Annotated in this window: 52 protein-coding genes and 1 pseudogene (1 of these 53 running past the window's edge); 27 read left to right on the top strand and 26 right to left on the bottom strand. The window is 72.0% G+C overall.

The genetic code is table 11. The annotated features are described in order from the left end of the window. From AB0I71_RS21870 to AB0I71_RS21845, 6 genes are all read left to right on the top strand, one after another. Positions 1–26 carry the 3' portion of a pentapeptide repeat-containing protein gene (locus AB0I71_RS21870; protein ID WP_357587366.1) on the top strand. Its footprint begins 571 nt before the window's first position, so the window shows 26 of its 597 coding nt (coding positions 572–597); its start codon lies off the left edge, out of view; it ends in the stop codon at positions 24–26. 219 nt (positions 27–245) lie between these two features. Then, complete coding sequence (locus tag AB0I71_RS21865) at positions 246–1,178, top strand: hypothetical protein (protein WP_357587364.1); 933 nt, start codon at positions 246–248, stop codon at positions 1,176–1,178. A gap of 94 nt (positions 1,179–1,272) precedes the next feature. Continuing rightward, the gene (locus tag AB0I71_RS21860; protein ID WP_357587362.1) at positions 1,273–1,710 is read left to right on the top strand and encodes a nitroreductase family deazaflavin-dependent oxidoreductase; all 438 of its coding nucleotides are present in this window, start codon (positions 1,273–1,275) and stop codon (positions 1,708–1,710) included. 22 nt (positions 1,711–1,732) lie between these two features. Beyond that, positions 1,733–2,080, top strand: coding sequence for a DUF1330 domain-containing protein (locus tag AB0I71_RS21855; protein WP_357587360.1), 348 nt, complete (start codon positions 1,733–1,735; stop codon positions 2,078–2,080). 91 nt (positions 2,081–2,171) lie between these two features. Continuing rightward, entirely contained in the window at positions 2,172–2,486 is a 315-nt protein-coding gene (locus AB0I71_RS21850) for a hypothetical protein (RefSeq protein WP_357587358.1), read from the top strand. Positions 2,487–2,677: 191 nt separating this feature from the next. Continuing rightward, on the top strand, positions 2,678–2,959 hold the full coding sequence (locus AB0I71_RS21845) for an adhesin (protein ID WP_357587356.1): 282 nt from the start codon (positions 2,678–2,680) through the stop codon (positions 2,957–2,959). Here the strand turns inward: AB0I71_RS21845 and AB0I71_RS21840 are convergent. Continuing rightward, positions 2,943–3,962 carry a hypothetical protein gene (locus tag AB0I71_RS21840; protein ID WP_357587354.1) on the bottom strand — a complete coding sequence of 340 codons (1,020 nt, stop codon included), beginning with the start codon at positions 3,960–3,962 and terminating at the stop codon, positions 2,943–2,945. The two genes, AB0I71_RS21845 and AB0I71_RS21840, sit on opposite strands and share 17 nt — an antisense overlap. 94 nt (positions 3,963–4,056) lie before the next feature. Between AB0I71_RS21840 and AB0I71_RS21835 the strand changes: the two genes are divergently transcribed. Next, positions 4,057–4,944 (top strand): sulfotransferase domain-containing protein, encoded by an 888-nt coding sequence (locus AB0I71_RS21835; protein ID WP_357587352.1) that lies wholly within the window; start codon positions 4,057–4,059, stop codon positions 4,942–4,944. A 72-nt stretch (positions 4,945–5,016) separates the two neighbouring features. Here the strand turns inward: AB0I71_RS21835 and AB0I71_RS21830 are convergent, their stop codons facing one another. The 3 genes from AB0I71_RS21830 to AB0I71_RS21820 form a co-directional block, all read right to left on the bottom strand. Next, positions 5,017–5,559 (bottom strand): PepSY domain-containing protein, encoded by a 543-nt coding sequence (locus tag AB0I71_RS21830; protein ID WP_357587350.1) that lies wholly within the window; start codon positions 5,557–5,559, stop codon positions 5,017–5,019. Positions 5,560–5,681: 122 nt separating this feature from the next. After that, positions 5,682–6,950 (bottom strand): HAMP domain-containing sensor histidine kinase, encoded by a 1,269-nt coding sequence (locus AB0I71_RS21825; RefSeq protein ID WP_357587348.1) that lies wholly within the window; start codon positions 6,948–6,950, stop codon positions 5,682–5,684. Beyond that, entirely contained in the window at positions 6,947–7,642 is a 696-nt protein-coding gene (locus AB0I71_RS21820; RefSeq protein WP_357587346.1) for a response regulator transcription factor, read from the bottom strand. The genes AB0I71_RS21825 and AB0I71_RS21820 overlap by 4 nt, the downstream gene beginning before the upstream one ends. Before the next feature lie 103 nt (positions 7,643–7,745). On the opposite strand from AB0I71_RS21820, the gene AB0I71_RS21815 reads away from it, so the two are divergent. The 4 genes from AB0I71_RS21815 to AB0I71_RS21800 all read left to right on the top strand — a co-directional run bounded on the left by AB0I71_RS21815 (position 7,746) and on the right by AB0I71_RS21800 (position 11,384). After that, on the top strand, positions 7,746–8,252 hold the full coding sequence (locus tag AB0I71_RS21815; RefSeq protein ID WP_357587344.1) for a septum formation initiator: 507 nt from the start codon (positions 7,746–7,748) through the stop codon (positions 8,250–8,252). Between the two features lie 250 nt (positions 8,253–8,502). Further along, a complete protein-coding gene (locus AB0I71_RS21810) occupies positions 8,503–8,868 on the top strand; it encodes a hypothetical protein (RefSeq protein WP_357587342.1) in 366 nt (121 codons plus the stop codon). A gap of 242 nt (positions 8,869–9,110) precedes the next feature. Next, positions 9,111–9,503: a cupin domain-containing protein gene (locus AB0I71_RS21805; protein WP_357587340.1), complete on the top strand. Its 393-nt coding sequence runs from the start codon at positions 9,111–9,113 to the stop codon at positions 9,501–9,503. 84 nt (positions 9,504–9,587) lie between these two features. Beyond that, complete coding sequence (locus tag AB0I71_RS21800) at positions 9,588–11,384, top strand: glycoside hydrolase family 15 protein (RefSeq protein ID WP_357587338.1); 1,797 nt, start codon at positions 9,588–9,590, stop codon at positions 11,382–11,384. A gap of 41 nt (positions 11,385–11,425) precedes the next feature. On the opposite strand, the gene AB0I71_RS21795 is transcribed toward AB0I71_RS21800, so the two are convergent. Beyond that, on the bottom strand, positions 11,426–12,619 hold the full coding sequence (locus AB0I71_RS21795; protein WP_357587336.1) for a threonine synthase: 1,194 nt from the start codon (positions 12,617–12,619) through the stop codon (positions 11,426–11,428). 16 nt (positions 12,620–12,635) lie between these two features. Beyond that, entirely contained in the window at positions 12,636–13,682 is a 1,047-nt protein-coding gene (locus AB0I71_RS21790) for a DNA polymerase ligase N-terminal domain-containing protein (protein WP_357587334.1), read from the bottom strand. 102 nt (positions 13,683–13,784) lie between these two features. Between AB0I71_RS21790 and AB0I71_RS21785 the strand changes: the two genes are divergently transcribed. Beyond that, positions 13,785–14,573 (top strand): aldo/keto reductase, encoded by a 789-nt coding sequence (locus AB0I71_RS21785; RefSeq protein ID WP_357587332.1) that lies wholly within the window; start codon positions 13,785–13,787, stop codon positions 14,571–14,573. Positions 14,574–14,744: 171 nt separating this feature from the next. On the opposite strand, the gene AB0I71_RS21780 is transcribed toward AB0I71_RS21785, so the two are convergent. After that, on the bottom strand, positions 14,745–15,245 hold the full coding sequence (locus tag AB0I71_RS21780) for a GNAT family N-acetyltransferase (RefSeq protein WP_357587330.1): 501 nt from the start codon (positions 15,243–15,245) through the stop codon (positions 14,745–14,747). 176 nt (positions 15,246–15,421) lie between these two features. Then, positions 15,422–16,558, bottom strand: a complete 1,137-nt coding sequence (locus tag AB0I71_RS21775; protein WP_357587328.1) for a cellulose binding domain-containing protein — start codon at positions 16,556–16,558, stop codon at positions 15,422–15,424. Between the two features lie 353 nt (positions 16,559–16,911). Between AB0I71_RS21775 and AB0I71_RS21770 the strand changes: the two genes are divergently transcribed. Together AB0I71_RS21770 and ctaD are read left to right on the top strand one after the other, a co-directional pair. Further along, positions 16,912–18,018 carry an FAD-dependent monooxygenase gene (locus AB0I71_RS21770; RefSeq protein WP_357587326.1) on the top strand — a complete coding sequence of 369 codons (1,107 nt, stop codon included), beginning with the start codon at positions 16,912–16,914 and terminating at the stop codon, positions 18,016–18,018. A gap of 118 nt (positions 18,019–18,136) precedes the next feature. Then, on the top strand, positions 18,137–19,894 hold the full coding sequence (ctaD, locus tag AB0I71_RS21765) for a cytochrome c oxidase subunit I (protein WP_357587324.1): 1,758 nt from the start codon (positions 18,137–18,139) through the stop codon (positions 19,892–19,894). A gap of 122 nt (positions 19,895–20,016) precedes the next feature. Here the strand turns inward: ctaD and AB0I71_RS21760 are convergent, their stop codons facing one another. The 5 genes from AB0I71_RS21760 to AB0I71_RS21740 all read right to left on the bottom strand — a co-directional run bounded on the left by AB0I71_RS21760 (position 20,017) and on the right by AB0I71_RS21740 (position 27,481). Beyond that, a complete protein-coding gene (locus AB0I71_RS21760) occupies positions 20,017–21,552 on the bottom strand; it encodes a hypothetical protein (RefSeq protein WP_357587322.1) in 1,536 nt (511 codons plus the stop codon). A 68-nt stretch (positions 21,553–21,620) separates the two neighbouring features. After that, positions 21,621–22,835 carry an MFS transporter gene (locus AB0I71_RS21755; protein ID WP_357587498.1) on the bottom strand — a complete coding sequence of 405 codons (1,215 nt, stop codon included), beginning with the start codon at positions 22,833–22,835 and terminating at the stop codon, positions 21,621–21,623. A gap of 71 nt (positions 22,836–22,906) precedes the next feature. Then, positions 22,907–23,488, bottom strand: a complete 582-nt coding sequence (locus tag AB0I71_RS21750) for an isochorismatase family protein (protein WP_357587320.1) — start codon at positions 23,486–23,488, stop codon at positions 22,907–22,909. A 14-nt stretch (positions 23,489–23,502) separates the two neighbouring features. After that, positions 23,503–24,789 carry a nicotinate phosphoribosyltransferase gene (locus AB0I71_RS21745; protein WP_357587318.1) on the bottom strand — a complete coding sequence of 429 codons (1,287 nt, stop codon included), beginning with the start codon at positions 24,787–24,789 and terminating at the stop codon, positions 23,503–23,505. Positions 24,790–24,805: 16 nt separating this feature from the next. Beyond that, the gene (locus tag AB0I71_RS21740; RefSeq protein WP_357587316.1) at positions 24,806–27,481 is read right to left on the bottom strand and encodes a LuxR C-terminal-related transcriptional regulator; all 2,676 of its coding nucleotides are present in this window, start codon (positions 27,479–27,481) and stop codon (positions 24,806–24,808) included. Positions 27,482–27,768: 287 nt separating this feature from the next. Here AB0I71_RS21740 and AB0I71_RS21735 point away from each other — a divergent pair, with 287 nt between their 5' ends. The 11 genes from AB0I71_RS21735 (at position 27,769) to rdgB (ending at position 36,958) form a co-directional block, all read left to right on the top strand. Further along, the gene (locus tag AB0I71_RS21735; protein ID WP_357587314.1) at positions 27,769–29,199 is read left to right on the top strand and encodes a hypothetical protein; all 1,431 of its coding nucleotides are present in this window, start codon (positions 27,769–27,771) and stop codon (positions 29,197–29,199) included. Positions 29,200–29,356: 157 nt separating this feature from the next. Continuing rightward, complete coding sequence (clpS, locus tag AB0I71_RS21730; protein WP_091671244.1) at positions 29,357–29,647, top strand: ATP-dependent Clp protease adapter ClpS; 291 nt, start codon at positions 29,357–29,359, stop codon at positions 29,645–29,647. A 2-nt stretch (positions 29,648–29,649) separates the two neighbouring features. After that, positions 29,650–30,144, top strand: a complete 495-nt coding sequence (locus tag AB0I71_RS21725) for a DUF2017 domain-containing protein (protein ID WP_199172393.1) — start codon at positions 29,650–29,652, stop codon at positions 30,142–30,144. A 54-nt stretch (positions 30,145–30,198) separates the two neighbouring features. Continuing rightward, positions 30,199–30,687, top strand: coding sequence for a M67 family metallopeptidase (locus AB0I71_RS21720; protein WP_093401918.1), 489 nt, complete (start codon positions 30,199–30,201; stop codon positions 30,685–30,687). 66 nt (positions 30,688–30,753) lie between these two features. Next, on the top strand, positions 30,754–31,113 hold the full coding sequence (locus AB0I71_RS21715; RefSeq protein WP_357587312.1) for a MoaD family protein: 360 nt from the start codon (positions 30,754–30,756) through the stop codon (positions 31,111–31,113). 10 nt (positions 31,114–31,123) lie between these two features. Beyond that, positions 31,124–32,089, top strand: a complete 966-nt coding sequence (locus tag AB0I71_RS21710) for a pyridoxal-phosphate dependent enzyme (RefSeq protein ID WP_099847333.1) — start codon at positions 31,124–31,126, stop codon at positions 32,087–32,089. Positions 32,090–32,357: 268 nt separating this feature from the next. Further along, on the top strand, positions 32,358–33,104 hold the full coding sequence (locus tag AB0I71_RS21705) for an MBL fold metallo-hydrolase (protein ID WP_203997800.1): 747 nt from the start codon (positions 32,358–32,360) through the stop codon (positions 33,102–33,104). Positions 33,105–33,195: 91 nt separating this feature from the next. Further along, positions 33,196–34,341, top strand: a complete 1,146-nt coding sequence (locus tag AB0I71_RS21700; protein ID WP_357587310.1) for a glycosyltransferase family 1 protein — start codon at positions 33,196–33,198, stop codon at positions 34,339–34,341. Between the two features lie 92 nt (positions 34,342–34,433). Then, positions 34,434–35,543 carry a glycosyltransferase gene (locus AB0I71_RS21695; protein WP_357587495.1) on the top strand — a complete coding sequence of 370 codons (1,110 nt, stop codon included), beginning with the start codon at positions 34,434–34,436 and terminating at the stop codon, positions 35,541–35,543. 72 nt (positions 35,544–35,615) lie between these two features. Further along, positions 35,616–36,344, top strand: coding sequence for a ribonuclease PH (rph, locus tag AB0I71_RS21690; RefSeq protein WP_357587307.1), 729 nt, complete (start codon positions 35,616–35,618; stop codon positions 36,342–36,344). Continuing rightward, entirely contained in the window at positions 36,341–36,958 is a 618-nt protein-coding gene (gene rdgB, locus AB0I71_RS21685) for an RdgB/HAM1 family non-canonical purine NTP pyrophosphatase (RefSeq protein WP_357587305.1), read from the top strand. Before rph ends, rdgB begins: the two co-directional genes overlap by 4 nt. 35 nt (positions 36,959–36,993) lie before the next feature. Here rdgB and hutH read toward each other — a convergent pair whose 3' ends face one another. Genes hutH through AB0I71_RS21655 form a run of 6 tightly spaced genes read right to left on the bottom strand, consistent with a single transcriptional unit; the run spans position 36,994 to position 44,841 of the window. Then, positions 36,994–38,529, bottom strand: a complete 1,536-nt coding sequence (gene hutH, locus AB0I71_RS21680; protein WP_357587302.1) for a histidine ammonia-lyase — start codon at positions 38,527–38,529, stop codon at positions 36,994–36,996. Then, entirely contained in the window at positions 38,526–39,731 is a 1,206-nt protein-coding gene (gene hutI / locus AB0I71_RS21675; protein WP_357587300.1) for an imidazolonepropionase, read from the bottom strand. The genes hutH and hutI overlap by 4 nt, the downstream gene beginning before the upstream one ends. Further along, positions 39,728–41,089: a formimidoylglutamate deiminase gene (locus AB0I71_RS21670; RefSeq protein WP_357587298.1), complete on the bottom strand. Its 1,362-nt coding sequence runs from the start codon at positions 41,087–41,089 to the stop codon at positions 39,728–39,730. Before AB0I71_RS21670 ends, hutI begins: the two co-directional genes overlap by 4 nt. Further along, the gene (locus AB0I71_RS21665; RefSeq protein WP_357587296.1) at positions 41,086–42,303 is read right to left on the bottom strand and encodes an allantoate amidohydrolase; all 1,218 of its coding nucleotides are present in this window, start codon (positions 42,301–42,303) and stop codon (positions 41,086–41,088) included. Before AB0I71_RS21665 ends, AB0I71_RS21670 begins: the two co-directional genes overlap by 4 nt. Positions 42,304–42,312: 9 nt before the next feature. After that, positions 42,313–43,980: a urocanate hydratase gene (gene hutU, locus AB0I71_RS21660; RefSeq protein ID WP_357587294.1), complete on the bottom strand. Its 1,668-nt coding sequence runs from the start codon at positions 43,978–43,980 to the stop codon at positions 42,313–42,315. A 12-nt stretch (positions 43,981–43,992) separates the two neighbouring features. Further along, positions 43,993–44,841: a MurR/RpiR family transcriptional regulator gene (locus AB0I71_RS21655; RefSeq protein ID WP_357587292.1), complete on the bottom strand. Its 849-nt coding sequence runs from the start codon at positions 44,839–44,841 to the stop codon at positions 43,993–43,995. Between the two features lie 173 nt (positions 44,842–45,014). Between AB0I71_RS21655 and AB0I71_RS21650 the strand changes: the two genes are divergently transcribed. Continuing rightward, positions 45,015–46,922 carry a trypsin-like peptidase domain-containing protein gene (locus AB0I71_RS21650; protein WP_357587290.1) on the top strand — a complete coding sequence of 636 codons (1,908 nt, stop codon included), beginning with the start codon at positions 45,015–45,017 and terminating at the stop codon, positions 46,920–46,922. Positions 46,923–46,975: 53 nt separating this feature from the next. On the opposite strand, the gene AB0I71_RS21645 is transcribed toward AB0I71_RS21650, so the two are convergent. From AB0I71_RS21645 to AB0I71_RS21615, 7 genes are all read right to left on the bottom strand, one after another. Continuing rightward, a complete protein-coding gene (locus AB0I71_RS21645) occupies positions 46,976–49,087 on the bottom strand; it encodes an acyltransferase family protein (RefSeq protein ID WP_357587288.1) in 2,112 nt (703 codons plus the stop codon). A 72-nt stretch (positions 49,088–49,159) separates the two neighbouring features. After that, positions 49,160–50,503, bottom strand: a complete 1,344-nt coding sequence (locus AB0I71_RS21640; RefSeq protein ID WP_357587286.1) for an O-antigen ligase family protein — start codon at positions 50,501–50,503, stop codon at positions 49,160–49,162. Between the two features lies 1 nt (position 50,504). Next, positions 50,505–51,854 carry a polysaccharide biosynthesis C-terminal domain-containing protein gene (locus AB0I71_RS21635; RefSeq protein ID WP_357587284.1) on the bottom strand — a complete coding sequence of 450 codons (1,350 nt, stop codon included), beginning with the start codon at positions 51,852–51,854 and terminating at the stop codon, positions 50,505–50,507. Continuing rightward, positions 51,851–52,915, bottom strand: coding sequence for a glycosyltransferase (locus AB0I71_RS21630; RefSeq protein WP_357587282.1), 1,065 nt, complete (start codon positions 52,913–52,915; stop codon positions 51,851–51,853). Before AB0I71_RS21630 ends, AB0I71_RS21635 begins: the two co-directional genes overlap by 4 nt. After that, positions 52,915–53,877 carry a glycosyltransferase gene (locus tag AB0I71_RS21625; protein WP_357587280.1) on the bottom strand — a complete coding sequence of 321 codons (963 nt, stop codon included), beginning with the start codon at positions 53,875–53,877 and terminating at the stop codon, positions 52,915–52,917. The genes AB0I71_RS21630 and AB0I71_RS21625 overlap by 1 nt, the downstream gene beginning before the upstream one ends. A 139-nt stretch (positions 53,878–54,016) precedes the next feature. After that, complete coding sequence (locus AB0I71_RS21620; RefSeq protein WP_357587278.1) at positions 54,017–55,561, bottom strand: sugar transferase; 1,545 nt, start codon at positions 55,559–55,561, stop codon at positions 54,017–54,019. Between the two features lie 115 nt (positions 55,562–55,676). Continuing rightward, positions 55,677–56,744 (bottom strand): LCP family protein, encoded by a 1,068-nt coding sequence (locus tag AB0I71_RS21615; RefSeq protein WP_357587276.1) that lies wholly within the window; start codon positions 56,742–56,744, stop codon positions 55,677–55,679. Positions 56,745–56,850: 106 nt separating this feature from the next. On the opposite strand from AB0I71_RS21615, the pseudogene AB0I71_RS21610 reads away from it, so the two are divergent. Beyond that, positions 56,851–57,233, top strand: a pseudogene (locus tag AB0I71_RS21610) (class I SAM-dependent methyltransferase); the annotation flags it as partial.

Raw genomic sequence — 57,233 nt, 5'->3', positions numbered from 1 at the left:
CCCTCGGCTTCGACATCCGGGACTGAACCGCCCGGACCATGGCCGGGTGGTGACGGACGGTCCTGCGCGACCGACCGGGCCGGGTGCCGCCACCGCAGACGGGGCCGCCTGTTCTGAGTCTCGCTGGCGACGGTCTGATGAGACGCGGCCTAGCGCGGAGGGTCCCGGCAATGCCAATGTGAGGCGTCCACGCATCCGGGTGGAGTGAGCCGGTGCGAGTCCGGTCCGGCAGAAGTGGAGAGTCGGTGGCGGAGGAGAACCCCCCACGGGCAACTCGCGGCGGGGCCGCACGGCACCGCGTACCGGCGACGGGACAGCCTCCCGGCCAGGACCGTGCGACCCGGGCTGCCCGCCGGCTCGCCCGAGCCCGCAGGCGTCGCCGCTGGGCCGTGGAGGGGGTCGCCGCCCTGGCCGGGCTGCTGGCCCTGGTCGGGTACGTGCACTGGTGGTCGGAGCCGAAACGGGAGCAGCAGGCCGAGCCGGACGGCCTGCCCGCGGTGGTCGGGCGCCCGAGCCTGCCCAGCAACGGGCCCACCGCACCGGCGGTGCCCGGGCTGCGGCCCCGGGAGCGTCCACCGAGCCCCAGCCCGGTCCCTACGCCCAGCCCCACCTCCGCCACCCCGTCCGGAGAATCGGTGCTGCTCACCGTCGATCGGACGGACATCCCGGCGACGGTGGACCTGACCGAGGTGGGCGACCGCGACTGGGTGCACTGGGGGCTGGGCGGTGCCGGGACGACGGTGCGCAAGCGTGACGGCTCCGCCGAGATCCGGGACCTGGGCGGTCGGGGTGAGCGGGGCGGCTGGGACGGCAACCAGGAGTTGTTCCGGTGGCGCGACGGGGCGCCGGTGCGGTCCACCGAGACCACGCCCGACGGGGTCTACACCTGCGGGGCGGGCAGCGGCTTCAGCCTCGCGGTGGTGGCCGACGGTCAACCGCGCACCGCCACCGTCTACCTGGGCGTGTGGATGGCCCGGGGCCGGTTGGAGGCGCGGCTGAGCGGCGGCGGACCGAGCCGCACCCTGCGGCTGGAGGAACGGCACACCAGTCAGTCCACCGGCGCGACCATCCGGTTCCAGGCGCCGAAGGGCACCCGGCTGCTGCTCAGCTGGACGGTGGAGGAGAGCTTCACCCCGCACTGCGGCAACGTCGGCCTACAGGCGGTCGCGTTACGCTGACCGGTGTCCCGAGAGCACCGCGGCCGTTGCCCGGCCGGCGGTCCGGTTCGGCAGTAGCCTGGGCGACGACCGTCCCACGAGACCGGAGGACTTGATGACCACGGACGAAGGGGTGCTGGACAGCCCCACGAACTGGGTGGCCGAGCACATCAACCGGTACGTCGAGACCGACGGTGCCGAGGGGCACGAGTGGCGATCGGGCGTCTTCACGCTGCTGCTGACCACCCGTGGTCGGCGCAGTGGCGCGCTACGACGCACCGCGTTGATCTACGGCCGGTCCGGTGACGCGTACGCGGTGGTCGCCTCCCAGGGCGGTGCCCCGCAACACCCGGCCTGGTATCTCAACCTGTTGGACGAACCGCAGGTCCAGGTGCAGGTCGGTGCCGATCGGTTCACCGCCCGGGCGCGGGTCGCCTCGCCCGAGGAGAAGGCGCGGCTCTGGCCGGTCATGACCGGCATCTGGCCGGCGTACGACGACTACCAGGCGAAGACCGACCGGGACATCCCGGTGGTGCTGCTCGAACGCGACTGACGACACACGGGGAGGACGAGCGATGCCCGCTTTCGCGCTGGCGCACCTGCGGAACCCGCAGGTCAACGAGGATATTCTGACCTACCTGGAGCGGATCCAGGCCACGCTGGAGCCCTTCGGTGGCCGGTTCGTGGTGCACGGCCCGGAGGTGGACGTACGCGAGGGCGAGTGGCCGGGCAGCGTGGTCATCCTCGAGTTCCCCGACCGGCAGCAGGCGCACGCCTGGTACGACTCGCCGGCGTACCAGGAGATCCTGCCGCTGCGCACGCGGCACATCGACGCCACGGCGATCATCTTCGACGGGGTGGGCCCGGGCTACGATCCCGGCCAGACCGCTGCGGCACTGCGGGCGCAGGCGGCCGCCGGCTGAGTCCTCGGGACAGTTTGTCCGTCACCCCGGGTCGATCGAGTCGTAACGTCCTGCTGTCCGTGTTCGACCGTCCTGTGTGGAGGTCAGGCCGATGAACAGCAGCAGTACCGTCCGTTCCTCCCCGCCCACCGGCAAGCGGACCGGGGTGGGGCTGCGGGATATTCCCCTGCCGCCGTACGTGACCGCCGAGGATGCCCAGTTCGCCGTACGGGCCGTCGTGGTGCACGCGCCCCGGAACTGGTCGGGGGGGACCGTCTGCCGCAACGACGCCAGCCCGCATCCGTGCCGGCTGCACCGGTGGGGCACCCGGGTGCTCGCGTTGCGTGGCCTGCACGACGCCGACATCGCCGCACTCATCGAACGAGGTGATCCCGCCGCCCCGCTGCCGCCCCGGTCGCCGGCCTGAGCAAGGTGGGCGACGCAACCGGTACGGATACCCGCGCAGCGGGTCTTCACGCCTCGTATCGCGCTGACATCGCTCTATTTGACGGACGCCTCGACGGCGGGCACCGTGGAGGGCTGGAGGGGCCTTGAGCTGCCCCGATGTGGCGGGGATGGCACCGCCCGGGAGCCCAGAAGACCACGAGGAGTCCCACCATGCTCACGATGACCGACAACGCCGTCCTGGTGATCCGTGATCTCGCCGCGCAACAGGACGTCTCCGAGGGCGGTGGCGTACGCATCGCCGCAGACACCACGGCCGGCTCGCTCACCGTCGAGCTGGTTCCCGCACCGGTCGAGGGCGACCACGTGGTCGACAACCAGGGTGCCCGGATCTTCCTCGACTCCGACGCGGCCGACCTGCTCGGTGACGCCTCGGTCGACGCGACGGTCGACGACGAGGGCGTCGTGCAGTTCGGATTCACCGAGAAGGAGTAGCGCGGGCGGGCCGGGTCAACGCGTCAAGTACGTGGGCCAGATGGTGCGAGGTGCTCCACGCCATCCAGTTGGTTGCCGAGCCCGCCCCGGCGCCGCGCCGGGCCCGACGCGAGATCTCCTGGTCGCCCCAGGAGAAGCTGGCGCCCGTCGCCGGCCAGTGCGGCGCCGACATCAGCGTGCGGCACAGGTCGGCGACCCGCTGGTCGCCCTGGCCCCGGCGTCGCGACCAGCGGTGGATCCACCAGGCGCCGTTGCCGGTGTAGGTGACCGTCAGGTGCCTGTCGACTGTCGGCTGGGTCGGGATCGCGGCGGGGGTGACGCCGTAGTCGCCGAAGGCGACGCCCAGATCGGTAAGCCGTTGCCAGAGCAGCCAGTCCCAGCGCTCCACCCGCACCGGCTCGTCGATGGGCAGTCGGGACAGGGTCGGCGGCATGCCACCGGCCACCACACTCACCGAACGCCAGGCGTGCCGCCGGGACCAGTCCAGCATCCGCCGCACCCGGGGCTCGGCCAGCCGGACGTCCGCCGGGCAGCACACGTCACCGCAGTCGACGACCAGGTCGCACTGCTCAGGTCCCAGCCGTGCGTGCCGCCCGATCCGCTCCACCGCCGTGGTGGTGGCGTCGGGGCCGGCCCGGTCCTGGCGGAGCCGTAGGCGCACCACGGCCCGCTGGGTGTGCGCGCGGGCGGTGGCGCCGAGCGCCGCCAGCCGCCCCGCATCGTCCGTCAGGCCGATCACCGGTACCAGCGGTACGCCCCAGCGGAGCAAAGCGGCTGCCGTCGTGTCGGGCAGGGTGCCGATGTCGACAGCGGGGAGCAGCCCGGGCGGCAGTCGGGTCAGGGAGTCGATGACGGTTCTGTCGACTTCGGACAGTTGCAGGATCGGGCTGAGCATCGGGGCGAGGGCGTCGTCGAGGTGGCCGAGCGCCTCCAGTTCCCCGCGCCGTGCGGCGAGGACGGGACGGTAGACCGGCTCCTCCGCCCGACCTCCGGGGGCGGGCATCATAATTCAGAGTAGCCAGACGATTACCCACCTCCCAGGGCGGGACAGCGGGAATTCACCGGACAGGTGTCAGCTCCCCGACTATCCTCGCGCGGTGTCTGACACACCGACCCGGTACCGGTCCGCCGACGAGGACAGCGCCCGCTGGCAGGGCTTTCCGCTCCGCCCGGGGGACATCGTGATCAGCACCCGGTCCAAGAGCGGGACGACCTGGATGCAGATGATCTGTGCCCTGCTCGTGCTGCGTACGCCGGAGCTGCCGGCACCACTGATCGAGCTGTCGCCCTGGCTCGACTGGTTGGTCGAGCCGCAGGAGCAGGTGTACGCGCGGCTGGCCGCTCAGCGGCACCGTCGCTTCATCAAGACCCACACCCCGCTGGACGGGGTGCCGAGCGATCCCCGGGTGCACTACGTGGTGGTGGCTCGCCATCCGCTCGACATGGCGGTCTCGCTGCACCACCAGGGTGCCAACCTGGACCGCGCCCGGCTCGCCGAGTTGACCGGCCAGCCCGCGCCGCCGGGGCCGGCCAGCCCTCGGCCGCCGGTCGAGCGGGCGCTCGTACGCTGGATCGACGCGGATCCGGATCCGCACGCCGAACTGGACTCGCTGCCGGGTGTCATGTGGCATCTACGCGACGCCTGGGCCCGCCGGCACCTGCCGAACGTGCACCTCGTCCACTACGACGACCTCCGGGCCGACCTGTCCGGGCAGATGCGGCGCCTGGCCGAGCGGCTGGGCCTCGAACCTCCCGGACCCGATCTGGTGGAGGCGGCCACCTTCGCCCGGATGCGGGCCCGCGCCGACCGGCTCGCTCCCGACTCCGCCGGAGTCCTGAAGGACCGCAACGCCTTCTTCCGCAGCGGTCGGTCCGGTCAGGGCAACGCGCTGCTCGACGAGACGACGCGGGCCCGCTACCACTCCCGGGTCGCCGCCCTGGCGCCGCCGGACCTGCTGGCCTGGCTGCACCGCGCCGAGGCGTGAACGCCGGCACCCCCGGGGCGGGATGCCGCTCCGGGGGTGCCGCCGGGCCGTCACCGGCCCGAGGAGTTCGGGTCAGTCGTCGTCCCGGTCGTCATCGTCGTCATCGTCATCGTCATCGTCATCGTCATCGTCGTCGTCCACCGGCTCCTGCTCGGCCTTGACGATCTCGCCGGACTGCCGGTCGATGTCGATTTCGTGCTCGGTGCCGCCGTTGACGATCTCGATCTCCCAGACGTCCCGGCCGTCCTCCCGGTCCCGGTCGGTCTCGGTGATCCGCCCGCCACCGGCATGCGCCAGCGCGATCTCGCCGGCCCGCTCCCGGCTCACCGCGTCGCCCTCCGTGGACGGCTGGCTCTGCCCCGTCGGAACGGCTGTCGGGTCGGCGGTGGTGGTCACGGTGGGCTCGGCCGTGGTGGTGCCGCTCGGGTCGGCGGTCGTGGCCCCGGTGGTGTCGTCGGGAACACCTGCGGTCGTCGGGGCGGCGGTCGCTGCGGTCAGGGTGGTCTGCCGCGCCCGGTTGTCGTCCGCCGCCGCGACGCCGAGGAACACCCCGGCCACCGCGAGCACCGCCGCCGCACCGCCGACCGACGCCAGGATCAGGGGGTTGCGCTTCATCGTCTGCACCTCTCCTCGGTTGTTGCATCGAGGATCGGTCGTGCCGTGATAGCGGCGCGCTGTCCGAACCCTAAGCCCCGGTTAAGACCAGTTCGATCCTGAGAAGTGACGATGTCGGAGCGTCACGCCCGGCCGAGCCGAAGCGTCACTTCGGCCCCGCCGCCGGGCCGCTCACCCAACTCCAGCCGGCCGCCGCTGGCCTGGGCCGCCCGGCGGGCGATGTCCAGCCCGAGGCCGGTCGACCCGGCCTGGCTCGCTCCCCGGCGCACCGAGTCGGCGGTGATGCCCGGGCCCTCGTCGGCGACGGTCAGGACCACCTGATCGCCGAGGGCGCGGAGCCGGACGGCGAACGGGGTGCCGTCCGGGGTGTGCGCGAAGACGTTGCCGAGCAGGGCGTCCACCGCGGCGGCCAACTCGTCGGCCGCAATGCCGACCGGAACCGGGCCGGGTGCCAGGTCGAGGTCGACCGCGCGCCCGGTCTCCTCCGCCAGCACCGACCAGAAGGCGACCCGGTCCGCCACGGTGGCCACGGCGTCGGCGACCACCGCGCCGTCGGTGGGGGTACGCCAGCGGGCCTGCCGGATCAGGCCGGTGACCGCCCGTTCGAGTCCGTCCACCGCGTCTATCACCCGGGCGGCGTCCTGCGGGTCGCGCAGCGACTCGGCCTCCAGGCGCAGGGCGGTCAGCGGCGTACGTAGCCGGTGCGACAGGTCGGCGACCTGCTCCCGCTCCTGCACCAGCAACTCCTGGATCCGGCCGGCCAGATGGTTGAGGGCGCCGCCCACCTCGCGCAGCTCCTCCGGCCCCGAGGGGCTCACCCGCGCGTCCAGCTCGGCGTTGGCCAGCCGGTGCGAGACCTCGGACAGCTCGCCGATCGGGCGGACGAGGGTGCGGGCCAGCCGGTCGGCGACCGCCAGGGCGATGAGCACCAGCAGCATTCCGAGCAGGGCCAGCACCAGCCAGGCGCGACCCACCCCGGCATTCATCTCCGCCTGCGGCACGACGGTGCGGATCACGGCGGTACCGTCCGCGCGGCCCTGCACCGCGATGACCACCTCCCGGCCCTCGGCCGTCTCGGCGGTGAGGCTCTGCCCGCGCCCGGCCAACTCCACAGCCGGGGTGCGGGTCGGGTCCGAACCAAGCACCGTGCCGTCGGGCAGGAACACGCTCACCGGCCGGGCCGATTCGGCGGCGAGCTGTTCGACGGTCAGCCGTACGGTCTCGGCGTCGGCGGTGCCGACCACGGAGGCGAGGCTCTGCGCGTCGGCGGTGGCCCGCACCGTCGCCCGGTCCTCGGCGGCGGTGCGCAGCAGCAACGCCAGTGGCACCAGGAAAGCGATCACGATGAGGACGCTGACCGAGGCGACCAGCAGTGCCAGGCGCGCCCTCACCCGCCGACCTCCGGGGTGACCAGCCGCACCCCGACCCCGCGTACCGTGTGCAGGTAGCGCGGCTGCTGGGCGCTCTCGCCGAGTTTGCGGCGCAGCCAGGACAGGTGCACGTCGACGGTCTTGTCCGCTCCGCCGTAAGGGATCTGCCACACCTCGGTCAGCAACTCCCGCTTGGTCACCACCTCGCCGACGCGGGTGGCCAGATGCCGCAACAGGTCGAACTCGCGCGGGGTCAGTTCGACGGGCTCGCCGTCGAGGCTGACCTGCCGGGACCGGGGGTCGATCCGCAGCCCACCGACCACCACCGTCGGATCCTCCTCGGCCGGTCCGCCTGGTCCCCGGCGCAGCACCGCGCGTATCCGCGCGTCGAGCTGACCGGCGGTGAACGGTTTGACCACGTAGTCGTCCGCCCCCGCGTCGAGTACCCGGACGATCTCCCGCTCGTCGTCGCGGGCGGTGGCCACGATGACCGGGACGGCACTGACCGCCCGCAGCATCCGCAGCAGCTCGCGGCCATCGAGGTCGGGCAGGCCGAGGTCGAGTACGACGAGGTCGGGGCGGTCGTCGAGGGCGTCCCGCAGCCCGGTCATCGCGGTGGAGGCGGCGGCCACGGCGTGTCCCCGCTCGCGCAGCGCGCGCACCAGCGGGGTACGGATGGTCAGGTCGTCCTCGATCAGCAGCAGGCGGGCCACAGCAGGCAGGGTATCTCCGGCGATCGTCGCCGGCCGGGTCCGTTAACCGTCCCTTAGCGTTGCCCGAAGGTCTCCCCAACCGACGATCGGGGATAGTCGGGTGATGGGCCGTCGAACCTTCCTCGCCGTGGCCGGCTGGCTGGCCACCGCGGTCGTCGCCACCCTGATCGGGCTCGCCGCGATCCGGTTGGTAGGTGAGAGCCTGACCGGGACGCCGGGCGGGGTCCGCAGCCAGGAGGAGATCGCCCGCGCGCTCGCCGAGCCGGTGCCGACCGGCACCACGGCGCCCGGCGGCGCACCGACCGGTGCCCCTACGCCCGGCACCGACCCGGGCGGATCGCCGTCGAGCCCGGTGTCGCCGGCCGGTCCGAGCGTCGAGCCGGGCAACCGGCGCAGCTTCTCCACGGTGGGGGGCAGTGCGGTGGCCGAGTGCCGGCCGGGTGGCGTGTACCTCGTCTCCTGGTCGCCCCGGCAGGACTACCGGGTCGACGACGTCGATCGTGGCCCGGACGACGACGCGGACGTGACGTTCGTCGGCCCGAGTGGCGAGTACGAGCTTGCGGTGCGGTGCGTGGACGGGGTGCCCGTCCTCGACCCCGACGACGACTGAGACCCGGCATTTTCGCGCGTCGTCGCAGGTCAACGCAGTGATCAACAGGTTCCTGTGTCCTTGATCGGACAGCCGTCCGGCTAGCTGCCGACAGGGAACGCGACATACGTTCGAAGCGCAAAGGGGGCTGATCGGCGCTGATCCCCCTTTAGCCACCGCAAACAACTCAACACGCCAGGGCCGCTCGGCCGGGCTGGGAAGGAGTGCGATGTCCAGCGCGAGAGCCAGGAGCAGAGGTGGGCCCCAACCGGTGCCGGGGGACGAGGCCACGGCCCGCGCCGAGGCCGAACACACCACCTGCGCCGGCGCCGGCATGCCATTGACCGCGAGAGTCCTGTTCGCCGTGGTCGATGCCGACGGCCTCCTGGTCCGAGGGCTGGGTGCGGCGGCGGCGAACCGGTTGCAGACCGGGATGTACCAGGTGGTCTTCGACCAGGACGTGACGGGTGCCAGCCTGGTCGGCACCGTCGGGCTCGTGGGCAGTTCCGGGCTGGCCCCCGCCGGCCAGATCGCGGTGGCCGGCCGTACCGGAATTCCGAACGCCGTCTTCGTGACCACCTTCGACGGTGCCGGGTCGGCCGCCGACCGACCCTTCCACCTGGCCGTGCTCTGCTGAGCACCCCGCCGCGCACGAGCGCGCGGCGCCGTTGACCCGAGGGTCGAAACCGCGCCGCGCTCGGCCGTCTCCCACCGCCGCAGCCGTACGGCGGTACGTCAGCGGGGACCTGGCATGACCGGTCTGACCGGTCGCTGGTGTCGATCCCCGAACGGCATCGGTCCAAACCCTCAGGCGGTGGTCAATTCCACCATCTGCAAAGCACGGCGTGGCCCGGCCCGCAATGGGGTATGTGTCGGAGCATGGAGCACTTCACTATCGCGACCGTCGCCGAGAAGAGCCCGGACTTCCGGCGGGTGCTGTGGACCGGGAAGCACACCCAGTTGGTGATCATGACGATCCCACCCGGCGGTGAGATCGGTGAGGAGGTCCATGAGGACATCGACCAGATCCTGACCTTCGTCAGCGGCACCGGTGAGGCGCAGGTGGCCGGTGAGAAGCGCGAGGTGGTGCAGGGCGACCTGGTGGTCGTACCGGCCGGCACCCGGCACAACTTCGTCAACACCGGCCCGAACCCGCTGGTGCTCTACACCGTCTACGGGCCGCCGGAGCACGCCGACCAGGCCGTCCACCACACCAAGGAGGAGGCCGACGCCGCCGAGGAAGCCGGCGAGGACGAGCCGCCGACCTCCTGACCCGTTCGCCGGCCCGGCCCGGCCGGGCCGGCGGACACCCGCGCGGGGCGTGATGAGCCCCGGAATCCCGGGTACGCCGACCGGATGCAGCAGCCGGCGATCTCCGACTACGGGTACCTCTCCGACTGCCGCTCAGGCGCGCTGGTCAGCCGGTCCGGCTCGATCGACTGGTGGTGCCCGAACCGGTTCGACTCGCCCTCGGTCTTCGGTCGGCTGCTCGACCCGGACGGCGGTCACTGGCGGCTGGCGCCGGCGGCCGTGGGGCAGCCCGGGCACCGGGTGCAGCGCGCGTACCAGCCGGACACGCTGATCCTGCGCACCGTGCACCACACCCCGGAGGGAAGCGTCGTGGTCACCGACGCTCTCGCCGCCGAGGTGGGTGCCCGCGCCCACGACTTCGGCATGCGCTCGCCAGCCGTGCTGCTGCGCGTGGTCGAGGGACTGTCCGGCCGGGTACCGATGGTGCTGGACTACCGTCCCCGACCGGAGTACGGCCTGCTCACCCCGTACCTGCGGGAACTGCCCGACGGTGCGGTGGCGGCCGCGGCGGGCCCGGTGGAGCTGGTGCTGCGCTGCGACGGGCTGCCCCTACGCGCCGAGCACGACCGGGTGCGGCACACCTTCACCGTCGACGAGGGGCAGGTGCTCGGCTTCGACCTGGCCTACGCGCCGGCGTACGGCGATCCACCGGCCCGGCTGGATCCGGTCCGGACCCTGGCGGACACGGTGCTGGCCTGGCAGGCGTTCCGCGAGAGTCACCGGTACGACGGTCGCTATCCCGAGATGGTGCGGCACAGTGCCACGGTCCTCACCGGCCTCACGTACGCGCGCAGCGGCGCGGTCGCCGCGGCACCGACCACCTCGCTGCCGGAACGGATCGGCGGCGACCGCAACTACGACTACCGCTTCTGCTGGCTGCGGGACTTCGCCATGACGATGCGGGCCCTGTGGGTGGCGGCCTGCCCGACCGAGGCGTCCCGCCTGTTCGACTGGGCGGCCCGCTCGATCGGCCGGGTCGGCCCCGATCCGGTGCCCGTGCTGTTCGGGCTGGAGGGGGAACGGGACGTCTCCGAGCACCCCTGTCCCCACCTGCTCGGTTACCACGGCAGCGGGCCGGTGCGCATCGGCAACGACGCCTGGCGGCAGCGGCAGCTCGACGTGCCGGGCGAGGTCATCTCGGCGGTCTGGCGGTTACGCGACTACCTCGGCGACCAGCTCGCGGACGAGCTGCGCGACATGGTGCTCGGTCTCACCGAGCAGGTGGCGGCCACCTGGCGACTGCCCGACCGGGGGATCTGGGAACCGCGCGACCGTGAACGGCACTACCTGTCGTCCAAGGTGCTCTGCTGGGTGGCGATGGACCGGGCGGTGCGGCTGGCTCCGCAGCTCGGGGGGCAGGCGGACGTCCGGCGCTGGGCCGGCATCCGGGACGAGATCCGGGCCACGGTGCTCCGGGACGGTTTCGACGAGCGCCTGGGCGTGTTCACCGGTGCCTTCGGGTCGCCGGAGCTGGACGCCGCGGCCCTGTACCTGCCGGTGGTGGGCTTCCTGCCGGCCACCGACCCACGGATGCGGGCGACCATCGAGGCGGTCGAGCGGGAACTCGGCGGCGCGGACGGCTTGATCCACCGCTGGGACACGGACCCGGCCGGCTTCGTGCTCTGTTCGTTCTGGCTGGTGGAGTGCCTGGTGCTGGCCGGCGAACGGGAGCGGGCCGGCCGGCTGTTCGAGCGGATCAGCGGGCACGCCAACGACGTCGGGCTGTTCAGCGAGCAGATCGATCCGGCCAGCGGGGCGCACCTGGGCAACATGCCCCAGGCGTTGTCCCACATCGGCCAGGTCAACGCCGCGTGGCGGCTGACCGAGCCCACCGCCGAATGACCTGCAACATTCCGGAGATCGCCAGCCACTGCCGTCGCGCGTCAGCGGGGCAGCACCGGTACGCCGGAGACGTCGATCGTCTCCGGGTACTTCACGCCCGCGCCGGTGTTGAGCACGACGACCCGTTCACCGGCACGGATCCACCCACCGGCCCGCAACCGACGGGCGGCGGTCAGGCAGGCCGCGCCCTCGGGGCAGAGCAGCAGGCCCTCCCGGGCGGCGAAGTCACGCAGGTCGGTCAGGATCTCGGAGTCGTCGACCGCGATCGCGGTGCCGGCGGTGGCCCGCAGCGCGGCGAGGATCAGCTCGTCACCCAACGGGGCCGGAACGGTGATGCCGAACGCCACCGTGTGGGCGTCCTCCCACGGCCGGGCCCGGTCGTCCCCGGCGGCGAACGCCCGCACGATCGGCGCGCAGCCGGTGGACTGCACCGCCACCAGTCGGGGCAGCTTGTCCTCGACCCAGCCCAGCTCCCGCAGCTCGCCGAGAGCCTTGTGGATGCCGATCAGCCCCACGCCACCGCCGGTCGGATAGATGATGACGTCGGGCACCTGCCAACCCAGCTGCTCGACGATCTCGAAACCCATCGTCTTCTTGCCTTCGAGGCGGTACGGCTCGCGTAGCGTACCGGCGTCGAAGACGGTGCCGTCGGAGGCCGCGACGAGCGCGGCCACCTGGCGCCCGGCGTCGCCGATCAGCCCGTCGATCAGGCGCAGGTCGGCACCGGCGGCCACACACTCCCGACGGCAGATGGCCGGCGCGGACAGCGGCATCACGATGGTGGCGCCCAGGCCCGCCCGGGTCGCGTAGGTGGCCCATGCCGCGCCCGCGTTGCCGTTCGTCGGCATGGCGATCCGGCGTACGCCCAGTTCCCGGGCGCGGCTCACGCCCACGGCCGCCCCGCGCGCCTTGAACGAGCCGGTCGGGGTCAGCCCTTCGTCCTTGACCAGCAACTCGTCGATGCCGATGTCCGCACCGTACGCGGGCACCCGCAGCATCGGCGTCCACCCCTCGCCGAGCGTTGTGACACTTCTCGGGTCGGCCACCGGGAGCAGTTCCCGGTAGCGCCACAGATCGGCCGGGCGCAGCCCGAACCGCTCCGGTTCGATCACCCGCGCCACGGTCGCGAGGTCGTAGCGCGCCAGCAGCGGCGAGCCACATTCGCAGAGGTTCTGCGGAACCCCAGCGTCGTGCTCCCGGCCGCAGCGCGGGCACTCGAGGTGGGTCAGATACACGCCGGTCCTCGCCGTCTCAGCTCGCGTCCACGCTGCGCCAGGCGCGGCTGCGACGGCCCGGCTCGTAGGCGGAGTCCAACCGCTTCGCCACCACCCCGGGCAGGCCCTGTTCGCGCGCCGCACGCATGGTCTCGGCACCGGCGCCGGGAAACCACGGCGGAGTCTGCCAGTGCGGCCCGGCCAGTGCCAGCGAGTCGAGCAACTCGCGGCGCTGCGGGTACGGCAACTCCACGCTGCTCACCCCCTCCAACCAGAGCAGATCGACGAGCAGGTACTGGGCATCGGCGGTGCTGCGTCCACCCCGGGCCGGCCGGACCTGCCCGGCGGGGTCGATACGCACCAGGACGCCGTCCAGCACGACCTCCGTCGGCGCCAGGGCCTCGGCCATCGGCCGCAGCCACGGGTACGTCCCGGTGATCTCCGCACCGGTCTCCGAGAGCAGCCGTAACCGTCCGCCGGAGACGTACGCCACCGCGCGTACCCCGTCCCAACGCAGCTCGTACCCCCAGGCGGCCTGATCGGTGGGGAGCCGGCCGGCCGGCGTGGGACGCATCGGCGCGACCAGATCGGGCAAGCCGGTCCAGCCCGGCGGCGGCGGGTCGGTGCGCCGCACCATCCAGTCCCGGCCGTCGCGCCCGCCGGTGGCGAAGAGCACGTACCGTCCGCTGGTCCGCGTTCCGCGCAGCTCCACCACCACCTCGCGGTCCTGCCATTTCTCGCAGCGGTAGGTGCCCTGGTCGTGGATGACCATCCGGCCGCCGCCGTACTCGCCGGCCGGGATGTCACCGGAAAAGTCGAGATACTCCATCGGATGGTCCTCGGTGTGCACGGCGAGGTGGTTGCGCCCCGGATCGCGGGGCAACCCGCGCGGCACCGCCCAGGAGACGAGCACCCCGTCGCGCTCCAGCCGCAGGTCCCAGTGCAGGCTGCGGGCATGGTGCTGCTGGATGACGAAGCGGGCGCGGTCGCCGGCCCGGGACCGCCGGGGCCGCTCGGCCGGCACCGGCTCGGGGGTACGCGCGGCGTCCCGCTTGCGCCGGTACTCCTCCAGCCGGTCAGCCACATCCGCATTCTCCGACAATTCGCGCTGACGCGCCCGGCTGGCGGCGGGCCGACGCGCCCGATCCCGGGCATGCCGCGCGACATCGGGGGTAGAACGGTCGGTATGAACCACAGTGACCACCCCACCGCAGTTCTTCCCGGTGACGTCCGGATCCCCCTGCTCGGCTTCGGTACCTGGCAGGCGACCGGCGAGGACGGCTACAAGGCCGTGCTCGCCGCGCTCGACGCCGGCTACCGGCACATCGACACCGCCACCATGTACGGCAACGAGGAGGAGGTCGGTCGGGCGATCCGCGAGAGCGGGCTGCGCCGGGAGGACGTCTTCATCACCACGAAGCTCCCACCCGAGCGGGTCGGCCGGGAGCGGGAGACGATCGAGGAGAGCCTGCGCGCCCTCGGCGTCGACTACGTCGACCTGTGGCTGGTGCACTGGCCGCCGAACGACCCCGGTGCCCTGATCCCGGTCTGGCGGGAGATGCTCGCCGCCCGCGACGCGAACCTGGCCCGGGCGGTCGGGGTCAGCAACTTCAGCACCGCACAGATCGACGAGCTGATCCAGGCGACCGAGGAGAACCCGGCGGTCAACCAGATCAAGTGGGGGCCCCGGCTCTACGACCGGCAGCGGCACGCCGAGCACCGGGACCGCGGGGTGGTGCTGGAGGGCTACAGCCCGTTCAAGACCACCGACCTGTCCGACCCGGTGCTGACCCGGATCGCCGGCGCGCACAACGTCTCACCCGCCCAGGTGGTGCTGCGCTGGCACCTGGACCACGAGATCGTGGCGATCCCGAAGTCGGTGACCCCGGAGCGGATCCGCGCCAACGCGGACATCTTCGGGTTCTCGCTGAACGCCGAGGAGATGCGCGACATCGACGCCCTCGGCAACTCCTGACCCGAGGCCGGACGGCGCCCGCCGCGGACGCCGCCGCCAGGCAGCGCCCGCCGTGGTGCCGTGCCCGCCGCGAGGCGGAGCCGTCGCGACATGCGGCAACTCGGGCTCTCCCGCAGCGCTGAGAGCCCGAGTTGCCGCAATCCGCGAGCGGTACCGGTCACCCGCTCGACGTCAGGTGCCGGCCGGCGGCGTGGGGCCGGTGTGCGACCAGCGGTGGAGTGCGTAGCGGCGGCCCTTGTCCTCGACGAAGACCGGTTCGTCGCCGGTCGGCCGGTAACCGCCGGACCGGGCCACGGCCACGCTGCCGGTGTTGTCCGGCTCGATCTCCAGATACACCGTCGGCAGGCCGACCACCCGGTGGGCGTACCCGGTCAACAGCCGAAGAGCGCGGCTGGCCAGGCGTTGACCGCGATAGGCCGGGCCGATCGCGTAGCCGATGGTGCCGGTGGCCAGGTTGAGCATCACCTCGCCACGGGCCAGGTCGTCGCCGCTGGTGACGGCGAGGTAGACCCGGGCGCCGGCCTGCTGGGCACGCCGGGCGGAGTTCAGGTACGCCTCGGCGGCAGCCAGGTCGAACGGGGTCGCCACCGGCAGGCGGTACGCCATCTCGGCATCGTCGAAGAGCGCGACCAGTTGGTCGAGATCCTGCTCGGACCACTGGCGCAGAACCACCCCGTCACCTTCCAGGCGTACGTCCACGTCAGCTCGGCCCCCCGTCGTAGTGGCTGCCAAGTCTGCGATCTCCCGACACCACTGGGCAACCCCGGGTGAGGCCACCGGTCGGTGGACGTCAGTCGGCCCTGACCGGTGCCGGGGTGCGGCGTCCGCCGCACCCCGGCACCCGCTCGTCAGGAGCGCGAACAGGCGGTGCCGTTGAGGGTGAAGCTGGACGGGTTGGCGTACGAGCCGCTGAGCGTGCCCTGGTAGCCGAAGCTGGCCGTGCCGCCGGGCGAGATCGTGCCGTTGTGGCCGACGTTGCGAGCGGTCACCGACGAACCGCTCTGGCTAACCGTGGCGTTCCAGGAGTTCGTCACCTGCTGTCCGGACGGCAGCGAGTACGCCAGGGTCCAGCCGTTGATCGTGCTGGAACCGGTGTTGGTGATCTGCACGTCGGCGGTGAAGCCGTTGTTCCACGAGTTGGCGGTGTACTTCACCGCGCAGGCGCCACTGCCGGAGGGCGGCGGGGTGGTGGGCGGCGGGCTGCTCGGCGGCGGGTTGTTGTTGCCGCCGCCGTTGACCGCGGCCGAGAAGTTCGTCACGGCCAGACCGACGCCGCCCTGCCAGGGCTCGAACCCGGCCTGGATGCTGGTCAGGTACCAGGAGTTGGTGATCGCGCCCCGGTTACGGGTGTCGTTGATGAACGCGAGCAGGTTCAGGTTGGCGCTGCTGATGGCCGACGGGGCGAGGTACGAGATGACGTTGTTGGAGCCGTTGCTGCCGCGCCACACCTCCCAGTTGCGCCCGTCGATGTTGGCGTTGCCGACCGGGGAACCGATGGGCTGGATCGAGCCCTGCCGGTTGAACCAGATCATGATCTCCATCTGGTTGACGCCGTCCCGCTTGGGCGACGGGTCGAGCCAGATGTCGTACGAGGCGTTGTAGATGCCGTTGCTCACGTACCGGTAGTTGATGCTGCTGGTGGCACTGCTGATCTGGCTGACCTGGATCGGCAGGTTGGTGCCGGGGGAGCAGTTGGTGTAGTGGCAGCCGAGGAAGACCGACGGGTACGCCGTCGGAGCGCCGTTGGTCGGGCTGCTGCCGTTCTGGGTGGTGATCTCGAAGCCGTTGTTCGTGACGTTGATGCACTGCTGGGCGGTGGTGCCCCAGCGGTTGTTCTGCACCACGTACCGGTTCTGAATCACTGTCGAGCCGTACTGCTCACAGATCTGGGTGTCGGCGGAGGCGGTGCCGCCGAGGGCCACGGCGACGATCGAGCCGGCGGCAACCAGCCCGACGGCCATGATGGCCCGCAAGGTACGTCTCATGATGCTCCTAGCGCTGCGGCGTCGCCCGGACGCCTCTACGGATGCGGACGGAGCGGTCGGAAACGCGTCGTCGATAGTTACGGGAGCGCTCCCATGCCCATCGTCACATTTACATCCTTGAAACAATGCGCGCAACTGGTGCGGGTGATTGGCGTGTAATGCGACGAGTGTCACGGACGCCACCATCGGGCATCTGACCGGCTCCGGCCGGCTGATGACCGGCGCCGACGGGCGGATCCGGCGATGCCGAGGGATGTCGGAGGTGGGCCGGTTGCCTCTGGTGTGCGCCGATTGCGCCGAGTAGTCTCTTGCCTTCAACGCGTGCCGAACCCCCTCCGGAGGCGTACACCCCCATGCGTGGCTCCCCCCTGCGCATCCTCGTCGTCGGCGCGGGCATCGCCGGGCTGGCCGTGGCCCGGGCGCTGCGCCTGGCGGGCTTTCGGCCGGACCTGACCGACAAGGCCCCGCCGCACGACCTCACCGACGCCGGCCTCTACCTCCCCGGCAACGCGGCCCGCGCGCTGCGCCGGCTGGACCTCGACGACCCCGTCCGTCCGTACGGAAAGGTCATCCACCGGCAACGGTTCCTCGATTCGACAGGTGCGCCGCTGTGCGAGGTCGACCTCGACGCACTCTGGGCCGGGGTCGGCGAGTGCCGTGCGCTGGCCCGCTCCGACCTGCACCGGGTGCTGCTCAGCGGTGCCGGCGGCGCGGTCCGGCACGGCGCGGAGGTACGCACCATCGACCTGCTGCCGTCCGCCGTCGGCGTCACCTTCGTCGACGGCACGCAGACCGAGTACGACCTGGTGATCGGTGCCGACGGGCCGCGTTCCTCGATCCGGGCGCTGGCCGCGCTCGGCGGTCCACCCCGCCCCGCCGGGCAGGTGGTCTACCGCGGCGTCGTCCGGGACGGCCCGCCGGTCGACGAGTGGACCGCCCTGCTCGGGCGGCGCTGCGGCTTCCTCGTGGTGCCGATCGGCGCCGGCCGGTTGCACTGCTACGCCGACGAGGCCGGCACCGAGCTGCCGGCCGACCCGCTGGCCCGGCTGCGCGACCTGTTCGGCGAGTACGGCGGACCGGTGCCGGAGGTGCTCGACGCGCTCGACGGGGTCCACGCCACGACCACCGACGAGGTCGAACTCGGGCGCTGGTACCGGGGCCGGGTGCTTCTGGTCGGCGACGCCGCCCACGCCACCGCGCCGACGCTGTCCCAGGGGGCCGCGATGGCCCTGGAGGACGCGGTGGTGCTCGCCGAGTCGCTGCACGCGGCAGGCAGCGTCGAGGCGGCGCTCACCGCGTACGAGAGCCGCCGTCGGCCGCGTACCCGATGGGTGCAGGACCGGACCCGGGACCGCAACCGGACCCGCGACGTGCCGCCGGCGCTGCGCGACCCGCTGCTGCGCGGACGCGGCGACCGGATCTTCGGGGAGCATTACCGGCTGCTTCTCGGCCCGCTGTGATCCACACCCGGGCGACCCCACGCGGTGCTGTCACCTGCCGGGGACTATCCTCCTTGCGGATGACGGCCCGCCGAGACAGCGCGTGCCGAGCGGGACAACCCAGAACCGGAGGCCACTCGTGACCACCGTCGCACCCAAGCCGGTCGTGACCCGGCCCTGGCCGGTCCGGGAGCCGGTCAAGGGGTCGGCCATCGCGCGGCTGCTGCGGACCACGGACGCGAAGCAGATCGGGATCATGTACATGGTCACCGCGTTCGTGTTCTTCATGATCGGTGGCCTGATGGCCCTGATCATGCGGGCCGAGCTGGCCCGTCCCGGGCTGCAGTTCCTGTCGCCCGAGCAGTACAACCAGCTGTTCACGATGCACGGCACGATCATGCTGCTGTTCTTCGCGACGCCCATCGTGTTCGCGTTCGGCAACTACGTCGTGCCCATCCAGATCGGTGCTCCCGACGTCTCCTTCCCGCGTCTGAACAGCTTCGCCTACTGGCTGTACCTGTTCGGCGGCACCATGGCCACCGCCGGATTCCTCACCCCGGGTGGTGCGGCGGACTTCGGCTGGACCGCGTACACCCCGCTGAGCACCAGCGAGCACGCTCCGGGTGTCGGCGCCAACATGTGGGTGGTCGGTCTGGCCATCTCCGGTCTGGGCACCATCCTCGGCGCGGTCAACCTGATCACCACGATCCTGACCCTGCGCGCGCCCGGCATGACCATGTTCCGGATGCCGATCTTCACCTGGAACATGCTCGTCACCAGCCTCCTGGTGATCCTGGTCTTCCCGCTGCTGGCCGCCGCGCTGTTCGCGCTGGCCGCCGACCGGCTGCTCGGTGCGCACGTCTACAGCCCGGAGACCGGCGGGCCGATGCTCTGGCAGCACCTGTTCTGGTTCTTCGGTCACCCCGAGGTCTACATCATCGCGCTGCCGTTCTTCGGCATCATCAGCGAGATCATCCCGGTCTTCTCCCGCAAGCCGATCTTCGGCTACAAGGGCCTGGTCGCCGCCACCATCGCCATCGCCGGCCTGTCGATGAGCGTCTGGGCGCACCACATGTTCGCCACCGGCCAGGTGCTGCTGCCCTTCTTCAGCTTCCTGAGCTACCTCATCGCCGTACCGACCGGCATGAAGTTCTTCAACTGGATCGGCACCATGTGGCGGGGGCAGATCAGCTTCGAGACGCCGATGCTCTGGTCCGTCGGCTTCCTGGTCACCTTCCTCTTCGGTGGCCTGACCGGAGTGCTGCTGGCCGCCCCGCCGCTGGACTTCCACCTGCACGACTCGTACTTCGTGGTGGCGCACTTCCACTACGTGCTCTTCGGCACGATCGTGTTCGCGGTCTTCGCCGGGATCTACTTCTGGTTCCCGAAGATGTTCGGCCGGATGCTCGACGAGCGGCTCGGCAAGATTCACTTCTGGCTCACCATGATCGGCTTCCACACCACGTTCCTCATCCAGCACTGGCTGGGCAGCGAGGGCATGCCCCGGCGGTACGCCGACTACCTGCCCGGCGACGGCTTCACCACGTTGAACATGATCTCCACGATCGGTGCCTTCATCACCGGCATCTCGACGCTGCCGTTCATCTACAACTGCTGGAAGTCCTACAAGGCCGGCCCGGTGGTGGAGGTCGACGACCCCTGGGGTCACGGCAACTCGCTGGAGTGGGCGACCAGCTCGCCGCCGCCGCTGCGCAACTTCGACCGGATGCCGCGGATCCGCTCCGAGCGGCCGGCCTTCGACCACAAGTTCCCCGAGCTGGCTGCCGGACAGACCCTGGCGGGTCCGCCCGAGGGCGGTTCCAAGCCACTGACCAGCGAGTCCGACGGTGGCGCCAGCTACACCGAGGACGTGTCCAGCGACATCGACCGCCGCTGACCCCAACGCCGATGGGCGCCGTTACCCCCGCAGGGTACGGCGCCCATCGGCGTTGAGATCTCCTGCTCTCGTGCCCCCTCGTCGCCGTTCTCCTCACCCGCCGGTAGGCCCCGCTGGCCGGCTCAGCTGGTCAGGCCCAGGCTGACCAGCTGAGCCCCCTGGTAGAGCAGCAATGGGTCGCCGGTGCCGTCCAGCCGGACCAGCACGATCTCGCTGCCCGGCCCGGGAGCGCCGCGGCCCCGAGCGGGCCGCAACGACACCAGCAGGTGCCGGCCGTCCGGGGTGGGCAGCAGGTGCGACACCACCTGGTCACCGTCGGCCCCGGTCGACAACTCGGTCTGCTGCCCGTCCGCCCCGCGGACCAGCAGCCGGTCGGCGCGGGTACCGCCGGCACCGTCGTCGAGCCGGAACAGGAGCCGGCCGTCGGGCAGCACCGGACCCGGCCGGGCACCGGCCCCGGCGGTCACCGCCCGACCCTGCCCGTCCAGGCTCAGGACCTCCCCGCCCGGTTCGAGGGTGATCGCCGCGTCGACCAATCGGGCGGCGCTGGCCCCGAACTGCCCGGGTACCGCCGTCAGCCGGGCCGCCGCCAGGTCGACGGTGAACAATCGGACCGGCCAGACCTGGCTTGCCGAGCCACCTTCCACACCGGTCACCTCGACCACCAGGGCGTGCTCGTCGGTGAGGAGGGCCGTCAGTTTCCCGGTGGGGCGGCCCGCGCCGGTCAACGGGCGGACGTTGCCGCTGGCGAGGTCCACCACCACGATCCGGTGCCCCTCGCTCGGCTGGGCAACCAGGGCCCGGGTGCGGTCCGGGGTGAAGGCCACGTGACCGACCGGGGCGAGGAGATCCCGCACCGTCCCGTCGACGCCGACCAGGCTCAACCGGCGCTTCCCGTCGACCATCCGCACGTACGCGTAGCCGGCCGCACCGACCGCACCGTCCGGGACGCCGCGCGCCAGGTGGAGGTCCACCGGCCTGGTGGTGCCGGAGGAGGTGTCGACAACTGTCACCCGGCGGGTGTCGCTCTGGCTGACGAACAGATGCCGGCCATCCGGGGTGACGCCGAAGGGCGTGCCGGTGACCGTGACACCGGGGCTCGGCGTGCCGGTGGTCAGGTCGACGCCGCCCCACTGCCCGGTCCGGGCGGCCGACCAGAGGACGCCGCCGGCCGGCCCGGTCCGGCAGCGGGCTTCGACCGACGGCTGCCGGACCTGCCCGTCCGCACGTACCACTAGGCAACGGTTGCCGGTGATGGCCAGACCGGTGGCGACGGGCGTCACCGAGCCGACCGAGCTGTGCTCGGGCAACCCGGTGTCGCGCACCTGGCCGTCGTGGACGAAGGCGTCCCGCGGATCCTCGGCGAGCCCTCGCGCCACGGTCGGAGACAGGGGGTCTCCCATTCCCACCTCGACGTGCCGACGCGCCGGTGCTACGCCGGCCAGCTCAGCGCCGAAGCGCTCGACCCGGTACAGCCCCCGCAGGTCCGAGCGTCGATCGTCGGGCACCTCGGCCAGGAAGACCGCCGGCCCCAGACCGGTGACCTCGGCCGGCAGCTCCGCCACCCGGACGGGCCCGCCTTCGGCCGGGGGCCCGGAGCAGGCGATCAGTCCTGTACCGGCGGCCAGGAGCACCGCCACCACCCGTCTGCTATGCATGGGGATCATCATTGCGGCTGTCGGCAAGCCCGCCACCCGGGGCGCAGCGGGCGGTGGTCCGGGGCTGGTCAGTGGGCCGCGGCGACCTGCTGGACCTCCGGGGCCGGCGTCGGCGGTTCGGCTCGGCGCCGGCGGAACTCCATCGGGAGCACTACCAGCGCCACCAGGGCACCGATCGCGCCGGTGACCGCGAAGCCCCACAGCGGTGCCGTGGCGTCGATGACCGCACCGGCCAGCGGAGCGCCGACCGCGATGCCGACGGTGACCGCCGAGCCGTGCATGCCCATCGCCTCGCCGCGCACGCTGGCCGGGGCCAGCTGGCTGACCGCGTCCGAGGTGGCCGCGATGGTGGGCGCGCAGAGAAGGCCGGCCGGGATGAGGGCGAGGCAGAGCAGCCACCAGTGTGATCCGCCCAGCCCGACCGGGATGGTGCACAGGCTCAACGCGCCCATCAGCGCCACCGGGGAGAACGAGCGGTGCACCGAGCCGTACGTGAAACCGCCGATCAGCGACGCCACCGCCCAGACGGAGAGCACCGCGCCGGTGAAGCCGACGTCGCCGTTCTCCCGGAGCACCGCGATGACCGCCACGTCGGTGCCGCCGAGCACCAGGGTCGCGGCGGCGCTGACGGCGAACACGGCCACCAGCCGCGAGGTGAGCCACTGCCGTCGGGCGACGCGCGGCTGCGGCCCGGTCGCCGTCTCGGCCGCGCTGCGTACCGGCGGGTTGAGCAGCCACAGCGCCACCCCGGCGACGACGATGCCGGCACCGACCAGGTAGAGCGTGAGGCGGGCGGAGATGGTGGTGACACCCACCGTGGCCAGGGCGGGACCGATCATGAACGACAGCTCGACCGACATCGAGTCCAGCGCGTACGCCGGCCGGCGTTTCTCCGGCGGCACCAGCGCGGCGACGGACTGCCGGATCACCGAGAAGATCGGCAGCGCCAGCAGGCCGGCCAGGAACGCGGCCGGCAGCAGCAGGTAGTACGACAGCATCGGTGCGGTGGACCAGAAGACGGCCTCGGCCACGGTGGTCAGCACCAGCACCGGACGCAGGCCGCGACGGTCCACCAGGCGGCCGAGCAGCGGGCCGCCGATCGCCGCGCCGACGGTGATCGCCGCGCCGACCAGGCCGGCCGCACCGTAGCCGCGCCCGAGATCCTCGACGACGTAGAACGTCAGCGTGACGCCGGTGGCGGTCAGCGGGACACGGGCCAACACCGCCACGAGCAGCAGCGACCGCAGACCGGGCAGGGCGAGTGCCTCCCGGTAAGGCTTCATGTTCACGTCGGTCCGTACCTCCGCCGGACATCCTCGACCGGCGGCCCGACGGCTGCCAACGAATTAACGGCTCATGCGGCTTTGATCACAGGGGCGCCGACCGTGGTGATCCCGGCCCCCTCGAAGGCGCGCAACGCGACATCCGTGGTGTCCGGCGCGACGGCCGCCGTCAGGTCCAACAGCACACTCGTGGCGAAGCCCTCCCGGGCGGCGTCCAGGGCGGTGGCCCGCACGCAGTGGTCGGTGGCGATACCGACCACGTCCACCCGCTCCACGCCCCGTCGCCGCAGCCAGTCGGCCAGACCTTCGCCGTCGTCGGCCTGCCCCTCGAACCCGGAGTACGCGGCGGCGTACTCGCCCTTGTGAAAGATCGCCTCGATCCGGTCGGTGGCCAGTTCCGGGTGGAACTCGGAACCGGGCGTGCCGACCACGCAGTGCCGGGGCCAGGTGCTCACGTAGTCCGGCGAGTCGGCGAAATGCGTGCCCGGGTCGATGTGGTAGTCCTTCGTCGCGACGACGTGATCCCAGCGGTCCGGCTCGGCGGCCAGCAGCCGGGAGATCCCGGCCGCGACACCCGCCCCGCCGGCCACGGCCAGCGAGCCGCCCTCGCAGAAGTCCTTCTGCACGTCCACGATGATCAGCGCGTTGCTCACCGACTCCACTCCTCTCACTCGGCGGGTACCACGGTGACCGGGATGGCCGGGTCGCCCGCGGAAAGCTTGAGACCCTCCCACGGGATCGAGATGAGGCACTGCCGCAGGTGCTCCCGCGACTCGTCGAGCGTCGGCAGGTTGACCGGCTCGCCGTCGACGACGTACGACTTCTGCAGCAGTCGGTCGTTGGGACGGTGGTCCGGTACACCCTGTGGGACGACGATCTCCTCGATGGCGGTGCCGGTCGGCTTGTGCCGGCGGACGGCGACCTTGCGCCCGCCGATCGTGGCCTTCTGCTCCGACCGCTTGACCACCGGGCGGCCCTCGACCTCGACCAGCTTGTAGACCAGCCCGGCGGTGGGTGCGCCGGAGCCGGTCACCACGGCGGTACCGGCGCCGTACATGTCCACCGGCTCGGCGGCCAACGCCGCGATGGCGTACTCGTCGAGGTCGCCCGAGACGATGATCTTCGTTTCGGTGGCGCCGAGCGAGTCCAGCAGCTGCCGGGACTGCTGGGCGATGACCGCCAGGTCACCGGAGTCGATCCGGACCGCCCGCAGCTCCGGCCCGGCCACCTCGATCGCGTTTCGGATGCCCTGGCTGATGTCGTACGTGTCGACAAGCAGCGTGGTGTCCTTGCCCAGCGTGGCGACCTGCGAGGCGAACGCGGCCCGCTCGTCGTCGTGCAGCAGGGTGAAGGCGTGCGCGGCGGTGCCGGCGGTGGGAATGCCGTACCGCTGGCCGGCGGCCAGGTTGGAGGTGAACCGGAAGCCGGCCAGGTAGGCCGCCCGGGCCGCGGCGACCGCCGCCTCCTCGTGTGCTCGCCGCGACCCCATCTCGATCAACGCCCGGCCGCGGGCGGCGGTGACCATCCGCGCCGCGGCGGCGGCCACCGCGCAGTCGTGGTTGAGCACCGACAGCACGAGCGTCTCCAGCACCACGCACTCGGCGAAGCTGCCGGAGACGGTCAGGATCGGCGAGCCGGGGAAGAAGAGCTCACCCTCGGCGTACCCGTCGATCTCGCCGGTGAACCGGTAGCGGGACAGCCAGTCGGCACCGGGCTCGTCCACCACACCGGTGCGGCGCAGGAACTCGATGTCGGCCGGATCGAAGCGGAACTCGCGGATCAGGTCGATCAGGCGTGCGGTGCCGGCTACCACGCCGTACCGGCGGCCGGTGGGCAGCCGCCGGCTGAACACCTCGAACACGCAGCGCCGGTCAGCCGTGCCGTCCCGCAGGGCGGCGCTGACCATGGTCAGCTCGTAGTGGTCGGTCAGCAGCGCGGGACGAAGGGTGTGCACCCCCTCAGACTAGGGTTCACGTCGTCGCTGTGCCGTCGTGCCCCGGGATCGTGCCGAGGGCCACCCTCAGCTCCGCCCGGCTGGTCACCCCGAGCTTGCTGTAGACGCGCTGGAGGTGGTTCTCCACCGTGCGGGCGGAGAGAAACAGCTGCTCAGCGATGGCGCGGCTGGTGCCGCCGTCCGCCGCGAGCCGAGCCACCTGCCACTCCCGGTCGGTAAGCGTCGGGGTGGCCGCCTGCAGCGCCGGAGTGTGCACCATGTCACAGCAGGCGAGCAGTGCGCCGAGCCGTTGCCGGGCGTGGGCGACCTCCGGCGAGCGGCGCTGCCGCAGCAGGTGCACGGCCTCGGCCGCGGCCTCGGCGGCCAGCAGGTCGAGTCCGCGCTCCGCGAAGCCGTCGGCGGCGCTGAGCAGTCCCTCCGGCAGACCGTCGGCAGCCGCCCGCGCATGCCGGGCCAGCAGCGGCGGCAACTCCCCGTCGACCTGCTCGGACAGCTCCGTCAACCGCTGCGCGACGGTACGGCGGCTGCCGTCGGAACACCTCGGTCCGGTAGCCGCCCCGGCCTGACCCAGTCGCACCAGGTCGTGCAGCACCAGAGCCTCGTGTCCGGCGAAGCCGTCAGCGCGTAGCCGATCCACCAGGCCGTGCAGTCGGCTCACCGCTGTGGACAGGTCGCCGCCGGCGGCCAGCGTCGCCACCCGGGCCTGTTCCAGCCACGGGTACAGCACCCCCATGCTCGGCGAGTGGAGGCGATCGGCCTCGGCCATCGCCTCGGCCGCCTGCCGGGCGTCGCCGCGCAGCGCGGCGGCCTGGGCCCGCTCCGACTGGGCCAGCCCCGCGTAGACCCGGCTGGTCGCCAGGACCGCACAGGCACTGAGCGCGGCCTGCAACGCGGTGTCGCTGCGTCCGCGCAGCCGAGCCGCGTACGCCCGCAGGATCGCCAGGTAACCGGTGCCGAGCCGGAAGTCTCCCGCGTCGGCGAGGTCGGCGAACTCGTCGGCGACCAACGCGTCGATGCCGGCGAGATCGCCGGAGAGGGCCAGCCGGGTGCCCCGGGCCAGCTCCACCGCCAGTTGCAGGTACGGCATGTCCGCCCGCCAGCTGGCCACCTTCGCCTGCACCAGGTCCACCGCCGCCGCGCTACGTGACAGCTGCCCCTGCACGGCCTGGAGGTGCGCGATCGCACAGCGGGCCAGCTCGCGAGCGGCGACGCTGGCCGCCGGCCGGTCCAGCACGCCCTGCGCGAGCCGGAGCGCGGCCGGTGCGTCCAGCCGATGCAGCCGCATGATCGCTTCGAAGGCGCGGACCCGGGCCTGAGCGGCGGCGTCGGTCAGCTTCGCGCCCTCGGCGGCGATGTCCTCCACAGTGGACGCCTGGCTCAGCCCCCAGTAGCTGACCATGCCGCGCACCGTCAGCCACCGGCTGAGCCGTTCCTCCTGGCCGGCGTCGGTGGCCACGGCGTCGAGCACGCCGAGCGCCTCGGCGGGCCGGTCGGCGAACATCAGGATGGTCGCCAGCAGTTCGGCCGCATCGAAACCACCGCCGGCGTCGAGCGCCGCACGGGCCAACCGGGTCGCCAGGGGTACGTCGTAACGCGCGAACGCCTCACCGGCCGCGGCGATGAGCATCGCCGGGTCCTGCGCGGTGCCGGAGGCCAGTCGCCATCTCGCCACCCGCAGCAGATCCTCCCGCCGCCGCTTGCCGACCTTCTCCAACAGGTCCGCCAGGTGCGCCTGCAACCGGCGGGTCCGGCTCACCGGGCACTGCCGGCGTACCACCTCGCCGTAGAGCGGGTGTGCCAGCCGGACGTCGAGCCGCCGGTCGGACTCCACCATGGTGATGAGACCGCGTTCCTCGGCGTACTCCACGTCGTGCTGTTCCACGGCCTGGTGCAACAGCCGCAGGCCGAGCGGCTCGCCGAACGCGACAAGCTCGACCACCGCCCGTACCCCGGGGGTGAGTTGGCCGATCCGGATGTCGATCAGCTCGGTCAGGCTGGGCGCCAGCTCCAGCCGTCCGGTCCAGGTCCAGACGCCGTACCTCTCGACGAGTTCACCGCTGTTGGTGGCCGCATGCACCAGTTCGCGCAGCAGCAGAGGGTTGCCGGCACTGAGTCGACCAAGGCGGTCGGTGGAGCCGCTGTCCACCTGGCCACCGACGATGGCGGTGAGCATGGCGGCCGTCTCGTCCGGCGTCATGGGCCCCAGCTCGGCGCGCTCGACCAGGCCGTCGGTCCACAGTGCCCGGATCGGCAGCGGGATCTGTTCCCCGTCGCGCAGGGTGCCGACCACTGAGGCGTTCTCGGCCCGGGCCACCAGATGCACAAGCGCGGCCGACGGCGGATCGAGCAGGTGCGCGTCGTCGACCGCGAGGACGATCCGCCGGCCGGCGGCCTGCTGCTGCAACACGTCGACGGCCCACCGCAGGATGCCGGCCGGGGACAGGCCCTGCGGCTGCTCCGGAAGCACCTGGACCAGTCCGCCGAAGGCCATCGCGGACGTGGTGGCGCTGGCCGCGATCCGCCACACCGCGTACTTCTCGCCGGGTAGCGCGTCGACGCCCTCGTGCAACAGCCGGCTCTTGCCGATCCCGGCGATGCCGGTGAAGAGGATCCCCCGACCACGGACACCGGCCACCGCCACCCGGAGACGGTCGAGTTGCTCAGCCCGGCCCACGAAGCTCCACCGACTCATTCGCGCAGCATATCGACGGAACTGTGGCTCGCACGGTAGCGCGCGACGGGGAACTTGAGTAGTCGTAGAGTTACCCGTGAGTATCGCAATTGTCCCGTTCCCGACGCCCGCACCCTTAGTCTTCCGGAATCCGGGTGTCGTCACCGGATGTTCACTGCGGCCGGGTGCACCGGTCGCCCTGCCTCGGAGGCCGCCCCCTGATGAAGCCGGGCCCGCTCCACCACCTCGGCACGCCCGACGACGCGGCGGGGCCTCCTGGCCGCCGGCCCTTTCCGGAGCGGCTCGCCGTGTCGACCACCGAAGGGCGTGAGCCGGTGGCGGTGATCGCGGCCGGGCCGGCTGGCGCCGGACGGACCGGCGTGCTCGCCACGCTGCTGGAACTCGACTCCGGGCTGCTCGCCGTGCCGGGCGGGAGCTGGCTGGTGGTACGGCACAGCGCCGAACCGACCCGGGCCGCCTACGTTCCCGGCTACCGCACGCCCCATTCGTACCGACCCGATCTTCCGGCTGCCGGGCCGGCGCTGGCCAGGCCACCGCGCCGGGTCGAGCTGAGCCTGCCGCAGCCGTTGGCGAAACGCTTCGTCCTTGTCGACACGCCGGACATCGCCACCCTCGGTGCGGCCGGTTGCGGCGTCCTGCTCGACGCGGTGGGCCGGGCCGGCGCGCTGCTGTTCGTGATCGCGGCGGACCAGTCGTTCGGTGCCGCCGAGTTGAACCTGCTGTCCGACATCGCCGGGACGCCGGTCCGGGTCTTTTTCGCGGTCACGCCGGGCGCCGACGGCTGGGCGGCGGGTGAGGGCACGGCGGCGGTGCGGGGTTCGGGGGAGTCCGGCGGCCCGGCGGTTGATCCGGTCACGGTCATCGTCGAGGCGCACCGGGCCACGCTGCTCGCCGCCGTGCCCGGGCTGGCCGACGCCCGCTGGTTTCCCATGGTCACCGGCGGCGACGCCGACGTGCGACGGGCTCTGGTGGACTGGGCCTCCGACGAGGAACTGCGACGGGGCAGCCTTGAGCCGCCCGAGTTGCCCGGCGAGCGCGGCCGGGTGCCGGTGCTTGCCGAACCGGGCGAATGGTCGGAACAGCTCGACCGACAGGCCCGCACCGCCGCCCGGCGGGTCCGCCAGCACCTCGCTCTGGAGCTGGCGAACATGCACATGCGGGTGGTGCAGGAAATCGTCTTCGGCGTCGGCTGCGCCGGCCTGCCCCAACTGCTCGACCGGGAGATGGCGGCGCTGTCGCTGCTGGCCACCGCGCAGTGCGACCACCACGCCGGCGAACTCGTCGACGACGCCGCCGGCCGGCTCTTCGGCGCGCCGTTGCCCGGGGGCGTCCGCCGGCGCATCGACAAGGCGGTCCGCTGGGGTCTGGTCGACGATCCCACCGGACAGGAGGTGGAGCGGGCGTTCCTGGTGACCAGTACGGCGGGTGTGGCGTCGCTTACCGGTGCGGCGGCGATCGACATGCTGTCCGCCTACCCCGGGCCGCCCCGCACGGCAGTGCTCCCGCCGGTGGCCGTGGCGTTGTCAGGCGGCTGCTGGCAGCACTGGCGCTCGCCGGGCAACAACGACCCGAGTGCGGCGCGGGCCTGGGCACAGCGGGCGTTGCGGGAGATCGAGTTGGAGCTGTCGCGGGAGGTAGCCCGCCGGTTCGAAGCGGTCCGCCTCTCGCTCGGCACGGTGCTGTCCGATGCTGCCGAACACGGCATCCTGCTCGCCTGACCGGGCCGCCGTCCACCCTGCCGGCGGCGCCGGTGGGGGGCCCTCGCACGCCCGGGACACGACCGGCCGTGGCGAGTCTGCGGCCGTGGGTGGTGATCCGGGCTGGTCCGGCGTTCCGGTTCCTCGATTCCCCGGATCCGGTGGCACGATGGGGGGCATGGCGGCTCCGCAGGTTGCACCGGTCGAGACCCCGGACACCGATGAGGTGCCGGCATCGGACCGACCGTGGGTGACGATCGTGTGGGACGACCCGGTCAACCTGATGACCTACGTGACCTGGGTGTTCCAGAAGCTCTTCGGATACAGCCGGGAGAAGGCCGAGCAGCTCATGCTGGACGTGCACCACAAGGGCAAGGCGGTGGTCTCCAGTGGGGCCCGGGAGCGGATGGAGCACGATGCCTCCCAGCTGCACGCGTACGGTCTCTGGGCGACGGTGGAGCGGTCGTGAGCATGTTCCGCCGCCGGGGTGACCGGTATGTCGCCACCTTCGCCGTCGACGAGGTGCGCGTGCTCCGTAAGGTCGCCTCCGAGGTGGTCGGCCTGCTCACCGATGGTTTCGACCACTCCGACCCGGTTGTCTGCCGGCTCTTTCCCGAGGCCTACCCGGACGACGCGGCGGGCACCGCGGAGTTCCGCAGGTACACCGAGGGTGATCTGAAGACCGCGAAGATCGATCAGGCCGGTGCGATCCTGGCCGCGCTGCCCGGCGACAGCGGCGGGGAGGTGCGCCTGGACGCCGAGGCGGCCGAGGCGTGGTTGCGCGCGCTCAACGACGCCCGGCTGGCGATGGGCGTGCGGCTGGAGATCAAGGACGGGACGGACCTGGGCGCGGAACTCGACGACGCGGTCGCCGACGACCCGAGTTCCAGCCGGGTGTTCCAGCTTTCGGTCTACGCGTATCTCGGTTATCTCCAGGAGTCCCTGCTCAACGCCCTGATCGACTGACTGTGACCGGCGCCGCCTCGCGGTTGGCCGCCGTCGGGCGCTACCCTTGGCGACGTGCTGAGCATCGACCGGTCGATCGTTGACGCGATCGTCGCCCACGCCCGTCGGGATCACCCCGACGAGGCCTGCGGCGTGGTCGCCGGCCCCGTCGGCAGCGACACGCCGACCCGGCACATCCCCATGGAGAACGCCGCCCGTTCGATGACCTTCTACGAGTTCGACTCGATGGAGCACCTGCGGGTGTGGCGCGAGATGGACGACCGGGACGAGGAACCGGTGGTCATCTACCACTCGCACACCGCCACCGAGGCGTACCCGTCACGGACGGACATCTCCTTCGCCGGTGAGCCCGGCGCGCACTATCTGCTCGTCTCCACCCGGGAACCCGACACGGAGGAGATCCGCTCCTTCCGCATCGTGGACGGCGTGGTGACCGAGGAGCCGGTGCGGATCCTCGACGCCGGGGTGGATCCGCACGCCGTGCAGTCATACATGTTCGGGCAGAGCCCGGCGACGGTCGACTACGAGTGTTCGGGCCGCTGACCACCCTCAGCCCCCGCACGCCCTTTCCCGTCACCGAGCACCCACCCGATCGAGGAGTACGACACCATGGCCATCGAGGTTCGCATCCCCACCATCCTGCGCAGCTACACCGGCGGCGCGAAGGTCGTCGAGGGCAGCGGCGACACGCTTGACGACCTGCTCACCGACCTGGACTCCCGGCACGGCGGGCTGCGCGGCCGGCTGGTCACCGAGGCCGGCGCGCTGCACCGCTTCGTCAACGTCTACGTCAACGACGAGGACGTCCGGTTCCTCGGCGCGCTGGACGCCAAGCTCAACGACGGCGACAGCGTGACCATCCTGCCCGCGGTGGCCGGCGGTGCGTTCGGCTTCGCCGCGGTGGCGGCGATGGCGCAGCACGTCGCGGCCGCGCCGGCCGGGGGCCGGACGCGCGTCACCGCGAGCTGAGGCGGCCGCGATGGCGCGGTACGACAGCCTGCTGGACGCCTGCGGCGGGACACCGCTGGTGGGGCTGCCCCGACTGTCGCCGACGGTGCCCGAGGGGGCACCGCCGGTGCGGCTGTGGGCGAAGCTTGAGGACCGCAACCCCACCGGCAGTGTCAAGGACCGGGCCGCCCTTTTCATGGTGCGGGCCGCGGAGGCTGCCGGCCGGCTCCGGCCCGGCGACACCATCCTGGAACCGACAAGCGGCAACACCGGCATCTCCCTGGCCATGGTGGCCAAGTTGCGTGGGTACCGCCTGGTCTGCGTGATGCCCGAGAACGTCTCCACCGAGCGGGTGCAGTTGCTGCGGATGTACGGTGCGGAGATCATCTTCTCGCCGGCGGCGGGCGGTTCCAACCAGGCGGTGGCCACGGCCAAGCAGATCGCCACCGAGCATCCCGACTGGGTGATGCTCTTCCAGTACGGCAACGAGGCGAACGCCCGGGCGCACTACGAGACGACCGGGCCCGAGCTGCTGCACGACCTGCCGACCGTCACCCACTTCGTGGCCGGGCTCGGCACCACCGGCACCCTGATGGGCACCGGGCGTTACCTGCGCGAGAAGGTCGAGGGCATCCAGATCGTCGCCGCCGAGCCGCGCTACGGCGAACTGGTCTACGGGCTACGCAACATCGACGAGGGGTACGTCCCGGAGCTCTACGACGCGACCGTGCTGACCCGCCGGTTCTCCGTCGGCACCCGGGACGCGGTGCTACGGACCCGGCAACTGGTCGAGGTGGAGGGGTTGTTCGTCGGCTTCTCCACCGGCGCGGTCCTGCACGCGGCGCTGGCCGTGGCGCACGAGGCGGTGCGGGCCGGTCGCCGTGCCGACGTGGCGTTCGTCGTCAGTGACGGCGGTTGGAAGTATCTGAGCACCGGCGCGTACGGCGGCACGCTCGCCGACGCGGAGGAGGCGCTGGACGGTCAGCTCTGGGCCTGACCTGCGGCGCGATCGACATGTGACGAGGGCCACCGGCGTCGTGCCGGTGGCCCTCGTCGCGTCGGTTCGTCCGGACCGGCCACTTCGGCGACGGGTGGTCGATCGGACGGGCGAAACCGGTGTCACGTTGATGACAACTTCCAGCAGATCATTCTTGCCCTTGCATGCGCGGGCGTAGGCTGCGCAGCGTGGCGTACGCGTCGGTAGTGATCACCGCCGGAGCGGCGGCCGGCACGTTCACTACCTACCGTGACAGCGAGACAACTCGATGCGACTGACCGTCCTGGGCTGTGCGGGCAGCTTCCCCGGACCCGAGTCCCCCTGTTCGGCCTACCTGGTCGAGGCCGAGGACTTCCGGCTCCTGGTCGACTTCGGCTCGGGCTCACTGTCCACCCTTCAGCGCTATGCCGGGCTGCACGCCCCGGACGCCATCCTCCTGACCCACCTGCACTGCGACCACATCCTCGACGCCGCGACCTACGTGGTGGTGCGGCGGTACGCCCCGGACGGGCCGTACCCGCCGCTGCCGGTCTACGCGCCGGCCGGCGCCCCGGACCGGCTGGCCACCGCGTACGGGCAGGAGGACAGCACCGTCGAGGACGTCTACCAGTTCTACGCGCTGCAACCCGGCACCTTCCCGATCGGGCCGTTCACCGTCACCGTCGACCGGGTGCTGCACCCGGTGGAGACCTACGGCGTACGCCTTGAGCACGGCGGCCGGGTGCTCTGCTACTCCTCGGACACCGCCCCCTGCGAGGCGTTGCTGCGGCTGGCCCAGAACGCCGACGTCTTCCTCTGCGAGGCCAGTTACCTCGACGGCGTCGACAACCCGCCGGACCTGCACCTCACCGGCGGCGAGGCGGGCGAGGCGGCGGCCAAGGCCAACGTCGGGCGGCTGCTGTTGACCCATCTGGTCCCCGCCTGGGGCAGCGAGGCGCTCACGGTGGCTGCCGCCTCCGCCGCGTACGCCGGCCCGCTGGAAGTGGTCCGCCCCGGCGCCAGCTACGACGTCTGACCCGCCGGGGGCGCGGGTTCGTGCCGCACTGTTCGCCGAGCGGTCAGGTGGACGTCTCCTGGACCTTCGCTGCCACCACCACCGTGAGGGCATGCGGATCGCCATCGTGACCGAGTCGTTCCCGCCGGACGTCAACGGAGTCGCACACTCGGTCGTGCGGGCCGCCGAGCATCTCGTCACCCGCGGCCACGAGCCGCTGGTGATCGCACCCGCCCCGCCGGGGACGCTGCGCCGCGACACCGACCGGTACCCGTACCCGGTGGTCCGCATCCCGAGCGTGCCGTTACCGCGCTACCAGGGCTTCCGGCTCGGCGTACCGACGAACAACCGGCTGGCCGGGGTGCTGCTGGAGCACTCGCCCGACGTGGTGCACCTGGCCAGTCCGTTCGTTCTCGGCGCTCGGGCGGCGGTGCTCGCGGCCCGGCACGGCCTGCCCACCGTCGCCGTCTACCAGACCGACGTCGCCGCCTACGCCCGGGCGTACCGGGTCGGCTGGGGTGAGGCCGCGGCCTGGCGACGGTTGCGGGAGATCCACAATTCGGCCCGGCGCACGCTGGCCCCCTCCACCCGGGCCGCCGAAGATCTCGCCGCGCACGGCGTGCAGCGGATCTGGCTGTGGCGTCGAGGCGTCGACGCCGAGCGCTTCCATCCCGACAAGCGCTGCCCGAGCCTGCGCCGGGCCTTCGCCCCCGACGGTGAACTCCTTGTCGGTTACGTCGGGCGGCTCGCCCCGGAGAAGCGGGTCGACCTGCTCGCCGCCACCGCCCGACTGCCCGGTGTCCGGGTCGTGGTCGCCGGTGACGGCCCGGCCCGCCGCCAGCTCGAACGGGACCTGCCCGGCGTACGGTTCCTCGGCGTCCAGCACGGGGAGGCCCTGGCCCGCCTCTACGCCAGTCTCGACCTCTTCGTGCACACCGGTCCGCACGAGACGTTCGGTCAGACCGTCCAGGAGGCGCTGGCCAGCGGGGTGCCGGTGGTCGCGCCGGCCAGCGGTGGACCTGTCGATCTGGTCACCCCGGGGGAGACCGGCGTGCTGGTGCCGCCCGAGGACGATGCGGCGATCGCCGCGGCGGTGGCCGGGCTGGCCGCCGACCGGGCACGCCGGCAGGCGTACGGCATCGCCGCGCGCGCCGCGGTGAACGGACGTAGCTGGGCTGCGGTCGGCGACGAACTCGTCGGGCACTACCGGGCCGCCCGCGCCGCCACGCCCGCCGTCGACCTGCCGGCGGCGTCGTGACCGGCATCCACCCGGACCGCACCGCCACGCTCCAGCCCACCGGCGTCGCCACCGCGACCCAGGTCGCGGGCGCGTCCACCGGTACGCTCCGGATCGTCCGGCTGGCCAGTTTCGTCACCGGAACCTCCGGCGGGTTGCGCACCGCGTTGCAGCACCTGGGCGAGGGCTACCGGGAGGCCGGCCACGATCCGGTGCTCGTGGTACCCGGCCGACGCGACGACGACACGCGACACCCGTGGGGTCGGGTCGTCACGCTGGCCGGCCCACCGCTGCCGCACAGCGGGGGCTACCGGTTGCTCACCGCCCGACGCCGGCTGTCACGACTGCTGACCACGCTCGCGCCCGACCGGCTGGAGGTGTCCGACCGCTCGACGCTGCGGTGGACCGGCGACTGGGCGCGGGCCAACGGCGTGCCGTCGGTGATGGTCTCGCACGAGTCCCTCACCGGCCTGCTAAGCGCCTGGGGCGTACCCGGCGCGCTGGGGCGGCGGCTCGCCGACCGGCTGAACGCCGACACGGCCCGCCGTTACGACCGGATCGTCTGCACCACCCGGTGGGCGGCCGAGGAGTTCGCCCGCATCGGCGTACCCCACGTGGACCTGGTGCCGCTCGGCGTCGATCTGGACACCTTCCACCCCGGCCGGGCCGACCCGGCGGTCCGGGAACGGTACGCCGGTCCGGCCGAGGTGTTGCTGGTGCACTGCGCACGGCTGTCCGTGGAGAAACGCCCCGAACTCGCCGTCGACGCGGTGGCGCAGCTGCGGCGGGCCGGCGTGCCGGCGGTGCTGGTGATGGTCGGCGACGGGCCGCGTCGCACCGCGCTGCGGCGGCGCGCGGCCGGCCTGCCGGTGACCTTCACCGGGTTCCTGCCTGACCGCCGTGCCCTCGCTGCGCTGCTGGCCAGCGCCGACGTGGTCCTGGCCCCCGGCCCGGTGGAGACCTTCGGTCTGGCCGGGCTGGAGGCGTTGGCCTGCGGTACGCCGGTGGTGGTCAACGCGGCCAGCGCGTTGCCCGAGGTGATCGGCGCAGGTGGGCTGGCTGCCGACGGCACCCCGTCGGCGATCGCCGGGGCCGTCCGTCAGCTGCTGACCCGCCCCGAGGCCGGGCGGCGGGCAGCCGCCCGGGACCGGGCGGAGCAGTTCGGCTGGCCGTCGGCGGTCGCCGGGTTCCTCCGCGCGCACGGCGCCGAAGCCGACAGCTGACTCCGGAGGCCGGCCGGGGCAGCGGCGGACACCCGGGGAGGGTTCGATCAGCGCACCACATAGGGTGCAGGCATGGCGCGACCTGACGGGCGGCGACCCGACCAACTTCGACCGGTGACCCTGACCCGTGGTTGGAGCACCCATCCCGAGGGGTCGGTGCTCGTGGAATTCGGCGGCACCCGGGTGCTCTGCACCGCAAGCGTCACCGAGGGGGTGCCGCGCTGGCGCCGAGGTTCCGGGCTGGGCTGGGTCACCGCGGAGTACGCGATGCTGCCCCGGGCCACAAACACCCGTTCGGACCGGGAGAGCGTCAAGGGCCGGGTGGGTGGGCGTACCCACGAGATCTCCCGGCTGGTGGGCCGGAGCCTGCGGGCCGCGATCGACCTCAAGGCGCTCGGTGAGAACTCGATAGTGCTCGACTGCGACGTCCTGCAGGCCGACGGCGGCACCCGGACCGCCGCGATCACCGGTGCCTATGTGGCGTTGTACGACGCGGTGAACTGGCTCGCCGCCCGCAAGGCCCTGGCCGGGAAGCCGGAGAAGGTGATGCACCGTTCAGTGGCGGCGGTGAGCGTCGGCGTGATTGACGGTGAGCCGCGCCTGGACCTGTGCTACGACGAGGACGTGGCCGCCGAGGTCGACATGAACGTGGTCTGTACCGGCACCGGCGACTTCGTCGAGGTGCAGGGCACCGGCGAGGCCGGGATCTTCGCCCGCGAACAGCTCGACGCCCTGCTCGACCTGGCCGTGGTCGGCTGCCTGGATCTGGCCGAAGCCCAGCGGAAGGCTCTACTCCCATGAACAAGGTGCTGCTCGCCACGCGGAACCAGAAGAAGCTGATCGAGTTGCAGCGCATCCTGGACGGGGCGCTGGGCGTGCACCGGGTCGCCCTGATCGGGCTGGACGACGTCGAGGCGTACCCGGAGCTGCCGGAGACCGGGCTGACCTTCGGCGAGAACGCGTTGATCAAGGCCCGGGAGGGCTGCCGGCGTACCGGGCTGCCGACGATCGCCGACGACTCCGGGCTGGCCGTCGACGCGCTGAACGGGATGCCGGGGGTGTTCAGCGCCCGCTGGGCCGGGCGGCACGGTGACGACCAGGCCAACCTGCAACTGGTGCTCGACCAGATCGGCGACGTGCCGGACGAGCACCGGGGCGCCTCCTTCGTCTGCACCGTCGCGCTGGTGCTGCCCGGCGGCAAGGAGCATCTGGTCGACGGCCGGCAGGCGGGCCGCCTGCTGCGCGCGCCGCGTGGCGACGGCGGGTTCGGCTACGACCCGATCTTCCTCGGCGACGGCCAGGACCGCACCAACGCCGAGCTGACCCCGCAGGAGAAGGACGCGATCAGCCACCGGGGCAAGGCGCTGCGCGAGCTGGCCGCCCTGGTCGCCAAGGTGCTCCCGCCGGCCGCCTGACCGGCGCGCCGTCCGGGCACCACACCGTGTCCGCCTCAGCCGAGGGGCCCGACCTCCTGTTCGATCGCGGTACGGAGGTCGGGGCCGGCCAGCACGGCGCGGGTGGCCTCCATGAGTGGGGCGAGGAAGACGTCGGGTCCGGGCTCGCCGACGGCCTCGCCGAGCGCGGCGATCGCCGCCCGCCCGGCCGGCGACGGGGCCAGCGGTGCCCGCAACTGCAACCCGCGTACCGCGGCGAGCAGTTCCACCGCGAGCAGGCTGGTCAGGTTGTCCAGGACGGTACGCAGCTTCTTGGTCGCCGCCCAGCCCATCGAGACGTGGTCCTCCTGCATGCCGCTTGTGGGCAGCGAGTCCACCGAGGCCGGCGCGGCCAGCCGGCGGTTCTCCGCGACGATTCCGGCGGCCGTGTACTGCGCGATCATCAGCCCGGAGTTGACCCCCGCGTCGGGGGAGAGGAACGCCGGCAGTTCCCGGGACCGGGTGACGTCGAGCAGCCGGTCCACCCGACGTTCGGCGATCGCGCCCACCTCGGCGGCGGCGATGGCCAGGAAGTCCGCCGCGAAGCCCAGCGGCGCGCCGTGGAAGTTCCCGGTCGACTCGACCCGGCCGTCGGGCAGCACCACCGGGTTGTCCACCACCGAGACCAGTTCCCGGGCGGCTGTGGTCCGGACGAACTCCAGGGTGTCCCGTGCCGCACCGGCCACCTGAGGTGCGCAGCGCATCGAGTAGGCGTCCTGCACCGCGTGCGCCAGGTCGTCCCGGTGCGAGTCCATCACCGCTGAGTCCTGCAACAGCCGATGGATGTTCGCCGCCGAGACGCCCTGCCCGGGGTGCGGGCGGATGGCGTGCAGTTCCGGTAGGAACGGCCGTTCCGAGCCGAGCATCGCCTCGATGGCGAGGGCGGCGGTCACGTCGGCCATGGTGAACAGGTGGGCGGCGTCGTCGATGGCGAGCAGCAGCATGCCGAGCATGCCGTCGGTGCCGTTGATCAGCGCCAGCCCTTCCTTGGCGGCCAGCTCGACCGGGGCGAGGCCGGCCCGGCGCAGGGCGTCGGCGGCGGGCAGCCGTCCGCCGTCCGGGCCGAGCACCCAGCCCTCGCCGAGCAGCACCAGCGCGCAGTGCGCCAGCGGGGCCAGGTCACCGGAGGCACCCAGCGAACCGTGTTCCGGCACCCACGGGGTCACCTCGTGATTGAGCAGGTCCACCAGGGCCTCGGCGACCAGCGGGCGTACCCCGGAGTGGCCGAGCGCCAGCGAGCGGACCCGCAGCAGCATCATCGCCCGCACCACCTCCCGGTGCATCGGCGCACCGACCCCGGCGGCGTGCGACCGGATCAGCGCGTGCTGCAACTCGGCGCGGCGCCCGGGGGCGACGAAGGTGTTCGCCAGGGCCCCGAAACCCGTCGACACGCCGTACACCGGGCGGCCGGCGGCCTCGATGCCGTCCACGATGGACCGACTGGTGGCCATCGCGTCGACGGTGGCCGGATCGAGGACCACCTTCGCGCCGCCGCGCGCCACGGCGAGCACGTCGGCGGGGGAGATTCCGGTGGGCTGGATGGTGACGGTCATCGCGGTACTCCGTTGTGCAGAACCTGGCGGACGAGAGGCACCCCGGGCCGGTAGGCCAGGTGCAGGTGGGACGGTGCGTCGAGAATGATCAGGTCGGCCCGGGCGCCGGGCCGCAGCACCCCGACGTCGTCGCGGCGCAGCGCCCGAGCGCCACCGGCGGTCGCGGCCCAGACCGCCTCCGCCGGGGTCATCCGCATCTCGCGTACGGCCAGGGCGATGCAGAACGGCATCGACGAGGTGTACGACGAGCCGGGGTTGCAGTCGGTGGCCAGCGCCACCGTGACGCGTGCGTCGAGCAGCCGGCGGGCGTCCGGGTACGGCGACCGGGTGGAGAACTCGGCACCGGGCAGCAGCGTCGCCACGGTGGTGGTGTGCCCACCGTCGGCGCACATGCAGTCGGACCGGGTCGAGGCCAGCGCGTCGACGTCGGCGTCGCTCAGGTGGGTGCAGTGGTCCACACTTGCCGCCCCCAGCTCCACCCCGAGTTGCACACCCGGCCCGGGGCCGAGCTGGTTGGCGTGCACCCGCACCCCCAGCCCCATGGCCTGCCCGCAGGCGAGGATCGCCCGGGCGTGGTCGACATCGAAGGCACCCCGCTCGCAGAACACGTCGATCCAGCGGGCGTGCGGCACGGCGGCGGCAAGCATCGGCCCGCAGACAAGTGAGACGTAGTCGTCGGGACGGTCGGCGTACTCGGCCGGCACCACGTGCGCGCCGAGGAACGTGGTCTCCCTGGTCACCTCGGCGGCGATCCGCAGCGAGCGGGCCTCGTCGGCGACGGTGAGGCCGTACCCACTCTTGATCTCGATCGTGGTGGTGCCCTGCCGCAACGCCTCGGCCCGCAGCCGGCGCACTGTGGTGCGCAGCTCCCCGTCGGCGGCGGCGCGGGTGGCGCGGACGGTGGTCCGGATGCCACCCCCGGTGTACGGCTCGCCGGCCATCCGGGCGGCGAACTCGGCGGCCCGGTCCCCGGCGAAGACCAGGTGCGCGTGGCTGTCCACGAAGCCGGGCAGCACCGCCGCCCCGTCGGCGTCGATCCGCCGCTTCGCTGCCGGTGCGTCGGCCGCCGGGCCGACCCAGGCCACCTCGCCCTCCTCGACGAGCACCGCGGCGCGTCGCCGGATCCCCAGCGGCCCGCCCTCGCCCGAGCCGGCCACATTCGTCACCAGCTCACCGATGTTGTCGACAAGCAGGCTGCTCATGGGGTGGTCACCTCCGCGATCGCCGTGGCCAGTTCCTGCGGTACGTCCACGCGTACGTGCCGGCCGTCACGGACCAGCACCCGGCCGTCCACCACCACCTGTGCGACGTCGGCAGCGCTCGCCGCGAACCAGACGCCCGCCGGGCTCACCCCGGCGGTGCGTACGCTGTCCAGCCGCACCGTGACCAGGTCGGCGCGGTCCCCGACGGCGATCCGGCCGGCGTCGGTCCAGCCCAACGCGGCGTGTCCGGCGCTGCTCGCGGCGGTCAACAGCTCCGCCGGGGCGAAGTGGCCCCGTTTGCGGGTCCGCAACCGCTCGTCCAGTTCCACCGCCCTCGCCTCCTCGAACAGGTCGACCACCGCGTGACTGTCGCTGCCCAGGCTGAGCGGAATGCCCGCGTCGGCCATCCGGCGGGCCGGACCGATGCCGTCGGCGAGATCCCGTTCGGTGGTGGGGCAGAGGCAGACCCCGGTGCGGCTGTCGCCGAGCAGACCCACGTCGGCGCTTGTCGGATGGGTGGCGTGCACCGCCGTGGTGGCCCGGCCGAGCACCCCGTGGTCGGCGAGCAGACGCGTCGGGGTGCACCCGTGCACCGCCCGGCAGGCGTCGTTCTCGGCGGGCTGCTCCGACAGGTGCACGTGCAGTGGCGCGTCGCGGCGGTGCGCCCAACCGGCGACGGTGGCGAGCTGCTCGGCCGGCACCGCGCGTACCGAGTGGATCGCGGCCCCGAGGCGCGCGTGCCCACCGTCCGGGGTGAACGCGTCGAGCCGCTCCGCCCAGCGCAGCGCGTCACCGTCGCCGAAGCGCTGCTGCGGCCCGGTCAGTGGTCGGCCGTCCACCGAGGCGGTCAGGTAGCAGGTGTCCAGCAGGGTCAGCCGGATGCCCGCCTGCGCCGCCGCCTCGACGAGCGCCGCGCTCATCGCGTTCGGGTCGGCGTACGGTGTGCCGCCCGGCCCATGGTGCAGGTAGTGGAACTCGCCGACGCCGGTGACGCCCGACAGTGCCATCTCCGCGTAGACCGCCCGGGCCAGCGCCAGGTAGGAGTCCGGGTCCAACCGGCTGGTGACGGCGTACATCTGGTCACGCCAGCTCCAGAAGTCGCCCTGCCCGCCGTGGGTGCGCCCCCGCAGTGCCCGGTGGAACGCGTGGGAGTGCGCGTTGGCCAGTCCCGGCAGGGTCAGCCCCGGCAGCCGTACCGCGTCGGTGAGCACCTCGACACCGGCATCGGGTCCGCCGTCCGTGGCGAGTGGGGTGACGCCGGTGATCCGGTCGTGCACGGTCTCGATCAGCACGTCGGGCGTGGGCTCGGCCTGCCCGGGCAGCCACGCGTACTCGGCGAGCCAGCGGGTGGCGCTCATCGGAGCAGCTCTTCCAGCACCCTGGCCAGGGCGACCACCCCGGCGGCGCAGTCGGCGTCGGTGGCCGACTCGGCGGGGGAGTGCGACACCCCCGTCGGGTTACGGACGAAGAGCATCGCGGTCGGTACGTGCGCCGCCAGCACCCCCGCGTCGTGCCCGGCCCCGGTGGGCAGCACCGGGGCGGCCAGCAACCGGGCCAGCCGGTCGGCCAACCCGCCGTCGAAGGCCACCAGCGGCGTCGCCGACTCCTCGGTCAGCGTCACCTCGGTGCCGTCCCGCCGCGCCCGTTCACCGGCCTTGCTCCGGACCGCCTCGACAAGTCCGTCCAGGGTGTCCGGTTCGGCCGCGCGGGCGTCCAGCCAGCCGGTCACCCGCGACGGCACCGCGTTCGTCGCGTTCGGCTCCACCACCACCCGACCCACCGTGGCGTGGGCGTCGCGCAGCCGAGCCTCCTTGTTGGCCGCCAGCACCGTGAACGCGTACGTCAACATGGGGTCGCGGCGGTCGGCCATCCGGGTCGTACCCGCGTGGTTTCCCTCGCCGGTGAAATCGAGACGCCAGCGGCCGTGCGGCCAGATCGCGCTGGCCACCGCGACCGGCGCGTCCTGATCGACGAGCGCGCGGCCCTGCTCGACGTGCAACTCCACGAAGGCGCCGAACCGGCCGAGCAGCCCCGGGTCGGCCCCCGCCGGCCGCGCCCCCAACGCCTCGGCGAAGCTCACCCCGGCCGCGTCGCGCAGGCCACCCGCCCGGTCCACCGCGATCTGCCCGGTGAGCAGCCGGGAACCCAGGCACGGTACGCCGAACCGGGCCCCCTCCTCCTCCACGAACGCACCGACCACAAGCGGCCGCGACGGCGTGACACCTGCCGCCCGCAGCTCGTCCACGGCCAGCCAGGCGCTGACGATGCCCAGCGGCCCGTCGTACGCGCCGCCGTGCGGCACCGAGTCGAAGTGGCTGCCGGTCAGCACGGCGTCCCCGGCGTCCGGGTCACCCCACCAGGCGAACAGGTTGCCGTTGCCGTCCTCGGTGACCGGCATCGCCCGCTCGTCGGCCTGCGCCCGGAACCACTCCCGCAGCCGCAGCTCCGGCTCGGTCAACGCGTACCGCAGGTAGCCGCCGCTGCGCTCGTCCCGCCCGATCGGGGCGATCTCTTCCCAGAGCCGCCGGAACCTGTCGGGCCGGTGCCGGTCCTTCACCGTGTGCGTCACCAACTGCCTTCCTCACTCCGCCATCGGGACGCGGACGCCGGTGCGGGCGGCCACCTCGCGGGCCTCGGGGTAACCGGCGTCGACGTGCCGGATCACTCCCATCGCCGGGTCGTTTGTCAGCACCCGTTCGATCTTCTGCCCGGCCAGCGCGGTGCCGTCGGCCACGCAGACCTGCCCGGCGTGGATGGACCGGCCGATGCCGACCCCGCCGCCGTGGTGGATGGACACCCAGGACGCCCCGCTGGCGGTGTTGACGAGGGCGTTGAGCAGCGGCCAGTCGGCGATCGCGTCGGAGCCGTCGGCCATCGCCTCGGTCTCCCGGTACGGGCTGGCCACGCTGCCGCAGTCCAGGTGGTCGCGCCCGATCACCACCGGCGCGCTCAGCTCACCCGAGGCGACCATGTCGTTGAACCGTACGCCCGCTCTGTCCCGCTCGCCGTAGCCGAGCCAGCAGATGCGCGCGGGCAGGCCCTGGAAGGCGACCCGCTCGCCGGCCATCCGCATCCACCGCGCGAGGGACTCGTTCTCCGGGAAGAGGTCCAGGATCGCCCGGTCGGTGGCGGCGATGTCGGCCGGGTCGCCGGAGAGCGCCGCCCACCGGAACGGCCCCTTGCCCTCGCAGAATAACGGCCGGATGTACGCCGGCACGAAGCCGGGGAAGTCGAACGCGCGCTCGTACCCGCCGAGGCGGGCCTCACCCCGGATCGAGTTGCCGTAGTCGAAGACCTCCGCGCCCGCGTCGAGGAACCCCACCATCGCCTCGACGTGCTTCGCCATCGACGCCCGGGCCCGGTCGGTGAACTCGGCCGGCTTGGCCGCCGCGTACTCCCGGGCGTCGGCCAGCTCGACCCCCTCCGGCAGGTACGACAGCGGATCGTGCGCGCTTGTCTGGTCGGTGACGATGTCGATGGGTACGCCCCGACGCAGCAGTTCCGGGAAGACCGTGGCGGCGTTGCCGACGACACCGACGCTCAACGCCCGACGCTCCCGCCTGGCGGCGAGCACCCGCTGCACCGCGTCGTCCAGGTCGTCGGCGATCTCGTCCAGGTAGCGGTCGTGCACCCGGCGGGCCAGCCGGCTGCGGTCCACGTCCACGATCAGACAGGCACCGCCGTTCATGGTGACCGCGAGGGGCTGCGCCCCGCCCATGCCGCCACAACCGGCGGTGAGCGTCAGCGTGCCGGCCAGGGTGCCGTCGAACTTCCTGGCGGCGACGGCGGCGAACGTCTCGTAGGTGCCCTGGAGGATGCCCTGGGTGCCGATGTAGATCCACGAACCGGCGGTCATCTGCCCGTACATGGTCAGGCCGAGCTGCTCCAGGCGGCGGAACTCCGGCCAGGTCGCCCAGTCGCCGACCAGGTTCGAGTTGGCCAGCAGCACCCGGGGCGCCCACTCGTGGGTACGCATCACGCCGACCGGGCGACCCGACTGCACGAGCATCGTCTCGTCGTCGCGCAGCTCGGTGAGCGTCCGCACCAGGGCGTGGTACGACGGCCAGTCCCGCGCGGCCCGGCCGGTGCCGCCGTACACGACGAGGTCGTCGGGACGCTCGGCGACCTCGGGGTCGAGGTTGTTCATCAACATCCGCAGGGCGGCCTCCTGCGGCCACCCTCGGGCGGTACGCGCCGGGCCGCGGGCGGCCCGAACGGGTCCGGGGGCGGGCTGGTCGGCATGGGTCATGGCGGACTCCTCCTAACCGAGGAACAACTGTCGACGGGCCGCCGAGGCTTCGAACGCCTCCAGCCGCCGCTGGGTCTCGGCCGGGGCGGCGTCGCAGATCGCCTGGAGCAGCACCATGGCCAGGGTCATCGGAGCGGTGTGCAGATCGAACACGAGTTGCGCGCCGACCCCGGCGGAGAGCACCACGTCGGCGTACTCGGTCGCCGGGCTGACCGGTGAGTCGGTGATCGCCACGACCGTCAGCTGCGCCGCGCGGGCCTCGCGCAGCGCCTCCAGGGTCTCCCGGGGATAGCGCGGCAGCACGAACGCCAGCAGCGCCCGTGCCCCCGCCTCGGCGGCCTGTTCGAGACGGTCGGCGAGCAGGCTCCCGCCGTCGTCGAGCACCCGCACGTCGGGGTGCACCTTGGCGGCGAAGTACGCGAAGTACGCGGCAAGCGGTGCGGCGGACCGCAGGCCGAGCACCGGCAGCGGCCGGCTGGCCGCCAGCAGGCGTCCGGTCTCGGCGATCCGCTCCCGGTCGGCCAACTGCCCGGCCAGCCGGTCCAGGTTGCCGATCTCGGCGCGTACCGCCTGCTGAAGTTCGTTGCCGGCGGGGGCCGGGCCGGGCGCGGCGGCGGTCAGCTCGCGCAGTCGGCGACGCAGCGCCGGGTAGCCGTCGTGGCCGAGCGCCACCGCGAACCGGGTGACCGACGGCTGGCTGACCCCGGCCAGTTCGGCGACCTCGGCGGCGGAGAGGTAGCCGACGGCGGGGGCGTGCTGCACCAGGCAGTGCGCGATGCGCCGCTGCGTCGGGGTGAGCCGGACCCCGTCGAACAGGCCGACGACCCGCTCCGTCGACGCCGTGGTAGCTCCCTCATTCACCCGGTGACTCTATGCATAAAAACTTTCACCTGGCAAGCTGAACTGCCTGTTCTACAGTGGACGGCCACTGGTCTGCGGTTTCGGAACGGTCCTTGAGGGTGGGGTGACCAGCGGGCAGATAGGGGTGCGGCAGGTGGATAGGATCCGCACGGCGGTCGAGTAGAGGAGTTGCCATGCAGCCGGACGGCCCCTACCGGTACACCCACCTGCTGGGCGGGTCGCCGGTCGGTAAAGCGTGGGCGGCCGTGGACGGACAGGGCCGCTTCGTCACGGTGGCCGTGCTGGACGCCACCGTGGCCGCCGCTCAGGGCTGGCGCGAAGCCTTCGCAGCGATCACCAACAATCTCGCCCAGACGGGCGGCATGCCCTTCGTCTACGCGGACTTCTCCGCCGCCGCGCCCTGGGTGGCCTACCCGGCAGAGGCAGGGCCGGGCGCGGAGCGCCTCTTCCGGGCCCTCGGGGTGGACTACCATCCGGTGCCGACCACCGCTCCGCCCCTCCCCGGCCCGACACAGCCGGTGTCCGGCGTGCCGCAGCCGGTGTCCGGTCCGCCCCAGCCGGTGTCCGGTCCGCCCCAGCCGGTGTCCGGCGCGCCGCAGCCCGTCTCGGGTGCCCCCGGTCCGGTGTCGGGCGCCCCGCTCCCGATCTCGGGCGCCCCCGCCCCGGTGTCGGGTACGCCACAGCCCGTTTCGGGTGCTCCCGGCCCGGTGTCGGGCGCCCCGGCGTCACCCGGCTTCGGAACACCCTTCGACGACGCGCCGCAGCACGACCCGTTCACCGCGCCGGTACGCCGGATCCAGCCCTCGGCACCGCCCCGGCGGCAGACCGGCCTCTGGGCCGCTATCGCCGCGCTGCTCCTGGTGGCCGCCATCGGCGGTGGAGCCGGCGTCTGGGCCATCTCGGCGAGCGGACCGGAATCCGTGCCGCCGGCCCCGGCCCCGACAGTCACGCCACCCACACCCGGTCTCAAGCCGTGGGCGGCGGCCTCACCCCGTAGCGACGAGGAGCGGGCCCTCGCCACCGCAGCGCCGTCGATGGTGTTCCTGGAGGCGATCGTCACCGGTTACGTGCGCGGCAAGCAGAAGAACGACCTGCTGCATCCCGACCCGTTCACCTTCAGCCGCCGCTGCACCGGGGTCGTGGTCAATCACGACGGGCACGTCGTCACCAACGCCCAGTGCGTGCAGCCGACCCCGGACATCCTGCTCGAACACGCACTCGGTGAGCTGGCCAAAGCCCGTGTGGCCAACGGTGACCTCAAGGCCGGCGATGCCCAGTCCTACGTCCGTGCCCGGATGACGACCACCACCTTCACCGGCTCCGAGGCCGGCACCGGACCCGAGGCCAGCCTGTACGGGCAGCTGAACGTGGCCACCGGGGACCTGACCAGCGCCCCCGCGATCTCCGGCAGCGTGGTACGGGCACTTACCCTCGCCGAGGGGAACCTGGCGCTGGTCAAGCTCGACCAGGGGAACCTTCCCGCTGCCGAGGTGAACGCCTCCGCCTCTATCACCGCCGGGACGGCGCTGCACGCGCTCGGGTACGGCACCACCGACACCGACTACCGGGCCGCCACCTACACCGTCCAGTCCAAGCCGGCGCAGGTGACCGAAGTCGACCTGGAGTCCTCGACCTACCGCATCAACGAGGACGTCGGAGCCTCCTCCCGGGGCGGAGTCGTCGTCGACGCACAGGGCCGGGTCGTCGGCATTCTTGACAACGATGTGCTGCAACCCGAGCGGCCGAACCGGCTGGTGGTGCCGGTGTCACGGGTCAGCGGCCTGCTCAGCGCCGCCGGGGTGGAGAACTCCGTCGGTGCGCCGGGCCAGCTCTACCGGGATGCGTTGGACGCCTACTTCGGCGGTGACGAGGCGGAGGCCGCCGCTCGATTCGCCGAGGCCGCCGACCAGTCGCCGACGAACGCGCTGGCCGAGGCGTACCGGGAGGCCGCCGTCGCCGCTGGCGGTGACGAACCGTCCCGGCGCGGCTGGGCGGTGCCGCTGCTCATCGCCGCGGGTGTCGCACTGATCGGCGGGATCGCGGCACTGGTGCTGGTCAGGCTCCGGCAGAACCCCCGGTAGACCGGCCAGGGCTAGGCTTCCTGTCCTGCCCAGGGCCTCCCTGGGCAGGACACCTAGTCCGTCGCGCCGGTGAGGATCGGTGCCAGGACCTCGCCGAGCAGTGGGGTCAGCTTGCGGGCGTACTCGGCCGTGATGTGGTTCCCGTCGCGGCGGACGATGACCCCACCTACGAAGATCGGGCATTGTCCGGAATCACAGAACCAGTCGGTCGTCGCGATGTGCCAGGACTTCCTGCCACCCCAGGCCCTCCGCTCGACCTCGGCGTATGAACGGTATTCCGCGGTGAGCGTCGAGACGCAGTCGCGTGGGGCGGAGAGCCGGGTGATGCAGGACTTCGGGTCCGGGCCGAGCGGCGGTGGTTGCAGGGCGACGACCTTGCCGGCGGCGGCGAGCCACTCTTCCCTGGCGGTACGCGCGGCCTCCTCCCATCGAACCTGGAACGGGGTGCCGCCGGTCCTGACGAATCGTTGCTGGTAGGCGTTGCTCACGATGACCAGATCGGGTTTCCGGTTCTCGATGACGGCGCGTACCGTCCGCCGGTGACCGGGACAGGACCGGGTGATCTTCTCAATCGGGGAGACGGTGTCCGAGGCGAGAAACGGGCAGCCGGCAAAGGTCAGGTCCTGCACCACCCAGCCGGCCGGTTCCAGGGTGGAGCGCACCAGCGGGAGCCAGGCGGTGCCGATGGAATCACCGACAACGACGGCGAGTCTAGGGGGACGTGGAGTCGGCACGGTGCACTCGTTGCCGTCCGCGACCGCCGGTCGACATCCCCGCCCGTCCCCGGAGGCGAAGCTGGCCGCGCCCAGTTCGCCGAGCGAGGGTGTGAGCACCGGCCAGTCCTTCGCGTCCAACGCCGTACGGACCTGGGCCGCCAGTTCGGACCGAGAGGTGACCGTCCACGCGCCCGCCGGTGCCTGGGATGACGGTGAACGGGCGGTGACCGTGGCGACCACGGCGATCGTGGCGGCCAGCGCCGCCAGCCCGGCACCCCGCAGGGCCAACGCCGTGCCACTCCGGTGACGCCTGTCTCCCGGCGGTTGCCGCTCCAACCACGACGACCGGCGGATCGGATTCTCGACCAGGTGAAAGGAGAGCACCGAGAGCAGGACGGTGCCGCCGAGCGTGAGTACCACAGTGGCCTGCCCGGAACCGGGAAGTGCGGCGCCGATCAGGATGAGGAGCGGAAAGTGCCACAGGTAGAGCGAATAGGAGACGTCACCGACATAGCGCACCGCCCGGTTCGTCAACGGGGCCATCAACCGTTGTCCACCCACGCCGCCGGCGATCACCAGAGATGTCGAGATGACCGCCAGGAACGCGCCCGGAACCGGAAACGGAGTCTGCGCGTTGATGGCGAAGACCGAGACCGAAAGTCCGACCAAGCCCAACCACTGGTACGCGGGACGAACCGCGACCGGTATCCGGGCCAGCACCGGTGTGGCCACCGCCAGCAGCGCGCCGACGCCCAACTCCCAGGCCCGGGAGACGGTCGAGAAGTACGCCACCGCCGGGCGGTGCTCGACCTCCCACAGTGCGAACACGATCGACCCGAGGACGATCACGCCCAGGACCACGCCGACCGCCCACCGGGCTGTGAACCGGTGCCGACGTCGACGGGCCACGTAGCCCAGAATCAGGCCGAGCAGGACCGGCCACACCAGGTAGAACTGCTCCTCCACGGCTAGCGACCAGTAATGCCGCAGCGGCGAGACGGGTCCCTCGGTCTGCCAGTAGTCGGTGCCGACGGCTGCGAACCGCCAGTTGGCCGCGAAGAGCGCCGCGTACAAAGCGTCCCACGCCGTCGAGCGGACCCGCTCCCCGAAGAACAGCAGCGCCGACGCCAGGTACGTGGTCACCAGGACCAGCACCGCCAAGGGCAGGATTCGCCGGACCCGCCTTCGGTAGAAGTTGGCGAAGGAGACGCGTCCGGTCCGGTCATGCTCGTTCAGCAGCAGACCGGTGATCAGGAAGCCGGAGATGACGAAGAAGACATCGACGCCGACGAACCCGCCGGCGGGCCAGTGCAGGACGTGTTCGAGGATCACCACCACGACCGCGAAGGCTCGCAGTCCCTGGATGTCCGGGCGGAAACCCGACCGACGGCTCCCCGGCTCCCCGGGGGCCGCATCATGAACCGGCGTCGCGAGGCGGCCTGACGACATCGGGTCCTTCCTCATGCCAGCGGATCCGCGTCCGCGCGGACCGCGCTCAGTGTGTCTCGGCGATCCTTACGCTCAGTCGCGCGTGGCCACGGTGGCCCGGCGGGTGCCCTGTCCGATCAGCCGACGCAGCCCGGCCAGCACGTCCGGTCGATCGGCGCCCTGACCCGCCCGGGCGTCGGCGTCGCTGGGCGTCAGCGCTGCCGTGGTCAGCACCATCAGGGCGAAGATCCAGGTGAGACCGTCGACGGAGAGCGGATTCCAGACGACCTCGGTGAAGGAGTAGATCACGAAGAGCGCGACCGGTGCCTTGGCGGAGAGAACCCGGCCGTCGGCGACGGGGGCTCGCAGCAGGGCGACGAGGACGAGCCCCCACAGTGCCAACGCGACGAAACCACCGGAGAAGATGGCCAGGACGTAGCCCGAGTGGAAGAAGTGGTGCGGTGCCTCATTCAGGTCCCGCAACTGGTACCACTTCGAGACACCGACACCGGTGATCTCCGACCCGGCGATGTACTCCCGGGCGTGGACCCAGATGTTGCCACGATTGCTCAATGTAGTCCGCGACGCGCTCCAGGTCAGGTAGGCAGCGGTGGTCGCGGCTCCGGCGACAAGTGCCGCGCAGAGCGCGAGGTGGATCCGCGAGTACTGCCGCCGCCGCTCGATCAGCAGAGCCCCGACCACCCACACGCCCACCGCGGCGAGGGCCAGATAACTGGTCCGCGAGCCGGTGGCGACGATGACCAGCAGGCAGAACGCGGCGGTGGCCCACCGCTCGGCGCCCCGCAGCGCGCAGACACCTGCGACAAGCGTGAATGAGGTGACAAGCGCGATGTAGTTCTCGGACTCGTAGAAGCTCTTGAACAGTCCCCCGGCCAAGGAGCATTTCTCCAACTGCCCCGAGGTGCAGGGCCGCCAGGCCTGTCCGTAGAGGACGGTCGGGATCGTCAGCAGCGACAACACGGCCGACCCGGTGTAGGCCATGGCACCGAGACTCACCGTGGCAGCGCCGCCGGCCAGCCATACCGCGAGCAGCAACAGCGCGGCGGTGCCGTATGCGGGCAACCTCGACCCGTACACGCCCTCGCCCGTGAACACGTCGACGCTGACGCACCAGACGAGCAGCGCCCCGGCCAGTGCCAGACAGGCCTGGCGCCAGTTGCCGGGTGGACCGGTGAACCGTCCACGGCCGGCGACGAGCAGCCAGACGACCAGAGCGAGGACCAGCACACCGATGAGCGCGGAGGAGTGATCGCCGGCGATCACGGGCGCCGCGTTCGCCAGGACCGCGAATCCGATAAGTGCGAGGGCGTTCCCTCCGCCGCCGAAGGCGGCCGCGACGGATCGCCGGCCATGGATCAGCCAGCCAGCCACCGCGAGGCCGCCCAGGCTCAGCAGGACACCGAAGAGTGTGGTCACCTCAGACCCTTTCCATGGGACGTGCCGAAGCGGATGTGTCGGCCGGGTCGCGGCGGACCGAGACGGCGAGGCATCCCCAGAGCAGTATGGCGAGCAGCGCGTCGCACACCAGGCTTGAGACGATAGCGCCCTGCCATCCGTAGGCCGGGATGAGCCAGAGGTTCAGCAGGGCGTTGGCCACCCCGATGCCGATCTGGCAGACAGTCCGCCGGCCCTGCATGCGGGCGCCTGACAGCGCGTCGGCAGCGAGATAGTGCAGCGACTTCAGCACGAGGAGCACACTGAGCCACTGCAACGCCGGTACGGCCGCCGCGAAGTCCGCGCCGAACACCAACGGCATCATCCAGGCGAAGGCGACCAGCAGCAGGCTCATCGGAGCGCTGAACGCCAGGAATCGCGGCAGCAGTCGGCGGGCCAGCCGCAGGGCCTCCCGTGGGCCGTTGCGCCCGGCCTGGAAGAACCGGGGGTAGGCGATGGCGCTCATGGACCGCAGCGGTGTGTACGCCAGGTCGACCACCCGATAGGCCGCCGCGTAGATGGCGGCGTTCTCCGGCGTGCTCAGCCGGGACAACATGACCTTGTCGCTGTCGTTGTAGACGGACTGGGCCGAGAGACCGACGGCGAACATCATCCCGGTCCGTGCCTGCGCGAGCGACCCCGCGAACCTCAGTGCCCCGTGATGGGCGCCGCGCAGCCCGCCCAGGAGCACGGGCATGCACACGACGGTGGAGATCACCGCCGACGCGACCGCCCAGTCGTGCAACGCGATCGGGCCCGGCGAGAGAGCCAGCACCAACGCTGCGGCCAGCCGACAGAGATGCAGCAGGGCGGGAACGAGCGCGGCGAGCAGGATGCGGCCACGGACCTGGATCGAGGCGGCCACCGCCTCGATGAGACGCCAGGCGACCAGGTCGGCGAAGGCGAGACAGAGCAGATCGACGAGACCGACGTCGACGCCCCAGATGGCCAGACCCGCGGCGGACACCAGCACGGTCGCGGCGCAGCCGAAGACCATGGACACGAACAGGCCCCGGACCAGGTGACGGTCCCACTCGGTCGGCGAATCCGCGTGGTTCTGCATGATGAGGCTGGGTGCGCCGGCCGAGGCGAACGGGGACACCACCGCGATGAGTGCCGTGACACCGACGAACAGGCCGTAGGTGTCGAGTTCCATTTCCCGCGCCAGCAGCACGAAGAGCGCCCCTTGGGCGAGGGTACGCAGCAGGGTTCCGGTGAAGAACGTGCCGGACTTGCGCAGAAATCCGTCGCCGCGACCAGCAGTCGGCGGGCGCGGCTGCGGATCGGGATGGCCGGGGTTGGGCCGGTCCGCTTCGCCGGGATCGGGCGTCACGACAACGCCACCACCCACCGCCGGCTCACCTCGGCCGGGTCGAGGGTCGCGCGTCGGGCGTGCCAGGCCTTCTCGAAGTCCTCGACGCCGGGACGGTCGTCCCCGGTCACGCCCAGGATCGCGTCGGCGAGCGCCGGTGGTGAGGTGTCCGCCGCCAGGATGCCCGGCACGAGCGTCGGGATCAGCTCGTCCAGCGCCGGCACCGGCAGAGCGGCCACGGGCAGACCGGCCTCGGCGGCCTCGACCAGGCTGAACCCGAACGTCTCGGCGCGGGACGGATGCACCAGCGCGTCCGCCTCGGCGAGCAGCCCCGCCACCCCGGACACCTGGCCCAGGAACGTCACCCGATCCGACAGGCCGAGGCTCCGCGCCTTGTCCTGGAGAAGTTGACGCTCCTCGCCGTCACCGGCGAGAGTCAGCTGGTACGTCCCGGGCAGCAGCGCCAACGCCTCGAGCGCGCAGGAGTGGTTCTTGGTGGGGCGGAGCGCTCCCGTGGTCAGCAGCCGCACCCGGTCGAGGTGCGCGACGCCGCGTGGGGCGACGAGGGGGCGGGTCGGCACCGGATTGGCGATCGTCGTCACCGGCTGCCCGGGGGCGAGTTGTCGCACGGTCCGGGCGACGCCGTCGGAGACGGCGACGACGAGTCGGGGCCGTAGGCCCCGGATGCGGACCAGGCGGGCCAGCGTACGGACCCGGGCGTCGGTGCGTAGCCGTTCCGGGAGCAGCGAGTGCTCCCAGGCCACGTAGCTGCGACCCGAGCCGGCCAGCGCCGCGCCGACCGGCACGCTGCCCCAGAGGCCGCTCGCCACGATCCGTACGTCCGGAGGGAGATCGTTCAGCCGGCGTCGGAGCGGCGGGACCGCCTCCATCAGTCGGGTGATCCGGGTGCCGAGGCCGAGCGTGTCGATTGGCAGGTCCTGCAACGATGCGGGAACCGCCCCGGACACCACCGTCGCCGAGACCTCGACACCCTGGGCCAGCAGGGTTCGCATCAGCAGCGCCGCGGCGAGCTCCATGCCGTACAGCGGTTCCAGTTGGGGGAGTACGAAGTGCAGGCGCATCAGCGGGCCCCGCCCGTCGGCACGGCCCCAGCATCGCCAGCGGCGCCTGATCGACGCATCGCGACGCGTTCGAGCGCGGCACGCGGTACGAGCCCGAGTGCCGCGAGCACCGAGTTGCGGGCCGACGGCCGGGCATTGCGCCGGATGGCGCGCACCATCTCCTTCACCCCGGTCAGGTCCCGCGCCTGCAACGCGTACCGGAGGGTCTGTGCGGCGATGAAGTCGGAGAAGGTCTCCGCTGCCCACACCCCCTCCCAGCGTCGGGCCCAGGCCCAGGAGGTCCGCCAGTCGGCATTGGCCGAAATCGACCCGGGGCTGCCAACGGTGTAGATGGCGGTCGCCTCTTCGATCTGTGCGATCTTCACCTGGGGGATCCGGGCCGCCCGGATCAGCCAGTCCCAGTCCTGGTGTCGGGGCAGCGACTCGTCCCAGGGGCACCGTTCGGCCAGGTCCATGGTGGTCAGCAGCGTCGATGTTGGCAGCGACTGACGCCCGACGCCAAGCTGCCGGCGGCGGAAGAGGTAGTCCTCGGGGAGCTGACCGTCGCCGATCAACGTGGCCGGTACGGCGGACGGCAGTGGAGCCCCGCCAGCCTTCCGTTGCAACGTACGCGACGACACCACCGGCAGCCAGTTCTCTCCGGCCAGCCGTTCGAGGACCGGCAGTTGGGCGGCCAGCTTGCCCGGCAGCCAGGCGTCATCGTCGTCGAGAAAGGCCACGTGGCTGCCGGGGGCGGCATGCCGGACACCGAGATTGCGGGCGTGGGAGCCGCGTCGTCCACCACCGGTGCAGACGATCTCGTCGATCTGGCCGCGGAGCGCCGCCACGCTGTCCGGCACGCTGGCGAGGTCGCAGACGACCACCACGTGTACGGAGACACCGACCTGGGCACGGGCGGACGTGACCGCCTCGGCGAGGCTGGGTCTGCCCGTCGTCGGGATGACCACCGAAACGTCCGGCATCGGGATACTCCAAGCAGTTCGGCTGGTACCCCCGGGCTCGGGTCGGTGGTGCGTCCGGGCTGGACGTCGGGGCACACGGGGGGTCGGGATGGACATGCCGCCCCGGTCGGCCGGGGCGGCTCGGTAGCTGGCAGGTCGCTCAGCGACCACCGCCACGGAACACCTCGGCCACGGTCCGCAGCAGCACCTTGGCGTCCAACCAGAGCGACCAGTTCTCGATGTAGTAGTTGTCGAACCGGGCCCGGTCGGAAATCGGGGTGTCCCCACGCAGGCCGCTGACCTGGGCAAGCCCAGTCAGGCCCACCGGGACGCGGTGGCGCATCGCATAGCTCGGGTACTCGGCGGAGAACTTCTGCACGAAGTACGGCCGCTCCGGCCGTGGTCCGACGACGCTCATGTCGCCTTTGAGGATGTTCCACAGTTGAGGCAGCTCGTCCAGGGACGTACGGCGCAGAAAGCGTCCGACGGCTGACACCCGCCGGTCATGCGCGATCGACCAGTTCGTCTGGGACTCGTGCTCGTTGAGCGGCCGCATGGTGCGGAACTTGATGATGTTGAACGGTCGTCCGTGCCGGCCGATGCGCTCCTGACGGAAGAAGACGCCGCGACCACCGTCCAGGAAGGCGAGAAGCGCGCAGAGCAGCAGGATCGGGCTCAGGGCGAGCAGGGCCACCCCGGCGAAGGTGACATCCGAGGCACGCTTCAGCGCCCAACGGGGCCCGGAAAGCGTCGTGTCGCCCACCCGCACGATGGGGATGGCACCGATGTGGTCGCCGTGGGAACGCGACCCCCAGAGCCGAGGCACCGCCCACAGATCGCACCCGGCGACCACCGGGTGGCGGAGGATTTCCATCAGCGCCGGCTCCGGACACTGTGGTTCAGCGATGACCAGGACGTCGCACTCGGCCAGCCGGACCAGCTGAGGGAGCTGGTCGAGGGTGCCGATGGTCGGGACCGGCTGCGTGTCCGTCGGCGCGGGAGTGTCGACGTGTCCGACGAACCGCAGTCCGTAGCGGGGATACCGGCGCAGCAGCCGAGCCAACTCCACGGCGGTGGCACCGGCGCCGATGATGATCGCGTTGTGTTCCACCCAGCGGCGCCGACGGGCGAGAGTGGCCATCTCCCGGGTCACGAGTCGCCCGACGATCACCAGGACGGCGGCCATGGCCACACCACGGATGAAGCCGACCAGGTAGGCCGGCGAATCATGACGCAGCGCGGCGATGATTGCCACCACGGCCGCGGTGGCCAGCAACCGACCGCAGAGGCTGGGCAACTCGTCGAGGATGCTGACGTGACGACGGGCCCGGTAGAGCCCTCCGGTGCCGAAGGCACCCACGGTCAGCACCGTCATGGCAAGGGTGCCGCGCCAGTGCTGCTGGGTGACGATCAGTGGGGAGAGCAGCGCGGCGACGTCGACAGGTGCCGTCAACATCCAGGCACGAAGGGCCCGGGTCCGGGTCGAGGCTCGTGAACTGGCGTACGGCAGCACCGCTGTCACGTCGAGGCCCGGGCGTACGTCGCCGACGTCGGGGTCCGTCCTCGGTCCGGCGGTTGCGCCGAGCTGCGTGGCAGGGTTGCCCTCGTCGGGCTCGATCCTGCTGCTTCGGCCCGCCGGGGGCGACGTCCCGAGACCTCCCAGTTCGCTCGTGGCCGGGTAACCCACGACAGGTTGCCTCGACATCTACAGTTCCTCCCCCGTAAAGCGACACCGGTGCGCCTGAGGAAAGGCCACCGGAGCGATCGAAGGATACGACCGCGCCGGTGACAGCCGCCAGAGCCGCTAGGGCAATTCAGCCCTACTTTCCAGTGCGGAGGATCTCGTCGACCGCGTCCCGCCGAACGGCGTCGTAGAAGAGCGCTGCCTTGTCCGGGTCGGCGAAGACCACGCTCTCACTGCCGACCCGTCCCGTTCCCTTTGTCGGATTGGTCATGAAGGTCAGGTCGTTTCCGCGTAGGCCCCGCAACTCCATCGCCATGTCCACAAGTGACATGCTGCGGTCCACCGAGACGGCACTCGACGTGGCACGTACGAATGAATTGAGCCGGGCGGGATTTGCCAGGATGCCGCCGGAGGCAGCCTTGTCCAGAATCGCCTTGATCACTTGTTGCTGATGCTTGATCCGGGTGAAGTCGCCGTCGGCGAACTGTTTGCGCTGACGGGAGAAGTCGAGCGCGGCAGCACCGTCGAGCCGCTGCTTGCCCTGCTCAAAGGTGCGGAACGGAGGGTGGATCGAGGTGAACCGCTTCTCCGAGGTGATGTCGACGCCGCCGAGCGCGTCGATGATCTCCTTGAACCCGGCGAAGTCCACAAGCATCACGTGATTGATACGGACCTTCGTGTACTGCTCCACGGTCTGCACCATCAACGGCAGACCGCCCCAGGCGTAGGCGGCGTTGATCTTCGCGTCCCGGCCACCGCGGCCCTCCTTCGAGCGAGGCACGGCGACCCAGGTGTCGCGGGGGATCGAGACGAGTTGCGCGGCGGAGCGGTCCTTCGGCACGTGGGCCAGGATGATGGTGTCCGCCCGCGAACCACCGGTGCTCTCCGGGTCGCGGGAGTCGCTACCCAGGATGAGAATGTTCAGCGCGCCCTTGGCGACCACCTCGGGTCGAGTCTCCTCAGGAACGTCGTCGAACGCGTCGACCCGCTCGATGTCGGACTCGACGGACTTGAGGTAGAAGCCGCTCGCCACCACGGCACCCACGCCGATCAGGGACAGCACCAGCAACACGATCAGCGTGATCCGCAGCCACCGTCGGCGCGGCTTCCCAGCCGGCTCGCCCGTCTTCTCCGAACCGTCGGTGTCCCCCGTCGGCAGGGCCTCTTCCGAAGAGAGCGTCCCCGCCTGCTCACCACTCGACATGGCGGTGATGCTACTGACTTCATGTTCCCGGCGTGTGCCCCTGTCCGGGCGCAGCGAAGCGAGCATTGTTACTTCACTGTTTCCATCCGTCTGGTAGAACGCAGCGGTGGATGCCGTCAAGCTGCGTCGGGCGATCGCCCGTACCCGCCTCGCCCCCGTCGCCGCCTTTCCGAAACGCCTGGTCGCGGTCGCCCGGCACGACGCCAAGGTGCTGCGCACCTCGGCCCGTTGGCTGGTCGCCTCGCGGGAGCATCACAACTACACGTACGAGCTGACCAAGCTCAGCCGCAACCATCTCGCCTGGTTCGTCAGTGTGGTCTGCGAACTGCCGGTCAAGCAGGTACGCGGGTACCTCGCCGAGATCGAGTCGGACGACGCGCTGCGGGAACACATCAGCTCAGCCATCGCGGGCGCGGCCCGCCGTGGGCTGGCCGACAAGCAGGTCCGGTACGCCCGCCGCATCGGCTGGTACGCGATCGTCCGGGCCCG

The organism is Micromonospora sp. NPDC049891, from assembly GCF_040660295.1.
GTDB lineage: Bacteria > Actinomycetota > Actinomycetes > Mycobacteriales > Micromonosporaceae > Micromonospora.
This window is presented reverse-complemented; position numbering and strand designations above follow the sequence as displayed.

What these genes read in the sequence shown, in the direction of transcription:
- AB0I71_RS21860 (WP_357587362.1), top strand. Translation starts at nt 1,273, where the DNA reads ATGACCACGGACGAAGGGGTGCTGGACAGCCCCACGAACTGGGTGGCC.
- AB0I71_RS21855 (WP_357587360.1), top strand. Translation starts at nt 1,733, where the DNA reads ATGCCCGCTTTCGCGCTGGCGCACCTGCGGAACCCGCAGGTCAACGAG.
- AB0I71_RS21850 (WP_357587358.1), top strand. Translation starts at nt 2,172, where the DNA reads ATGAACAGCAGCAGTACCGTCCGTTCCTCCCCGCCCACCGGCAAGCGG.
- AB0I71_RS21845 (WP_357587356.1), top strand. Translation starts at nt 2,678, where the DNA reads ATGCTCACGATGACCGACAACGCCGTCCTGGTGATCCGTGATCTCGCC.
- AB0I71_RS21840 (WP_357587354.1), bottom strand. Translation starts at nt 3,962, where the DNA reads ATGCCCGCCCCCGGAGGTCGGGCGGAGGAGCCGGTCTACCGTCCCGTC.
- AB0I71_RS21830 (WP_357587350.1), bottom strand. Translation starts at nt 5,559, where the DNA reads ATGAAGCGCAACCCCCTGATCCTGGCGTCGGTCGGCGGTGCGGCGGCG.
- AB0I71_RS21815 (WP_357587344.1), top strand. Translation starts at nt 7,746, where the DNA reads ATGGGCCGTCGAACCTTCCTCGCCGTGGCCGGCTGGCTGGCCACCGCG.
- AB0I71_RS21805 (WP_357587340.1), top strand. Translation starts at nt 9,111, where the DNA reads ATGGAGCACTTCACTATCGCGACCGTCGCCGAGAAGAGCCCGGACTTC.
- AB0I71_RS21800 (WP_357587338.1), top strand. Translation starts at nt 9,588, where the DNA reads ATGCAGCAGCCGGCGATCTCCGACTACGGGTACCTCTCCGACTGCCGC.
- AB0I71_RS21785 (WP_357587332.1), top strand. Translation starts at nt 13,785, where the DNA reads ATGAACCACAGTGACCACCCCACCGCAGTTCTTCCCGGTGACGTCCGG.
- AB0I71_RS21775 (WP_357587328.1), bottom strand. Translation starts at nt 16,558, where the DNA reads ATGAGACGTACCTTGCGGGCCATCATGGCCGTCGGGCTGGTTGCCGCC.
- AB0I71_RS21770 (WP_357587326.1), top strand. Translation starts at nt 16,912, where the DNA reads ATGCGTGGCTCCCCCCTGCGCATCCTCGTCGTCGGCGCGGGCATCGCC.
- AB0I71_RS21760 (WP_357587322.1), bottom strand. Translation starts at nt 21,552, where the DNA reads ATGCATAGCAGACGGGTGGTGGCGGTGCTCCTGGCCGCCGGTACAGGA.
- AB0I71_RS21755 (WP_357587498.1), bottom strand. Translation starts at nt 22,835, where the DNA reads ATGAAGCCTTACCGGGAGGCACTCGCCCTGCCCGGTCTGCGGTCGCTG.
- AB0I71_RS21740 (WP_357587316.1), bottom strand. Translation starts at nt 27,481, where the DNA reads ATGAGTCGGTGGAGCTTCGTGGGCCGGGCTGAGCAACTCGACCGTCTC.
- clpS (WP_091671244.1), top strand. Translation starts at nt 29,357, where the DNA reads ATGGCGGCTCCGCAGGTTGCACCGGTCGAGACCCCGGACACCGATGAG.
- AB0I71_RS21725 (WP_199172393.1), top strand. Translation starts at nt 29,650, where the DNA reads ATGTTCCGCCGCCGGGGTGACCGGTATGTCGCCACCTTCGCCGTCGAC.
- AB0I71_RS21715 (WP_357587312.1), top strand. Translation starts at nt 30,754, where the DNA reads ATGGCCATCGAGGTTCGCATCCCCACCATCCTGCGCAGCTACACCGGC.
- AB0I71_RS21710 (WP_099847333.1), top strand. Translation starts at nt 31,124, where the DNA reads ATGGCGCGGTACGACAGCCTGCTGGACGCCTGCGGCGGGACACCGCTG.
- AB0I71_RS21705 (WP_203997800.1), top strand. Translation starts at nt 32,358, where the DNA reads ATGCGACTGACCGTCCTGGGCTGTGCGGGCAGCTTCCCCGGACCCGAG.
- AB0I71_RS21700 (WP_357587310.1), top strand. Translation starts at nt 33,196, where the DNA reads ATGCGGATCGCCATCGTGACCGAGTCGTTCCCGCCGGACGTCAACGGA.
- rph (WP_357587307.1), top strand. Translation starts at nt 35,616, where the DNA reads ATGGCGCGACCTGACGGGCGGCGACCCGACCAACTTCGACCGGTGACC.
- rdgB (WP_357587305.1), top strand. Translation starts at nt 36,341, where the DNA reads ATGAACAAGGTGCTGCTCGCCACGCGGAACCAGAAGAAGCTGATCGAG.
- hutH (WP_357587302.1), bottom strand. Translation starts at nt 38,529, where the DNA reads ATGACCGTCACCATCCAGCCCACCGGAATCTCCCCCGCCGACGTGCTC.
- hutI (WP_357587300.1), bottom strand. Translation starts at nt 39,731, where the DNA reads ATGAGCAGCCTGCTTGTCGACAACATCGGTGAGCTGGTGACGAATGTG.
- AB0I71_RS21670 (WP_357587298.1), bottom strand. Translation starts at nt 41,089, where the DNA reads ATGAGCGCCACCCGCTGGCTCGCCGAGTACGCGTGGCTGCCCGGGCAG.
- hutU (WP_357587294.1), bottom strand. Translation starts at nt 43,980, where the DNA reads ATGACCCATGCCGACCAGCCCGCCCCCGGACCCGTTCGGGCCGCCCGC.
- AB0I71_RS21650 (WP_357587290.1), top strand. Translation starts at nt 45,015, where the DNA reads ATGCAGCCGGACGGCCCCTACCGGTACACCCACCTGCTGGGCGGGTCG.
- AB0I71_RS21645 (WP_357587288.1), bottom strand. Translation starts at nt 49,087, where the DNA reads ATGTCGTCAGGCCGCCTCGCGACGCCGGTTCATGATGCGGCCCCCGGG.
- AB0I71_RS21630 (WP_357587282.1), bottom strand. Translation starts at nt 52,915, where the DNA reads ATGCGCCTGCACTTCGTACTCCCCCAACTGGAACCGCTGTACGGCATG.
- AB0I71_RS21625 (WP_357587280.1), bottom strand. Translation starts at nt 53,877, where the DNA reads ATGCCGGACGTTTCGGTGGTCATCCCGACGACGGGCAGACCCAGCCTC.
- AB0I71_RS21620 (WP_357587278.1), bottom strand. Translation starts at nt 55,561, where the DNA reads ATGTCGAGGCAACCTGTCGTGGGTTACCCGGCCACGAGCGAACTGGGA.
- AB0I71_RS21615 (WP_357587276.1), bottom strand. Translation starts at nt 56,744, where the DNA reads ATGTCGAGTGGTGAGCAGGCGGGGACGCTCTCTTCGGAAGAGGCCCTG.